The organism is Salibaculum sp., assembly GCF_035270045.1.
Lineage (GTDB): Bacteria > Pseudomonadota > Alphaproteobacteria > Rhodobacterales > Rhodobacteraceae > Salibaculum.
Map to the genome: position 1 here is coordinate 1 of NZ_DATFIP010000007.1, position 53165 is coordinate 53165.

The window sequence follows — 53165 nt, forward strand, 5'->3', positions numbered from 1 at the left end:
CCAGGCTGCGGCCATGGCGAGTGAGTTCGGACTCATATAAATACAGGTTTTTATTAATATCGTGTTAACATTCCGGGCGTTGCCGCAATTTCGTTATCTGCTTAAAATCCATAGTTAACAGTGACCCGGCAAGCTGGCTAAATGGACTCTCCACAAAGGAGAGTCACCATGAAAAATATCACGTTTCGCTTGTCGGACCTGCATCAGCACGGGGATGCCTTCTTCGGCTTTCTGAGGCTGAGAAAGCATTTCTTCGTCGATGAACTGGGCTGGGACATTCCCCATGACAACGACATGGAGATGGATCAGTACGACAACCCCACCGCGCATTACTCGCTGGTGGTGCACGAAGGCCGGGTGGTCGGCGGGGCCCGGACCATGCCCACCGACGCCCGGTGGGGCCAGCATACCTACATGCTGCGCGATGCCTTCGAGAGCAAGCTGGACGACATCCCCGCCGATGTCATGCCCAGCCTGGTCAAATCGCGAGACGTCTGGGAATGCACCCGGCTCGTGGTTTCGGACGAATTGCGCACCCAAGCCGATCGCAGCCACTGCCTCTGGCTGATCGTCAACGGGCTTGTGCACGAGGCCGAGGTGGCCGGCGCGCGCGAAATGATCTCGCTGTCGCCACTGTCGCTGGTACGGGCGCTGCGCCAGCTTGGCTTTGCGGCCCGCAAGATCGGCCAAGCCTATAAGAACGAGGGCGACGGACGGCGCTACGCGGTGCTGTCGATGCCCGCGCAGATGTCGCTGCCTGCGGGCCAGGTCGGCGTTCCGTCCGGTGTTCCGGCAGCCTCGCGTCAACATGCTCGGCCGTCGATCCTGCACGCGCCGGCCGCCTGACGCGCGTGATGGTTGCAACCGGAAGGGGCCTGCGCCTGGGGGGCGCGGGCCCCGCGGTCATGTCGTGCCGAAGACCCGGGCAAAGATCGTGTCGACGTGCTTCGTGTGGTAGCCAAGGTCGAATTTCTCTTCGATCTCCGCGGCGCTCAGCACGGCTGTGACATCCGCGTCTGCCAGAAGCTCGGTCTTGAAGTCCTTGTCCTCTTCCCAGACCTTCATCGCGTTGCGCTGGACGAGGGCATAGGCGTCCTCGCGGCTGACCCCGGCCTGGGTCAACGCGAGCAGCACGCGCTGCGACATGACCAGCCCGCGGAACTTGTGCAGGTTGGCCAGCATGGTGTCGGGATAGACCACCAGCTTGTCGATCACGCCGGCGAGTCGGTTCAGGGCGAAATCCAGCGTCACGGTGGCGTCGGGGGCGATTCCCCGCTCGACCGAGCTGTGGGAAATGTCGCGTTCATGCCACAGTGCCACATTTTCCATCGCCGGGGTCACGGTCATGCGCACCAACCGGGCCAGCCCGGTCAGGTTCTCGGTCAGCACCGGGTTGCGCTTGTGCGGCATGGCCGAACTGCCCTTCTGGCCCTTCGAGAAGAACTCCTCGGCCTCCAGCACCTCGGTGCGCTGCATGTGCCGGATCTCGGTAGCGATGTTCTCGATTGAGCTTGCGATGACGCCGAGCGTGGCGAAAAACATGGCGTGGCGGTCGCGCGGGATCACCTGGGTGCTGATCGGTTCGGGGTGCAGGCCCATCTTGGCGCAGACATGCTCCTCGACCGCCGGGTCGATATTGGCGAAGGTGCCGACGGCCCCCGAGATGGCCCCGGTCGCGATCTCGGCGCGGGCCGCTTCGAGCCGTTTGCGGCCACGGTCCATCTCGGCGTAGAAGCGCGCGAACGTCAGGCCCATGGTGGTCGGCTCGGCATGGATGCCGTGGCTGCGCCCGATGCGGACCGTGTCCTTGTGCTCATGAGCGCGCTTCTTCAAGGCGGCCAGGAGCTTGTCCATGTCGTCCAGCAGGATGTCGGCGGCGCGCACCAACTGCACGTTCAGCGTGGTGTCCAGCACGTCGGACGAGGTCATGCCCTGGTGGACGAAGCGGGCCTCCTCGTTGCCGATGATCTCGGCCAGGTGGGTGAGGAAGGCGATGACATCGTGCTTCGTCACGGCCTCGATCTCGTCGATGCGGGCGACGTTGAACTCCACGTCCCTGGCCTTCCAGATCGCTTCGGCACTTTCGCGGGGGATAACGCCGAGGTCGGCCTGGGCGTCGCAGGCATGGGCCTCGATCTCGTACCAGATGCGGAACTTGGTGGCGGGCTCCCATATCCGGGTCATCTCGGGGCGGGCATAGCGGGGGATCATGGGCGGAACCCTTTCATCACTGGAGCATTGGTTGCACGCCTCTTAAAAGGGGGGCGCAGAAGGGGCAAGGGAGAGCCTGGCGAGATGGCGGAGTGGTTGAGCGCGGAGGATTTCCAGCAAGCCTTCCGGTTCGTGCGCGAGATCGAGGATGCGCGCGCGGGCCAGGTGCTGCAGGCCGAGGGCGTTGTGCGGTTCACCCCCGACGCGGCGGGTCTGGTCTACCAGGAGAGCGGCCACCTGCGCGTGCCGGGGCACGCACCGATGCAGACCGAGCGGCGATACCTCTGGCGCTTTGACACCACCGGCGTCGCGGTCTTTTTCGAAGATGGCCGTCCCTTTCACCGCTTCGTGCCCGCGGGGTGGGGAAACGGCACGGATCACCCCTGCGGCGCCGATCATTACCGGGTGGACTATGATTTCAGTGGCTGGCCGCGCTGGCGGGCCACCTGGCAGGTCAGGGGACCGCGCAAGGACTACGTCAGCCGGACGGAACATATGCCGCTGCCATGATTTGCAAAACCCACATTTTGATTTGCAGAAGCTTTGCATATTTGCCGGTTCACCGGCCAAATTTCTTGCGTCGCCGGGGGGACTGAGGCATTCAGGCCGGTAAAGCAAACCTGAAAGGAGCCGGGACATGGCTGCAACCGAAAACAACATTGTTCTGTTCGACACCTTCGGCGCCACGCACGGCACTGCCCTGCGTGCCAAGCAGGCGGCGATGGTGGTGCTGGGCATCGCCGCGCTGGCGGCCTCTGCCAAGGTTCAGGTCTTCCTGCCGGGAAACCCGGTGCCGATCACCATGACGACCTTCGGCGTGCTGACCATCGGGGCGGCCTACGGCGCGCGGCTGGGACTGATCACCGTCCTGGGCTACCTCGCCCTGGGGGCGCTGGGCGCCTCGGTCTTTGCAGGGCAAGAGGCCGGCCTGACCTACATGATGGGGGGCACCGGCGGTTATCTCGTGGGCTATGCGCTGGCCGCCGCGGCGCTGGGCCACTTCGCCCGTCGCGGCTGGGATCGGAGCATCGCCTGGATGGCGCTTGCCATGCTGATCGGCAACGCGCTGATTTACGTGCCCGGGCTGCTCTGGCTGCACCAGTTCGCGAACGGCTGGGCGCAGACGCTGGAATGGGGCATCACGCCTTTCCTGGTGGGGGACGGGCTCAAGCTGGTGCTGGCGGCGCTGCTGGTGCCGGGGCTGTGGAACCTGCTGGGCCGCGCCCGCGGCTGATCCGCGTCACCGAATGTTGAAACGAGAAGGGCGGACCTGTCGGTCCGCCCTTTGCCGTTCTGGCGGCGAAATGCTGGGCGGTGGCCATCGAGCGCGCCTGGGAAATTTGCCGGCACAGGTGGAAGGACGGGTCACTCCGCCAGGTCGGTGACGATCTCGTTTGCGCGTTCGAGCGTCTGGTGGACCGGGCACTTGTCAGCGATCTGGAGCAGGCGCTGGCGCTGCTCGGTGTCGAGATCGCCCGTCAAACTGATGGCGCGGTGGAAACGGTCGATCTTGGCCTTGCCCTCGGTCCCGGCATCCTGCCCGTGGACCTTGTCATGGGTGACGTCCACCTTGACATGATCCAGCGGCCAGCCCTTGCGCCGGGCATACATGCGGATCGTCATCGAGGTGCAGGCCCCCAACGCCGAGGCCAGCAGCCCGTAGGGAGAGAGGCCACGGTTGGTGCCGCCGTAGCTTTCGGGTTCATCGGCCTGCAGGTGGTGCGGGCCGGACTGGATGTCCTGCAAAAGCCCCTTCGGGGAGGCCTCGGAAACGCGCACCACGCCCTCGGGTGCGCCGGGAGGCGGCGCGGGGCGCTTGAGGTCGAGGTAGCGCCCGGCCCAGGCGGCGATGACGTCGGCGGCATAGTGCGCGTCGGCCTCGCGGGTGAGCAGGTGGTCGGCATCATCAAGGGTGACGAAGCTCTTGGGGTGTTTTGCGGACGTGAATATCTCGGCTGCGTTGTCGATGCTCACGACCTCGTCACGCGGGGCGTGCAGCACCAGAAGCGCGGCCCCGAGACTGGCGATGTCATCGGCAAGCCGCGTCTCGGCCACATCCTCGAGGAAGTCGCGACCGATGCGGAAGGGCCGCCCGGCCAGGCTGACCTCGGCCGTGCCCGCTTCGCGGATGGTCTCGACAGCGGCGCCGAAGTTCTGGGTGACATGCGCGGGGTCACGGGGGGCGCCGATCGTGGCGACGGCCCTTATCTGGTCCATTTGCGCGGCCGCCTTGAGCACGGCCGACCCGCCCAGCGAATGACCGATCAGCAGCGAGGGCGACATGCCGCGGTCTCCGAGCGCGTCGCAGGCGGCCTTCAGGTCCTGAACGTTGCTGGTGAAATCGGTGTTGGCGAATTCGCCTTCGGAATGGCCAAGCCCGGTAAAATCGAAACGCAGCACCGCGATGCCGAGCCCGGTCAGCCGTGCGGCGATGCGGCGGGCGGCGGCGATGTCCTTGCCGCAAGTGAAGCAATGCGCAAAGAGTGCAGTTGCCAAGTGCGGCCCGTCGGGCAGGTCCAGGCGGGCGGCGAGGTCGTGGCCGGAATGGCCCTCGAAGGTGAATTTCTCGGTTGGCATGTCGGGCCTGTGTTTGAGCGGTTATGACCCAGAGGTGATCGCCCCGGCGTGCTTTCGCAAGGCCCGTGTCGCCGGGGTGACGGGAAGGTGACCGGCCCGCACCAGTGCGCGCTGTCCCCCGCCGGCGGGCTTAACCCGGTGGGAAAGCGGCGCATCCCAGGTGGCCCGATCACCATCTCATCGTCGGCGGGGAGCCGCACGGCGCGATCCCTCGCCGGCTCATCACGGCCCGCGCCCCGTGGAATGGGTGCGGGGCGGCGATCACGGATCGCTGCCGTGGTCCTTGCCGGTCATGCGGGTGATGGCGCCGCCTCAGACCAGGTAGGACAGAATGGGCGTGCCCACTCCCGCGTGCATCAAGCCCATGGCCGCCCCGGCCAGGCCCAGGGCCCGCGCGGGTATCCTGGCATCCTCTCGGCCAAGAACGCAGTATGTCAGCGCGGCCATGCCCAGGGGGGCCGACAGCATGATCGCACTGCCGTTCATCGTGTAGATGGCCAGGCGCCGCGTCAGGCGCTGCGCCATCTTGCGTTCCAGTTCCGCTTCCTCGTCCTCGGCGGCATGGAGCGCCTCGCGCAGGGCGGCGGCTTCTGCGCGTTGCGTCGCGTCTGCCCGGGCCACGGCCTCGGCCCCGGCACGATCGGCGGCCTGCGCCGCGTGGGTCGGGCGCGGCGGGCGCGGCGGTTGCGGACGGCTGTGGGTCTTGCCAGAGGCCACGGGCCGTTCGGGCAGGATCGGCGAGACGCGCTCGGCCTCGTCCGCGTCCTCGGGCCCCATTTTCTGCGCGGCGTCCTGCCGGGCAAGGCGGCGGACCATGTCGACAAGCTCGTCATAGATGTCGCCCGTGATCATTTCCTCGCGGTCGAAGACCATCAGGTGATCGGCCGGTGCGGCGCGGTCGATTTCCCGTGCCAGGCCGCGGCAGAGGTCCTCGCGGTTGGAATAGAACGGGCCGCTGGCGGGCGTGGCTGGGCCGGTGCCCACGGAAACGATGAGCCCCTCCGCCGGCAGACCGGGCGCACCCAGCGCATCGGACAGGTCCTCGGTGAAATCCGCATAGCCGAGACAGACCCGGCCCCCCTCGAGATCGTAGATGACGAAATCGTCATACTCGGCGGTGATGCGGTGGGTCGCCCCGTGAGAGGCCGTGAAGGCGACGCCCAGTTCCCGCTTGAGGGACTGGAAGTCGATCTTGGTCGGTTTCGCAAAACAAAGCGCGGCAATCGTACTTCTTGCATCATGGGTCATTGCTCGATCTCCTGCAACAAGTGCACCGTCAACAAAGCTGTCAAAAATGTCCGCGATAGGAAGCAATTGTGTTAAATTGGGAGCAAATGGCACATCCGGAACGGGTGAGTTTCGCCAATATGGCCTGAATTCCAGTATTGTGTCCGATCTGGAAACGCTATTGTGCCATGCCGGGCGACAATACTGACCCAAGGCAAAGGGGCGCGCCAACCTGGCGCGCCCCCTTCATGATCCTCGCAGGATCCGGTCGAGGCCGGATCAGCAGCTGTAGTAGAGCTTGAACTCGACCGGGTGAGGCGTGTGCTCGTAGGCATAGACCTCTTCCCACTTCAGCTCCATGTAGCCCTCGATCTGCTCTTTCGAGAAGACATCGCCGGCCAGCAGGAACTCGTGATCGGCTTCCAGGCTTTCCAGCGCCTCGCGCAGGCTGGAACACACCGTGGGAATGTCGGCCAGTTCCTCGGGCGGCAGGTCGTAGAGGTCCTTGTCCGAGGAGGGGCCGGGGTCGATCTTGTTCTTGATGCCGTCGAGGCCGGCCATCAGCAGGGCCGAGAAGCAAAGGTAGGGATTTGCAGCGGGGTCGGGGAAGCGGGCCTCGACACGCTTGGCCTTGGGGCTCTCGGTCCACGGAATGCGGATGCAGCCCGAGCGGTTGCGGGCCGAGTAGGCGCGCAGGACCGGGGCTTCGAAGCCGGGGATCAGGCGCTTGTAGGAGTTGGTCGAGGGATTGGTGAAAGCGTTCAGCGTCTTGGCGTGCTTGAGAAGACCGCCGATGAACCACAGGGCTTCCTGGCTGAGGTCGGCATACTTGTCGCCCGCGAAGAGCGGCTTGTTGTCCTTCCAGATCGACATGTTGACGTGCATGCCGGTGCCGTTGTCACCCGCGACAGGCTTGGGCATGAAGGTGGCCGACTTGCCATAGGCCTGCGCCACGTTATGGATCACGTACTTGTATTTCTGAAGCTCGTCGGCCTGCTTGGTCAGCGAGCTGAAGATCAGCCCCAGTTCGTGCTGGCAGGAGGCCACTTCGTGGTGGTGCTTGTCCACCTTCATGCCCAGCCGCTTCATGGTCGAGAGCATCTCGGAGCGGATATCCTGGCCGTCGTCGATCGGGTTGACCGGGAAATAGCCGCCCTTGACGCCCGGGCGGTGACCGGTGTTGCCCATCTCGTATTCGGTGTCGGTATTCCAAGAGGCGTCGAGCGCGTCGATCTCGTAGGAAACCTTGTTGATGGCGACCGAATAGCGCACGTCGTCGAAAAGGAAGAATTCCGCTTCGGGGCCGAAGAAGGCCGTATCGCCGATGCCGCTGGACTTCAGGAAGGCCTCGGCGCGTTCGGCGGTGCCGCGGGGGTCGCGATCATAGCCCTCGCCGGTGTCCGGCTCGACGATGGAACAGTGCATGCACAGGGTCTTCTCGGCATAGAACGGGTCCATGTAGGCGCTGTCGGTGTCGGGCATGAGCTTCATGTCGGACTGGTCGATGGACTTCCACCCCTGGATGGACGAGCCGTCGAACATGAAGCCTTCCTCCAGGAAGTCCTCGTCGACCTCGTCCGCGATCAGCGTCACGTGCTGCAGCTTGCCGCGCGGGTCGGTGAAACGGATATCGACATACTCGATTTCCTCGTCCTTGATCGTCTTGAGAACGTCAGCTTTGCTCATGTCTCTAGTCTTCCCCTGCTATCAGATTGGGTGGTGTGGATCGGATCAGAGGGCCTCTTCGCCCGTCTCCCCGGTACGAATGCGGATCGCCTGTTCGACAGGCGAAACGAAGATCTTGCCGTCGCCGATCTTGTCGGTCTTGGCCGCATCCACGATGGCCTCGACAGCCGCCTCTGCCTGGTCGTCGGCGAGCACGAGCTCGATCTTGACCTTGGGCAGGAAGTCCACGACGTACTCGGCGCCGCGATAAAGCTCGGTGTGACCCTTCTGCCGGCCGAAGCCCTTGACCTCGACCACCGACAGACCCTGAATGCCGGCCTCTTGCAGGGCTTCTTTCACCTCGTCCAGCTTGAACGGTTTGATGATTGCCTCGATCTTCTTCATCGGCGCGACTCCCCTTGCCAAGGTCTGCTTCGGGGTTGTCAGACCACTTCCCGCAAGCTGCCTCAATCCGATAGGCTGCACGGGGCTGTTGGACCGGAGCGAATCCGGAAACGCTGCTTAAATTTTAGGCAGATCGCCGCGTGTGCGTGCGTAATTGAATCGTCGGGGTGCTGAGAACGTGACCGAACTGCTGACCGCCGCACAAATGCGCGCCACAGAGGGGGCGGCCATGGAATCCGGGGCCGTGACCGGGCTGGACCTGATGGAGCGTGCAGGCCAAGGGCTGGTTGCGGCCGTGTTCGCGCAATGGCCGGAGCTGGCGCGCGGGCCGCATCGAGCGATGGTACTGAGCGGGCCCGGCAACAACGGCGGTGATGGCTTTGTCGTGGCGCGTCTGCTTGCGGAGCGGGGCTGGGCGGTCGAGGTCCTGTTTTTCGGCGGCCCGGACCGGCTGCCGCCGGACGCCCGGACCAACCATGACCGCTGGGGCGGCGTGGTGCGCGACCTGGCGGCGCCTGGCGCGATGGCGGGGCAGCCCGCGCCGGACTTGCTGGTGGATGCGCTTTTCGGCACCGGGCTGGCGCGCCCCCTGGGCGGGCCTCTCGTGCCGGTGATGGCCGAGACCGCGCGGATGCGTGCGCAAGGCGCGCGGGTGGTCGCGGTCGATCTGCCCTCGGGGTTGTGTTCGGACAGCGGGCGGCCCCTGGGCGGCTGTTTCACGGTTGATCTGAGCGTCGCATTCCATCGGGCCAAGCCCGGGCACCATCTGGCGCAAGGCCCGGCGCACTGTGGGCGGATCGTGGTAGCGCCCATCGGGTTGGAGGACCGGAAACGGGGGGCGGGCGATCCTGCGGGGGCTGTCACCTTGGTTGATCCGGCGCGGGAGGCAGGGGCCAAGGCGGGTTTGAACCACAAGTACGCCCATGGCCACGCGCTGGTCCTGTCGGGCGGGCCCGGCCGGACCGGCGCGGCGCGGCTGGCCGCCCGCGGGGCGCTGCGGATCGGGGCGGGGCTGGTGACGCTGGGGGTGCCGCCCGCGGCCCTGCAGGAGGCCGCGGCGCAGCTGACGGCGATCATGCTTGAAAGGGTGGCGGACGGGCCAGCCCTGGAAAAGACCCTCGCGGACGACCGCATCAACGCGCTTTGCCTCGGCCCGGCGCTGGGGGTGAGCGCGGACAGGGCAACCCTGGTGGCGGCCGCCTTGCGGTGCAACCGTCCCACGGTGCTTGATGCGGATGCGCTGACGCTGATCTCGGGCGATGCCGCGCTTCTGGACCTTTTGCACGACACCTGCGTCCTGACGCCCCACGGCGGTGAATTCGCGCGCCTGTTCCCCGAAATCGCCAGGAAACTGGACGCCCCGGCGACCAGTGGCCCGGCCTATGGCAAGGTCGACGCCACCCGCGAGGCGGCGCGTCGTGCGGGCTGCACGGTTCTGTTCAAGGGGCCGGACACGGTGATTGCCAGCCCCGGCGGCGCCTGTGCCATCAATTCCAGCGCATATGACCGGGCGGTGCCATGGCTGGCCACGGCCGGGTCCGGCGATGTTCTGGCGGGGCTCGTCACGGGGCTGCTGGCGCGCGGACTCGCCCCGCACCGGGCTGCCGAGACTGCGGCCTGGCTGCACAGCAAATGCGCGCTGTCCTTCGGGCCGGGCCTGATCGCCGAGGATATTCCGGAGCGCCTGCCCGGGGTTCTGCGGACCTTGTAGTCCGGGGAACAACGCCCCGCCGGGTCAATCCGCGGCCGAGGCGACCTCGAGGCCGTCGGCATAGAGGATATGGCAGTCATCGAAGACCGGTTCCCACAGCGTCAGGCGGCGCGGCGCCAGCTGACGAACGAATTCACCGTCCAGCAGGCGATGGGCCTTGACCGTCGCCACCTCGGTTCCGAAGAGCGCCTTGGCGCGCCAGTCGCGCACATGCAGCCGCGTTTCAGCGCCAAGCAGCATGGTCTTGCCGGGGCGGGTGTGCCCCAGCGACCCGGCCTTGATTTCGACCGGGGCAAGGGTGGCGTCCTGACGCCGGAGTTCCTTGAGCACGGCGACACCGGTGTCACGGGTGATTACCTTGCAGCCCGGGACGAGGTCCTCGACCAGGGCTTCACCCTGCAGCGTCAGTACAATGGTACCAGCGGTCAATCCCGCAAAGGTCGTGGTCTGCGCGATCGGATCGGCGGTCTTGTCTCTCAGGTCCTGCTGCATGGCGTTTCTCGCTCCTGCTGTCGTTGCCTCGATTTTTTTCGGCAGATTGTGTCAAAACCACGGTGCTGTCATGTCCTTTCGATGTGTCCGGGCGGCCACAGCCCCTTACCGCCCCGGTTTTTCCTAGCAGTGTTGCGGTGAAGACTCTGCTAAGGTGGCGTCGAATAAAGATGCGTCGGTTGAAGCGGCGCCTGCGAGGCAATGGCAAAGTACGATTTCTGGGCGTTGGGCGAGACCTCCGTCACCGTTTCCGGTGGCGGACAACTCGATGGCGTCACCCAAGGGGACGGGTCGCATCTTGTCGGGCTGACCATCACCCTCAATTCCGCGAGTTACGAGGAACTGACGGTCAAGGACAACGACTGGACCGTCGATGATAACGACGGCCAGCAGAGGTTGCACAAGGATCAGGACTTCGACGGCCAGAGTTACGACAAGAACTCCACGGTCGAATTCGAATACCAGCTCACCCTCGAGGACCCTGATACCGGCATCGAGTACGAGGCCATCGCGCTGAACTTCGACAATTCCTCGCCCGCCTACGCCACGGTCGAGGGGCTGGTCTTCGTCGATGTCCTGCCGCCTGTCGGCGTGGCGCTGAACGTGACCGATGCGCGCGAGGGTCCGGGGTCCTTGGGTCAGCCCGCGGTCCAGGTGGACGACCTGGCGGTGCCCTGCTTCACGACAGGCACCCTCATCGAGACACCGGACGGCCCGCGCCCGGTCGAGAGCCTGACCGCGGGCGACATGGTTCTGACGGTGGACAGCGGGCCGCAGCAGTTGATCTGGGTGGGGCGGACGCATGTCTCCAGCCTGAGGCTCGCGTTGCACCCGCAGTTGCGCCCCGTCCTGATCCGGGCCCATGCCCTTGGCCACGGCCGTCCGGCGCGCGACTTGCAGGTTTCGCCCCAGCACCGGATCCTCGTTGATGGCTGGCGCGCCGAGATGCTGTTCGGTGAATCCGAGGTGTTGGCGGCCGCGGCCCACCTGGTCAACGACCACACGGTGCTGCGCAGCGCGCAGGTGTGCGAACTCACCTACATTCACCTGCAATGCGCCGCCCACGAGGTGCTGATCTCCGAGGGGCTGCCCAGCGAGAGCTTCAATCCCGGCCCGGTGGTGCTGCGCCACATGGACCGTGCCGCGCGTGAGGAGTTGCAGGCCCTGTTCCCCGGCCAGGATCTGCTGGACCGCGCTCCCTTTGATGCCGCGCGCCGGATGCTGCGCCGCACCGAGGCGGCGCTGGTGATGGCCTGAACGATTTTACGCTCGCGTCCCGGGTCCGGCTTTGCTATGCGAGCGACGCCCTGTCCGGTGGGCGATGTGCGGGTGTGGCGGAATTGGTAGACGCACTTGGTTTAGGTCCAAGCGCCGCGAGGCGTGGGGGTTCGAGTCCCTCCACCCGCACCATCGGGACCCGGGCGTGCCGTCACCGCGGCCCTGAATCGGCTTGCGCCATCCCGCGCCGACCCCTAGAAGGCCCCTGATTTTGACCGCCGCGGACGCCTCCGCGGCCCCCATGCTATGGATAAGGACGACATGCAGGTCACCGAAACGCTCAACGAAGGTCTCAAGCGCGGCTACGAAATCACCGTTACCGCCGACGAATTGGACCAGAAAGTCACCGACAAGCTGGTCGAGGCCCAGCCGGACGTCGAGATGAAGGGGTTCCGCAAGGGCAAGGTGCCGCTGCCGCTGCTGAAAAAGCAGTTCGGCCAGCGCCTGCTGGGCGAGGCCATGCAAGAGGCCGTGGACGGTGCGATGTCGCAGCACTTCGAGGACACCGGCGACAAGCCCGCCGCGCAACCCGCCGTCGAGATGGTGGATGGCGAGAGCTGGAAAGAAGGTCAGGACGTCAAGGTCAAGATGACCTACGAGCGCCTGCCCGAGGTGCCCGAGGTCGACTTCGGCCAGATCAAGCTCGAGCGCATGGTGGTCAAGCCCGCCGAGAGCGACGTGACCGAGGCCCTGGAGAACCTGGCCGAGAGCGCCCAGAATTTCGAGGACCGCAAGAAGGGGTCCAAGGCCAAGGACGGCGACCAGGTGGTCTTTGACTTCGTGGGCAAGGTCGACGGCGAGGCCTTCGAGGGCGGCTCGGCCGAGGATTTCGCGCTGGTGCTGGGCTCGGGCCAGTTCATCCCCGGTTTCGAGGAGCAGGTGGTCGGCGTGAAGGCCGGCGAGGAAAAGACCGTCGAGGTCACTTTCCCCGAGGATTACGGCGCCGAGCACCTGGCCGGCAAGGCGGCGACGTTCGACTGCACCATCAAGGCGGTCAAGGCTCCGGCCAAGGCCGAGATCAACGACGAGTTGGCCACACAGTACGGCGCCGAGGACCTGGACGCGCTCAAGGGCCAGATCCGCGAACGGCTTGAAAACGAATTCGGCACCGCCGCGCGGGCCGTGGCCAAGCGCGCCCTGCTGGATGAGCTGGACAAGGCGGTCGATTTCGAGCTTCCCGAAGGCCTGGTCGAGACCGAGGCCAAGCAGATCGCCCATCAACTCTGGCACGAGGAACATCCGGAGGTCGAAGGCCACGACCACCCCGAGATCGAGCCCACAGAAGAGCACAAGGCCTTGGCCGGCCGCCGGGTCAAGCTGGGTCTCTACCTGGCCGAGGTCGGCCAGGTGGAGGAGGTCCAGGTCTCCGACAGCGAATTCACCCAGGCGGTGATGGAACAGGCCCGCCAGTATCCGGGCCAGGAACGCCAGTTCTTCGAGTTCGTGCAGCAGAACCAGCAGATGCAGCAGCAGATCCGCGCGCCCCTGTTCGAGGACAAGGTCGTCGATCTGATTCTCGACAAGGCCGACGTGACCGAGAAGGAGGTCACCAAGGACGACCTGCAAAAGTCCGTCGAGGCGTTGGAAGACGAATAGGCAACGGCGCGAGGCTGTTGTTCGGAAGGGCCGCCGTCGTCGGGCGGCCCTTTTTGCATTCGGCGTGTCTTGCCCGCGTTTCCGGCCCCATGACGAAAGAAACCGCCCGCGGCCGGGGCCGCGGGCGGTTCAAGTGTCGCTCTGCTGTCGGTGGACCGTCAGCCCTTGTCGGTGTCGTCCTCTTCCCCCTCGGGGGTTTCGACCAGGCCGGAAGTGCCTTCTTCGAGCTCGTCGAGCTGCGAGGCACCGATGTCCTCGAAAAGCTCCTGGATTTCGAATTCGGCGGCGGCTTCTTCCTCGGCGGCGAGGTCCTGGATGGACTTGCCTGAGGCCTGGACCTCGGCCTCTTCGGGCGACCGGGCCACGTTCAGGGTGATCGTCGCCTCGACCTCGGGGTGCAGGTGCACGGTCACGTCGCGCAGACCCAGCTCCTTGATCGGGTCGCCGATGACGACCTGCTTGCGGCTGATGTCGTAGCCCTGGGCCGCGGCCTCGCGTTCGATGTCGCGGGGCGAGACGGAGCCGTAGAGCGAGCCGCCGTCCGAAGCCGCGCGAATCACGACGAACTTGGCGCCGTCGAGCTTCTGCGCGAGGGCGTTGGCCTCTTTCTTGGTTTCGAGGTTGCGGGCCTCGAGCTGGGCCTTCTGATCCTCGAAGGCCTTCATGTTCACCTCGTTGGCGCGCAGCGCCTTGCGCTGGGGCAGGAGGTAGTTGCGCGCGTAGCCTTTCTTGACGGAGACGACTTCGCCCATCTGGCCCAGCTTGGCGACGCGTTCGAGCAGGATGATATCCATTGTGCGGGTCTCCTTACTTGACCGAGTAGGGCAGCAGGGCCAGGAACCGGGCGCGCTTGATGGCCTGGGCCAGCTTGCGCTGGTTCTTGGCGCCCACGGCCGTGATGCGGCTGGGAACGATCTTGCCGCGCTCGGAAATGTAGCGCTGCAACAGCTTGGTGTCCTTGTAGTCGATCTTGGGGGCGTTCTCGCCCTCGAAGGGATCGGTCTTGCGACGGCGGAAAAACGGTTTGGCTGCCATGATTTATGGTCCTTTCCTGATCCGGTTTGTTAACGGCGTTCGCGACGGTCGTCGCGTTTCTGCATCTGCACGGAGGGGCCTTCCTCGTGCGCGTCGACCTTGATGGTCATCACGCGCATCACGTCGTCATGCAGGCGCATCAGGCGTTCCATCTCCTGCACGGCCGGTGCCGGGGCATCGGTCCGCATCATGGCGTAGTGGCCCTTGCGGTTCTTGTTGATCTTGTAGGCCATCGTCTTGACGCCCCAGTATTCGGAATCGATGAGCTTGCCATCGTTGTCCGAAAGGACGGTGCCAAAATGTTCGATAAGGCCTTCGGCCTGCGCGTTGGACAGGTCCTGACGCGCAATCAAAACATGCTCGTAAAGCGGCATGTGCACTCCATTCATTTTCGGCGCATTTCAAAGGGCGGGCAACTCGCCTTCCGCACCCGTCCCACGAGAGACTGCGCTGTTCATCTTATCAACGCGGAAGGATGTGGCCTTATACAGGTTGCAGGCCGCGGTTCAAGCCCGGAGCGAAAGGGGCGCGGGAGGGCGCAATGTTTCCTCCGCTGCGCCGCGCGCAGGCCATATTGCGCGGGCAGGACGGTGCAGGTCACTCACGGGGGTCAGCACGATGGTATCTTTCACCGAACCGCAACAGGCTTTTGTTGGATCCCGCGCCGTTCATGGCGCGGTGCGGCCGGATCAGCCGCAGGTCGAGCAGCAGTTCTGGGGCTACGAGATTGGCCCGGCCGAGTCCGAACGTGGCGCGCTGGCGCTGGCCCGCGGGGTCTTCATCCTGCTTGCCCTGGCCTGCGGCCTGGCGGCGGCGGGTATCTGGCTGATCCCGGGGGCGGCGGACGGGCTGGCCCCGCTGCCGCGCCTGGTGCTTTCGGCGATGCTGGGCGGCGCGGCCGCGGCGCTGCATGCCCGCGCGGAGGGGCACCGTGCGGTCCGGCTGCAGGTCGATACCGCGCGCGGCGAGCTGCGCGAGGTCACGGGCCCCGGCATCGGCCGGGCGCCGGTTCTGGGGGTTTACGGCTTCGATGCCGTCAGCGGGGTGGTGCTGCACTGCGCCGGGGCGCGCGGCCAGCTCCAGGTGCGGCTGGCTTGCGGTGATGTGCTGCCCGCGGGCACCGGCGATCCGGCGGACCTGGAACCGCTGCGGGCGCGTCTGGCGGCCGACCTGCGCCTGCCGGGCGGGGCCTGAGACGCGCCTCCTTTCTTGTGCCGCCCGCCGGCTTCCGCTAGGTCGGGTGCGACGTATAAACAGACGGGACGGCACATCGATGCGGGCATTCGTATTTCCGGGCCAGGGCGCCCAGGCCATCGGTATGGGGCAGGCGCTGGCCCACACCTATCCGGCGGCGCAGGCCGTCTTCGATGAGGTCGACGCGGCCCTGGGCGAACCTCTCTCCAGGCTGGTCTGGCAGGGCGAGATCGCCGAGCTGACCCTGACACGCAACGCGCAGCCCGCGCTCATGGCGACCTCGCTGGCGGCGATGCGCGCGCTGGAGGCTGAGGGCGTCACGATGGAGGCGGCCGATTTCGTCGCCGGGCACAGCCTTGGGGAGTATTCCGCGCTGGCCGCAGCCGGAGCCCTGAGCATCGCCGACACCGCGCGCCTTCTGCGCATTCGTGGCGAGGCCATGCAGGAGGCCGTGCCGGTGGGCGAGGGCGCCATGGCCGCCCTGCTCGGCCTGGATTTCGCGACTGCAACGGCGGTGGCCGAAGAGGCCGCGCAGGGCGATGTCTGCCAGGCGGCCAATGACAACGATCCCGGCCAGGTGGTGGTCTCGGGCCACAAGGCCGCGGTCGAACGCGCCGTCGAGATCGCCAAGGGCAAAGGCGCGAAACGTGCCATGCTGCTGCCCGTGAGTGCCCCGTTCCATTGCCGCCTGATGCAGCCGGCGGCAGACCGTATGGCCGCGGCCCTGGCAGAGGTCGCCATTGGCGTGCCCGCGGTGCCGCTGGTGGCCAACGTGCGGGCCGAGGCTGTCAACGATCCCGACGAGATCCGCGCGTTGCTGGTGGCGCAGGTCACGGGATCGGTGCGCTGGCGCGAGAGCGTGGCCTGGATGGCCGCGCGAGGCGTGACGGAGGCCTGGGAAATCGGCGCGGGCAAGGCGCTGTCGGGGATGATCAAGCGCATCGACCGCGCGGTCGCCACCCGCGCGGTCGGCACCCCCGAAGACGTGACAGCGGCCGTCGGGGCGCTGAACGGCTGATCCGGGGCCCCGCCGTCGGGCGGGGCGACCCGAGGTCTGGGATTTTGTTGCCCCGAGCGAGGGGCGGACGGGAAGGAAGCACAATGTTCGATCTGACGGGAAAGACAGCGCTGATCACGGGCGCATCGGGCGGCATCGGCGGGGCCATAGCCCGCGCGCTGCACGGTGCGGGGGCCACGGTGGGCCTTTCGGGCACCCGCGAGGCGCCCTTGCAGGACCTGGCCGACGATCTGGGCGGCCGCGCCCACGTCCTGCCCTGCAACCTGTCCGACCGCGCGGCGGTCGATGGCCTGGTCAAACGGGCTGGCGAGGCGATGGGGGGGGTCGACATCCTGGTCAACAATGCCGGGATCACCCGCGACAACCTGTTCATGCGCATGGGTGACGAGGACTGGGACAGCGTTCTGGAGGTCAACCTGACCTCGACCATGCGGCTGTCGAAGTCGGCCATCCGGCCGATGATGAAGGCCCGCTGGGGGCGCATCGTCAACATCAGTTCGGTCGTGGGCACCACCGGAAACGCGGGCCAGGCCAACTATGCCGCTGCCAAGGCCGGCCTGGTCGGGCTGTCCAAGTCGCTCGCCCAGGAGGTCGCCACACGGGGCATCACGGTCAACTGCGTCGCCCCCGGCTTCATCGCGACGGCCATGACCGATAAGTTGAACGACGATCAGAAGGCGGCGATCAACGGGCAGATTCCGGCGGCGCGCATGGGCACCCCGGAAGAGATCGCGGCGGCGGTGCTCTACCTGGCCAGCGAGGAGGCGGGTTACGTCACGGGAACCACGCTGCACGTGAACGGCGGCATGGCCATGCTATGAGCCGCGATGGCGGGTCTGAAAGCGTTTGCGTCGCCGGGAATCTCTGATATAGGCCGCAAAGATTTCGCGGACGGGTGTCTTTCCCGCCCGTCCGGGTCCTAGAGCAGGGCCGCAAGAGCCGCCCGGCCGCATCAACCCCGGCGAGGGCAACCCAAACAGGGGGCGAAAAGCCCCGAAGCGAAGTGAGGAACTATCATGAGCGATGTCGCAGATCGCGTCCGCAAGATCGTTGTGGAACACCTGGGTGTCGAGGAGGACAAGGTTGTCGAGGGGGCGTCCTTCATTGATGATCTGGGCGCCGACTCGCTGGACACCGTCGAGCTGGTCATGGCTTTCGAAGAGGAGTTCGGCATCGAGATTCCCGATGATGCCGCCGAGACAATCCAGACGTTCGGCGATGCGGTGAAGTTCATCAACGAGGCGAGCTGACCGCGCAGCCCCGCCGGGGCGCTTCAGGTCGTAAAGAACGAGGGCGGGCCGCGCGGCACCGCCCTTTTTCGTGGGTTTCCGGGTCTGGCAGTGGCCGGGAAACGGGCCGGCACGGGGGTGCCGAGGGCGCCGGTGGGCCTTGCCCCGCGGCCCCGGACCGGGGTATCAGGTTTCGACGAAACAGGAAGTCTAGGGGCAGAGCATGCGTCGAGTAGTGGTAACCGGATTGGGTCTTGTCACGCCGTTGGCCGACGGGGTGGAAGAAAGCTGGACGCGCCTCCTTGAGGGGCAGAGCGGGGCCGGCCGGATCACCCGCTTCGACCCCGAGGGTTTTGCCACGTCCTATGCTTGCGAAGTCCCCTACGGCGATGGCGCGGGCGGCACGTTCAACCCCGATCGCTACATGGAGCCCAAGGAGGTCCGCAAGGTCGATACCTTCATCCTCTTTGCCATGGCGGCCGCCGAACAGGCCGTCAAGGACGCCTGCTGGACGCCCGATACGGAAGAGGCGCTATTGCGCACTGGCGTTCTGACGGGCTCGGGGATCGGCGGGCTCAACTCGATCGCGAATACGGCCGTGATGATGAAGGAAAAGGGGCCGCGCAGGGTCTCGCCTTTCTTCGTGCCGGGGGCGCTTATCAACCTGATTTCCGGTCAGATCGCCATCAAGTACGGGTTCAAGGGGCCCAACCACGCGGTTGTCACGGCCTGTTCCACCGGGGCGCATGCCATCGGCGATGCGGCGCAACTGATCAAGGCGGGCCGGGCCGACGTGATGATCGCAGGCGGCGCAGAGGCCGCGATCTGCGAAATCGGCATCGCAGGGTTCAACGCCTGCAAGGCGCTGTCCACCAAGCGCGGTGACGATCCAGAGTCGGCCAGTCGCCCCTATGACATCGACCGCGACGGGTTCGTCATGGGCGAGGGCGCGGGCATGGTCGTGCTGGAGGACTACGAGCATGCCAAGGCGCGTGGCGCGAAAATCTATGCCGAGGTGATCGGATACGGTCTGACCGGCGACGCCTACCACATCACCGCGCCGTCCGAGGATGGCGAGGGGGGCTACCGGTCGATGCAGGCCGCGCTGGAGGATGCCGGGCTGGCCCCGGACGCAGTCGACTACATCAACGCCCATGGGACCAGTACCATGGCGGACGTGATCGAACTGGGGGCGGTGGAACGCCTGCTGGGCGATCACGCGGCCAATGTCACCATGTCGTCCACCAAGTCGATGACCGGGCACTTGCTGGGCGCCGCGGGCGCGATCGAGGCGATCTTCTCGATCCTGGCAATGCGCGACCAGGTCGCGCCGCCGACGATCAACCTGGACAATCCGGCTGTCGAGACGCCGCTGGACCTGGCCGCGAACGCAAAGGTCGCGCGCAAGATCGACGTGGCGCTGTCCAATTCCTTCGGCTTCGGGGGCACAAACGCGAGCGTGCTGTTCGGAAAGGCCGGCTAGATGTGGCGACATATCGCCAGCAATGCGCTGACCTTCCTGATCGTGCTGCTTTTCCTGCTGGCCGGCGTGATTGGCTGGGGTAATCGCGAATACACCGCCCGGGGCCCGTTGGAGACCGCGATCTGTCTTCAGGTGGAGCGCGGCTCCAATATGCGCGGGGTCAGCGAGGAGCTGGCAGAGATCGGCGCGATTACCCAGCCGGCGATCTTTCGCATCGGCGCGGATTATTCCGACAAGGCGTCACAGCTCAAGGCCGGGTCCTTCCTGGTGCCCCGCGGGGCCTCGATGGAAGAGATCATCGAGATCGTGACGGCCAGCGGTCAGAGCACCTGCGGCACCGAGATCGTGCATCGCATCGGGGTCACGCGGGTGTTGTCCGAGGTGCGCGAACTGAACCCCGAAACGCGCGAATACGAGGACCTGGCGCAGTTCGATCCCACCGCGGATGAACGCCCGGCGATCTATGCCGAGAAACGTCAGGCCCCGGACACGCAGTATCGCGTCGTCGTTTCCGAGGGGGTCACAAGCTGGCAGGTCATGACCGCGCTCAACCGCCTCGAGGTTTTGTCGGGCGAGATCGGCGAAGTCCCCGATGAGGGCAGCCTGGCGCCGGGAAGCTACCAGGTTGTGCCCGGCGATGACGCGGCTGCGCTGGTCGGACGAATGCAGCAGGCGCAGTCGCGCATCCTTGCCGAGGCCTGGGCCGGACGTGACGAGGGCTTGCCGCTGGAGACCCCGCAGGAGGCGCTCATCCTGGCCTCGATCGTGGAGAAGGAGACCGGCGGCTATGACGAGGTGCGCACGGTGGCCAGCGTCTTCGAGAACCGGCTGGAACGGGGCATGCGGCTACAGACCGACCCGACGGTTATTTACGGCATCACCGAGGGACGCGGGGTGCTGGGCCGGGGCCTGCGCCAGAGCGAACTGCGCGCCCGAACGCCCTACAACACCTACGTGATCGACGGGTTGCCGCCCACGCCCATCGCCAACCCCGGCCGGCTGAGCATCGAGGCGGTGATGAATCCCGGCGAGACCGACTATATCTTCTTCGTGGCAAAGACGCTGGACCCGCGAGACGGACACAACTTTGCTACCACCCTGGCCGAGCACAATCGCAATGTTGCGGCCTACCGCGCGCTGGAGGCCGAACAGGCCGAGTGAATGCAACGCCCGGTCACGTCCCGGCAAGTTTTGACCGGGCGCGCGGTCGGACGTAGAGTCCCACCATGCTGGACAGGCTGTGAGGGCCCCCGGGGATCGACCCCGGGGGCCGTTTTCATCGCGCGCTCGCTGGGCGGAGCAACCAGTGGGGTGGACCCTTATGAGCAACCAATGCGGCGGCAGACCCGCCGATCAGGAAATCGCTGCTGAACGTATCAAGGAGGCTAGGCAGCTCAATCGAAGCATCAACGAGACCCTCAGCCGTATCCTTGCCGATCTGCAGGCGGGCCGGCTGGGCGAGGTCAGGGACCTGGCAACCAAGCAGAAACAGCTGGAGACGGCCATGGCCCAGGCCCAGAAACTGGAGGCGGAGTTCAATGAAAGGTTCGGAACCGGGCTTGAGAGCGGCGAGATCGACTTCGAGCGGGCCCGATTTGAGATCGGGTGCAGACTTGCTCGCATCCGCAGATGTTGCCGAGAGAAAGGCGTTTCTCAGGACCCTGGGGCCGGATGAACTGCGGGCGCTGCCCTACCTGTTCGAGTTCTGGGCGCTGGGCCACCAGTTGCCGCCCGGGGGGGACTGGCGCACCTGGGTGATCCTGGGCGGGCGCGGCGCGGGCAAGACCCGCGCCGGGGCCGAATGGGTCAGGTCGATGGCAGAGGGGTCGCGTCCGCGCGACCCCGGAATGGCGCGGCGCATCGCCCTGGTGGGCGAGACCATGGACCAGGCGCGCGAGGTCATGGTCTTTGGCGAAAGCGGTATCCTGGCCTGCACACCGGACGATCGACGGCCGAAATGGATCGCGGGGCGGCAGATGCTTGTCTGGCCCAACGGTGCTACGGCGCGGGTCTTCTCGGCCCATGATCCGGACTCCCTGCGCGGGCCGCAATTCGACGCCGCCTGGGCCGATGAACTGGCCAAGTGGCGCAAGGCGGACGCGGTCTGGCCGATGCTGCAATTCGGGCTGCGGCTTGGGCGCCAGCCACGCGCCTGCGTCACCACCACGCCGCGCCGGGTCAGGGCACTGACCGACCTGCTGGCGCGGCCCTCGACGGTGCAGACCAATGCCCCGACCGAGGCGAACCGCGCCTACCTGGCAGATACCTTCCTTGAGGAGGTCATGGCCGAATATGCCGGCACCCGGCTTGGGCGGCAGGAACTGGACGGGGTGCTTCTGTCGGATGTCGATGGCGCACTCTGGACCACCGACGGGCTGGAGGCCGCGCGGGTCGACGTGGCGCCGGAACTGGACCGTGTTGTCGCCGCCGTCGATCCGCCCGCCGGGCAGGGGCCACAGGCCGATACCTGCGGCATCGTGGTGGTCGGGGCCTGCACGCAGGGTGCCCCGAAGGATTGGCGCGTCTACGTGCTGGAGGATGCCAGTGTGCAGGGGCTGTCGCCCAATGGCTGGGCCGCGGCCGCCCTGCGCGCCATGGCGCGGCACGGGGCCGACCGGCTAGTGGCCGAGGTCAACCAGGGCGGGGCCATGGTGGAGAGCATCGTGCGATCGCTGGACGATACGGTGCCCTACAAGGCGGTCCACGCGGGCCGGTCCAAGGCGGCGCGGGCCGAGCCAGTCGCAGCCCTTTACGAACAGGGCCGCGTGGCGCATCTGCGGGGACTGGGCGATCTGGAGGACCAGATGTGCCAGATGACCGCCCAAGGCTATAGCGGGACGGGGTCGCCTGACCGGGTCGACGCGCTGGTCTGGGCGATCACCGACCTGGTGCTTCTTCCAGCGCGCGCGCATCGCAGCCCGCGCCTGCGTCACCTGTAGATACGCCCCGCCCCGTGCCATGCCGCGCCGCCCTTCGGGGCGGCGTTTTTCGTTTTGCGGCATGGGGTTGGTTCTGTTGCCCCCTCAGCGCACGGGACATTTCCGGCCCGTTCAGGGCTTTGCCCGAGTCTGTGCCTCGTTGGATCGCAAGATGACGGATCGGGCGGATCGAGGAGATTTGGATGTTCGACTTTCTCAAGCGTGGCGAAACCGGGGCAGGATCTGTGCCCGCGACCGGCGCGCCCGAGGTCAAGGCCTCGGCTGCGGGCCGGGTGGCGGCCTGGGGCAGTGCCGGGCGCGTGACCTGGAGCGCGCGCGACAGCGCCACCCTGACCAGGACAGGCTTTGCCGCGAACCCCATCGGATTCCGCACGGTCAGGATGATTGCCGAAGCCGTGGCCGCGCTCCCGCTGGTGTTGCAGGATCACGACCGCCGCTATGACATCCACCCGGTGATCGATCTGGTGCGTCGCCCCAACGGCGCGCAGGGCCGGGCAGACTTGATCGAGGCCTTGATCGGCCAGGTGCTGTTGACCGGAAACGGCTACCTGGAGGCGGTGCCCGGCCCCGAGGGCACGCCGGTGGAACTGCACGTGTTGCGCTCGGACCGGATGGCGCTGGTGCCCGGGGCCGATGGCTGGCCCGTGGCCTATGACTATACCGTGAACGGGCGCAAGCACCGCTTTCAGGTCGGCGATGGCCCCAGCCCGGTCTGTCATATCAAGAGCTTTCACCCGCAGGACGACCATTATGGCCTGTCGCCGATGCAGGCGGCCGCCAATGCGGTGGACGTGCACAATGCGGCAAGCCGCTGGTCCAAGGCCTTGCTGGACAATGCCGCGCGACCCTCGGGGGCGATCGTCTATGCCGGGGTCGACGGGCAGGGGCAGTTGAGTCCGGATCAGTACGATCGCCTGCTGCTGGAGATGGAAAGCCAGCACCAGGGCGCGCGCAACGCGGGCCGGCCAATGCTGCTGGAAGGCGGGCTGGACTGGAAGCCGATGGGGTTCTCGCCCAGCGACATGGAATTCCAGGAGACGAAAGAGGCCGCCGCCCGCGAGATCGCCATAGCCTTCGGTGTGCCCCCCATGCTGTTGGGCATCCCCGGCGATGCCACCTACGCCAACTACCAGGAGGCCAACCGCGCCTTCTACCGCCTGACGGTGCTGCCGCTGGCGGCCCGCGTCACCGGCGCGCTGTCCGACTGGCTGAATGATTTCACCGGCGACGACGTGAGGCTGCGCCCCGACCTGGACCAGGTTCCGGCACTGGCGGCTGAACGCGAGGCGCAATGGGCCCGCATCGGCGGGGCCGACTTCCTGACGGACACGGAGAAGCGCCGCCTGCTGGGCCTGCCGACAGAGGAGGTTGGCGATGGATGACCGGCCCTTCCCGCGCGAGGCCTTCGACTGTGCCCCGGCCATGCGGATCGAGGCGCAGGAGCGCCTGACGGCGTTGCAATTCAGCCAGTTGCACACACAGCTGAGCAAGATCGAGGACATGATGCAGCGGCTGGAACGCCGCCTGTGGCTGACGGTCTTCGGCGTGGTGGGGGTGATCCTGGCGCAGGCGGCACAATCGCTTCTGGCCACGGCCCCGTGAGAGGAGAAAGGCATGAACCTGGAACACAAGTACATGGGTTTCGGCACCGAACTGGTGGTCGATGGCGCCGAGGTGGCGGGCTATGCCTCGCTCTTCGGGGCGCCCGACAAGGGCGGTGACGTGGTCGAGCGCGGGGCCTACACCCGCTCGCTGCACCGGCTGGAAGGCCGCGGGGGGCGCGTCAAGATGCTCTGGCAGCATGACCCGGCACAGCCCATCGGTGTCTGGGACACGGTGCGCGAGGACGACCGGGGGCTCTGGGTCAAGGGCCGCATCCTGCGCGACGTGGCCCGCGGCCGCGAGGCCGCCGCGCTGATCGAGGCGGGGGCGATCGACGGGCTGTCGATCGGCTATCGCACGTTGCGGGCGGCCAAGAATGACAAGGGCGGACGCCTCTTGTCCGAGCTGGAGCTTTGGGAGGTGTCCCTCGTGACATTCCCGATGCTTCCCGATGCGCGGGTCGGGGCCAAGGGGGACGACCCTGACGCCCGGGTCATGCGTGAACTGGCGCAGGTCTTTAACGAGGCCCGTGGCCTGCTGGTCCCGAAATAGGCCCGGCGTTTCAAAAACTTATCTGAAGGAATCGCACAGATGAGCAACCCCGAGACGAAGGCTCGGGCCGGCGACGACACGTCTCCGGCCGGGGATCTGAAAACGGCGATGGCCGGGTTCATGTCCGATTTCCGGGCCTTTTCAACCGACATTCACCAGAAGCTTCAGGAACAGGACAAACGCATGAGCAAGCTTGACCGCAAATCCGCCATCGCCGGGGCCCGCCCGGCCCTGGCCACCGCCGCCTCGGAAGAGGCGCCCCACCAGAAGGCCTTTGCCGCCTACCTGCGGTCGGGCGACGATGACGGGCTGCGCGGCCTCGAAATGGAAGGCAAGGCCATGTCCGGTGCCGTGGCGGCCGATGGCGGTTACCTGGTCGATCCGCAGACCTCGAACATGATCCGGTCGACGCTGTCCTCGACCGCCTCGATCCGGGCCATCGCCAATGTCGTTCAGGTCGAGGCAACGTCCTACGACGTGCTGGTCGACCATGCCGAGATGGGCGCGGGCTGGGCCACCGAGACCGATCCGACCAGCGAGAGCGGCACGCCGCAGATCGACCGCATCAGCATTGCGCTGCACGAGCTTTCGGCCCTGCCCAAGGCGAGCCAGCGCCTGCTGGATGACAGCGCCTTCGACATCGAGGCCTGGCTGGCCACGCGCATCGCCGACAAGTTCGCCCGCTCCGAGGCGGCGGCCTTTGTCGATGGCGACGGGGTGGACAAGCCGCAGGGCTTCCTGACCGCGCCGACCGTGGCCAACGGCGGCTGGTCCTGGGGCAACCTCGGCTATGTCGTGACCGGGGCCGACGGCGGCTTCGACGCGGCCAACCCGGCGGATGCGATCATCGACCTGGTCTATGCGCTGGGCGCCGAGTATCGCGCCAGCGGCACCTTCGTGATGAACTCCAAGACTGCCGGGGCGGTGCGCAAGATCAAGGATGCCGACGGCCGTTTCCTGTGGTCGGACGGGCTGACGGCCGGGGAACCCGCGCGGCTGCTGGGCTATCCGGTCCTGGTGGCCGAGGACATGCCCGACATTGCCTCGGGGGCCATGGCCATTGCCTTTGGCGATTTCTCGGCCGGTTACACCGTGGCTGAACGCCCGGACCTTCGGGTGCTGCGCGATCCTTTCAGCGCCAAGCCGCACGTCCTGTTCTACGCCACCAAGCGCGTGGGCGGGGCGGTCAGCGATTTTGCCGCCATCAAGCTGCTGAAGTTCGGCCTGTCCTGAGGCCGTCACCGGACGGGGGGCGGAGATGGTGCCGCCCCCCGGCCCGGGCGCGGGCATGGCGCGGGGCACCCCCGTGTTGTCCAGCTGCTTCCTTCCGTCCGAGCGATGCGGGGGGCCTGCGCCCGGGCACCTTACCCAAGACACGACAAGCCGTTTTCGGAGAAAGCTGATGATGTTGATCGAAGAGACCACGGTGCCGCAAAGCGCCCTGCCGCTGGGTTTGTTCAAGGAGCACCTGCGCCTCGGATCGGGCTTTTCCGATGACGGCTTGCAGGACGGGCTGCTGGAGGGGTTCCTGCGTTCGGCCATGGCCGCGATCGAGGGGCGCACCTCCAAGGTGCTGATCGAGCGGGACTTTGCCCTGACACTGTCGGCCTGGGCTGATCCAGTGCGACAGCCCTTGCCCATCGCCCCGGTCAGCGCCGTGGCCGAGGTGGTGCTGCTGGATCGCATGGGCCAGGAAAACGCGGTGGACGCGGCAGCCTGGACCCTGCGGCCTGACATGCAGCGCCCGGCGCTTCTGGCCGCGGGCACGGCCCTGCCGATGATCCCGCGCGCCGGGTCGGTGCGGCTGCGGTTTCTCGCTGGCTTCGGACCGGACTGGTCGGACCTGCCCAGCGACCTGCAACAGGCGGTGATGCTGCTGGCGGCGCACTACTACGAATACCGGCTTGAAACCCAGTACGATGGCGGCTGCATGCCCTTCGGCGTCAGCGCCCTGATCGAACGCTACCGCAGCCTGCGCCTGGGCCGGGGGGTGGTGTGATGGCCCCTCGTCTGAACAGGCGCCTTGTGCTGGAGAGCCCGCAAAGCCTGGCCGACGGCGCGGGCGGCTTTACCGAAAGCTGGGCCGCGCTTGGCACGCTCTGGGCGCAGGTCGAGTCGCGCAGCGGGCGCGAGACCTCGGGCGCGGCGATGGCGGTGTCGCGGGTGCGCTATCGCGTCACCCTGCGGGCCGCACCGTCTGGCGCCCCGTCGCGCCCGGTCGCCGGTCAGCGGTTTCGTGAGGGCGACCGGGTTCTTCGCATCCTGGCCGTGACCGAGGACGACGCCGACGGCCGTTACCTTGTGGCCGACGCCGAGGAAGAGGTGATCGCATGAGCTATGCCGTCTCCGCCGCCCTGCAGGCGGCCGTCTACCAGGCGCTGGCAGGCAATTCGGAGGTCGCCGCGCTGTCTGGGGGCGACATCTTCGACGCGCCGCCCGCGGGGCCGGAACCGGCGCTTTACGTCACGCTGGGGCCGGAACGGGTGCGCGACGCCTCCGACCAGACCGGCCAGGGCGCGACGCATGATTTCACGGTTTCGGTGATCACCGAGGCCGCGGGCTTTGCCGAGGCCAAGGCGCTGGCCGCGGCGGTTTCGGATACGCTGGTGGACGCGCCGCTGGTGCTGAACCGCGGCCGGTTGGTGGCGCTTCGTTTTGCCAAGGCCCGCGCCCGGCGCCTGCGCCCCGGCGACCAGCGCCGCATCGACCTGACCTTCCGCGCCCGCGTGGACGACAGCTGATTTTCAACTCATCGGAGCAAGACACATGGCAGCCCAGAATGGCAAGGACCTTCTCATCAAGATCGACATGACCGGCGATGGCCAGTTTCATACCGCCGCCGGTCTGCGCGCCACGCGGATCGCCTTCAATTCCGAGAGCGTGGATGTGACTAGCATGGAGAGCACAGGCGGCTGGCGCGAGCTGCTGGGCGGGGCGGGCGTCAAGACCGCCGAGATCAGCGGCTCGGGTGTCTTCCGCGACGCGGCCACGGACGAGCGGGTGCGCCAGATCTTCTTTGACGGCGAGACGCCGGAATTCCAGGTCATCATTCCCGATTTCGGCACCGTGCAGGGCCGGTTCCAGGTGGGATCTATCGAATATGCCGGCAGTCACGACGGCGAGGCAACCTACGAGATGGCGCTGGCCTCGGCCGGCCCGGTCGATTTCACGGCGCTGCCGTGATGGTCAACCCGCAGGCAGGCGAGGTGGCGCTGGTGATCGACGGGCAGGCACACCTCTGCAAGCTGACCCTCGGGGCGTTGGCCGAACTGGAGCATTCCCTCGGCGGCGAGAGCCTGCCCGACCTGGTGCGCCGCTTCGACGAAGGCCGCTATTCCAGCCGGGACGTGCTGGCGTTGATCGTGGCCGGGCTGCGTGGTGGCGGTTGGCAAGGCGGCCCGCGCGACCTGGTCAGCGCCGAGATCGAGGGCGGACTGGTGCGGGCCGCGCAGGTCGCGGCCGAGCTTCTGGCACGTGCCTTTGCGGTGCCGGAGTAACCGCATGGACTGGGCCGCCCTTTTACGCGGGGGACTGGGGCACCTTGGACTGCGCCCGGCCGAGTTCTGGGCCCTTACCCCGGCCGAGCTGTGGTTGATGCTGGGCGTGGACACCGCCGCCGCGCCCATGGCGCGCCAACGCCTTGAGGAACTGAGCCGGGCCTTCCCGGATGAAGGAGCGAGAGATGGACGAGATTGACGGGTTCGAAGCGCTTGAAGACGAGGCGCGCGCGCTGGAACAGACACTGGGCACGGTGACGACGCTGACCGATGCCTTCGAGGGGCAGTTGCGGGCAACCCAATCGACCCTGACCGAAACGACCCGCGACCTGGGCAAGCTGGAGCGCGGCTTTTCCGGCGGGTTGCGCCGTGCCTTCGACGGGCTGGTCTTCGACGGCATGAAACTGTCGGATGCGCTGTCGACCGTGGCCGAGGCCATGTCGAAAACCGTCTACAACAACGCGATGCGGCCGGTGACCGATCATTTCGGCGGGATGTTGGCCGATGGTGTCAATTCGCTGGTCTCGGGGATGATGCCCTTTGCCAAGGGCGGGGCGCTGTCAAACGGGCGGGTGCTGCCCTTTGCCCGCGGTGGCGTGGTTGATCGGGCCACCACCTTTCCCATGCGCGGGGGCACCGGGCTGATGGGCGAGGCGGGGCCCGAGGCCATCATGCCGCTGGCCCGTGGCAGCGACGGGCGTTTGGGCGTGCGCGGCCAGGGGGGTGGCCCGGTGAACGTCACCATGAACATCACGACCCCGGACGTGGCCGGATTCCAGCGCAGCCAGGGCCAGATCGCCGCGCGGATGTCGCGGCTGGTGGCGCGCGGCCAACGCAACCGCTGAGGAGTCGAGAAATGAACTTTCACGAGATCAGGTTTCCCGCCTCGCTGAGCTTCGGCTCGATCGGCGGGCCGGAACGGCGCACCGAGGTGGTCACGCTGGCCAACGGCTTCGAGGAGCGCAACACGCCGTGGGCGCATTCGCGCCGCCGCTATGATGCGGGGATGGGGCTGCGCTCGCTCGATGACGTGGCCGCGTTGGTGGACTTCTTCGAGGCACGCCGGGGGCAGCTCTATGGATTCCGCTGGAAGGACTGGGGCGACTTCAAGTCGTCGCCGCCCTCGCAGGGGGTCGTCGACGGCGATCAACTTCTTGGCATGGGTGACGAGAGTCGCAAGGATTTTCAGCTCGTTAAAACATATCGTTCAGGTGAGCACAGCTATTTCCGCCCGATTGCCAAGCCGGTGGCGGGCCGCGTGCATGTCCAGGTCAGCGGCGACCCGGTGCAGCAGGGCGTGGACTACGAGATCGACGTGACCACGGGCGTCATCACCTTTGGCCATCCACCGGATCTTCAGGCCGAGGTCACGGCGGGGTTCGAGTTCGACGTCCCGGTGCGTTTCGACATCGACCAGATCCGCACCAGCGTCGCGAATTTCCAGGCCGGCGAGGTGCCGGAGGTGCCGGTTGTCGAGGTGCGGGTATGACCGGTCTGACGGATCACCTGGAAACGGGCCTGACGACGCTATGTCGCTGCTGGGCCATCACGCGGGTCGACGGCGTGACCCATGGCTTTACCGATCACGACCTGAGCATTGCGTTTGAGGGTATTGATTTCAAGGCGCAATCTGGATTGACCGCGCGGGCGGTCATGGCGGGTACGGGTCTGTCGGTGGACAATACCGAGGCCATGGGCGCCCTCAGCGATGCCGCCATCACAGAGACCGACATCGAGGCCGGTCGCTATGACGGGGCCGAGTTGCGGCTCTGGCAGGTGAACTGGGCGGACCCGACCCAGCGCGTCCTGCGGTTTCGCGGGCATCTTGGCGAGGTTCGCCGCCAGGCCGGGGCCTTTCATGCCGAGTTGCGCGGCCTGACCGAGGCCCTCAACCAGCCGCAGGGGCGTGTCTACCAGGCGCCGTGCAGCGCCGTGCTGGGGGACGCGCGCTGCCGGGTGGACCTGTCTGACCCGGCCTATTCCGCGCACGCCGAAGTTGCGGGCGTTGAAGGGGCCCGGGTGCTGTGGTTCAACGGGCTGGACGCCTATGAACCTGGCTGGTTCACCCGCGGCACGCTGGAGGTTCTGACCGGCCCCGCGGCGGGCCTGTGTCAGCACATAAAACACGACACCTTTGCCGAGGATGGCTCGCGCACGGTGGCCCTTTGGGCGCCACTGGGGGCGGCGCCGGGGCCTGGCGACCGGGTGCGCGTCGTGGCCGGCTGTGACAAACGCAGAAAGACATGCCGCCTCAAATTCAGCAATTTCATAAATTTCCAGGGCTTTCCTCATATTCCGGGTGAAGACTGGCTCATGCGGGTGCCCCGCCAAGGCGAGAGCAACGGCGGCGGAAGCCTGACTCCTGTACACTCGGGTCTGCCATCATGACTGCGCTGGTCGAGATCGCGCGGGGCTGGATCGGCACGCCCTATCACCACCAGGCCTGCCTGCGCGGCGTGGGTTGCGACTGTCTTGGCCTGGTCCGGGGGGTCTGGGCCGAGCACAGCGGCACTCCGCCGCTGCCGGTGCCGGCCTATACCTGGGATTGGTCCGAACCGCAGGGGCGGGAACTCCTCGCCGCCGGGCTGGAGGTCCATTTGATCCGCAAGCCCCCTGCGATGGTGCGGCCGGGTGATGTGCTTCTGTTCCGCATGCGGCGTGGCGCGGTTGCCAAGCACCTTGGTCTGATGGTCGCCGATGGCGCGCGGCCGCGCTTCGTGCATGCCTACCGGGGACACGGGGTGATCGACTCCGATCTTTCGGCCCCATGGCGCAGGCGGCTGGTGGCCGCCTTCGCCTTTCCCCCTCTCACTGAAAAGGAGTAGTCCATGGCCACGATTGTACTTTCTGCCGCCGGGATGGCGGCTGGCGGGGCCATCGGTGGCTCGGTCCTTGGGCTGAGCTCCGCGGTGATCGGGCGCGCTGTCGGCGCCACGGTGGGACGGATGATCGACCAGCGCCTGCTGGGGGCAGGCAGCGAGCCGGTCGAGGTGGGCCGCCTGGATCGCCTGCGCCTGACAGGGGCCAGCGAGGGCACGGCCGTGCCCCAGCTGCACGGACGGATGCGCATCCCCGGCCAGGTGATCTGGGCCACCGAGTTCCGGGAGCACCGCGAACGTTCAGGCGGTGGCAAGGGCGGGGCGCCGCAACCCGCGACGACAGAATACAGCTACTCCATCAGCCTGGCCGTCGCGCTCTGCGAGGGCGAGGTGGCGCGCGTGGGCCGGGTCTGGGCCGACGGGCGCGAGGTCGCCCCCGAGCACCTGAACATGCGGCTGCACCGCGGCACGCCGGACCAGCTGCCCGACCCGAAGATCGAGGCGGTCGAGGGTGCGGGGATGGCCCCGGCCTATCGCGGCACGGCCTACGTGGTGATGGAGGACCTTCCGCTGGGCCAGTTCGGCAACCGGGTGCCGCAATTCAACTTCGAGGTCATGCGCCCCGATCAGGCCGGCGGCCCCGGGACGGGCATCGACAAGACAATCCGCGCGGTCTCGATGATCCCCGGCACGGGGGAATATGCCCTGGCGACCACACCGGTCTATCTCGATCACGGCTTCGGGAACCGGGCGGCGGCCAACCTCAACGCAGCCTCGGGTCGGACGGATTTCGTCACTTCGCTGGATGCTTTGCAGGACGAACTGCCCGGCTGCGGCTCGGCCGCGCTCGTGGTGTCGTGGTTCGGGAGCGACCTGCGCTGTGGCACCTGTGACCTGCGCCCCAAGGTGGACCAGAAAGAGGCCGACAGCGCCGGGATGCCCTGGCGGGTCTCGGGTCTGACGCGCGCCCAGGCGCACCAGGTCGCCGCTCAGAACGGGGCCAAGCTTTACGGTGGCACGCCTGCCGATGCCTCGGTCATCGAGGCGATCGGCGCGCTGCGCGAGCGGGGCCTGTCGCCGGTTTTCTATCCGTTCATCCTGATGGACCAGGTCGCGGGCAACATACTGACCGACCCCTGGACCGGTGCCGAGGGCCAGCCGCACCTGCCCTGGCGCGGGCGCATCACGGCGAGCCTGGCCGCCGGGGTCGAGGGCAGCCCGGACGGCACGGCGCAGGCCGAGGCAGAAGTTGCGGCGTTTCTGGGCCAAGCGCAGCCGGGGGATTTCACGGCGCATGATGGGACAGTCGTGTATGCGGGCCCCGAGGAATGGTCCTATCGTCGCTTCATCCTGCATTACGCGTATCTTTGCGCGGCGGCGGGGGGCGTGGATGCCTTCCTCCTGGGTTCGGAGTTACGTGGGCTGACACAGATCCGCGGCGCCGGTGGCTTTCCCTTCGTGGCGGGCCTGGTGACGCTGCTGGAAGAGGTGCGCGCGATCCTCGGTCCCGACTGCAAGATCAGCTATGCAGCGGACTGGAGCGAGTATCACGGCTACCAGCCGCCGGGCACGGCGGACAAGCATTTCCATCTCGATGAGGTCTGGGCGCATCCCGAGTGCGATTTCGTGGGCATCGACAACTACTTGCCGCTGAGCGACTGGCGCGAGGGCGACGACCACGCCGATGCCCACTGGGGCAGCATCTACAACCCCGACTACCTGCGCGCCGGGATCGAGGGCGGCGAACACTACGACTGGTATTACCACTCGCCCGAGGCCGAGGCGGCACAGATTCGCACGCCCATCACCGACGGCGCGGGCGAACCCTGGCTCTGGCGGGCCAAGGACATCCGTGGCTGGTGGCAGAATGCCCATTACAACCGCATCGGCGGCACGCGCCAGGCCACGCCCACCGCCTGGCAGCCCGAGGGCAAGCCGATCTGGTTTACCGAAATCGGCTGCCCGGCCGTGGACAAGGGCACCAACCAGCCCAACAAGTTCGTCGATCCCAAGTCCTCGGAAAGCGGGCTGCCGCGGGCCTCGACCGGGGTGCGCGACGACTTCATTCAACGTCAGTATCTCACGGTTCTTCAGGATCACTACGGATCGCAGGCGGGCAACCCCGTCTCGTCCGTGACCGGCCAGCCCATGGTCGACACCGGCCACATCCATGTCTGGGCCTGGGATGCGCGGCCCTATCCGGCCTTTCCGGGGCGGGCCGACCTGTGGTCGGATTCCGTGAACTACACGCTGGGGCATTGGATCAACGGGCGGGTCACGGCGCGGTCTCTTGCCGCGGTGGTGGCCGAGATCTGCACCAGCGCGGGGATCGTGCATTTCGATGTCGGCCGGCTTTTTGGCGTGGTGCGCGGCTACAGCCTGCCGGATGTGGAGACCGGCCGTGCGGCGTTGCAACCGCTGATGCTGGCCTATGGCTTCGACGCGATCGAGCGGGACGGCCGGCTGGTCTTCCGGCACCGCACGGGCCGGGCCGATGCGGAAGTTGCGGGCGGTGAATTCGCCGTCTCGCCAGACGATCCCGGCGCGATCGAACTGACCCGTGCCCAGGCGCCCGAGGTCGTGGGCCGCTTGCAACTGTCCCATGTCGAGGCCGACGGTGACTACGAGGTGCGCGCCACCGAGGCGATATACCCGGGCGATACCACGCCGACCACCGCGCGTTCGGAACTGTCATTGGCGCTGACCCGCGGCGAGGGTCTGCGCATCGCCGAACGCTGGCTGGCCGAGGCGCGGCTGGCGCGCGACACGGCGCGCTTTGCCCTGCCGCCCTCGCGTGCAGGTCTCGGCCCCGGCGACGTGCTGCGCCTGCCTGCGGGGCAGGGCGGCGGGCTTTACCGCGTGGACCTGTCGGAACAGACCGACCGGCAGGTGCTCGAGGCGGTGCGCGTGGATCCCTCGGTCCATGACCGTCACCCGGTGCCGGGCAGCGCGCCGGTGCTGAAACCCCATGTCGCTCCGATCCCGGTGGAACTGATGCTCATGGACCTGCCGCTGATGCGCGGTGACGAGGATGAACTCGCGCCCCATGCCGCCGTCAGCGGCCTGCCCTGGCCCGGCAGCGTGGCGCTGCATGCCTCGGACCAGGACGCAGGGTATGCGCTGGAACGGGTCTTGCACCACCCGGCGGTCATCGGCGTGACGCAAACACCCATGGCGGCGGCGCAGCCCGGCACCTGGGACCGGGGCGCAGCGCTTCGGGTGCGGCTGATCCGCGGAGCGCTGGAAAGCCTCGCCGAGGCCCAGGTGCTGGGCGGCGGCAACCTGGCCGCCATTGGCGATGGCACCGCGGACACCTGGGAGCTTTTCCAGTTCGCCGAGGCCACGCTGGTGGGCGACAGGACATACGACCTGCGCCTGCGGCTGCGCGGCCAGGCGGGCAGCGACGGGCTGATGCCTGAAACCTGGCCTGTCGGTTCGGTCTTCGTGCTGATGGACGGCACACCCGGACAGATCGCGCTGGCGCCGGCCGCGCGCGGCACCCTGCGGCACTACCGCTACGGCCCGGCGATGCGGCCCATTTCCGACCCCAGCTACCAGTATCGCCGCGAGACGTTTCGCGGCAACGGGCGGCGGCCCTACCCGGTGGCGCATCTGCGCGCCGCGAAAGCCGGTGGCGACCTTGCGCTCACCTGGGTTCGTCGCACACGGATCGAGGGCGATAGCTGGGACCGGGACGAGGTGCCCCTGGGCGAGGCGAACGAGTGCTACCGCGTGCAGGTCCGCGCTGGCGAGACCCTGCTGCGCGAGGTCACGCGCGACACCCCGCACTGGACCTACAGTGCCGCGGCGCAGGCCAGCGACGGGGCAAGCGGCGCCGTCACCATATCCGTGGCGCAGGTCTCGGACCGATACGGCCCGGGCCCGGCGCGTCGCCTGACCGTCACTCCGTGATGCGGCAACCGGGCTGGCACGACCTGGACGCGGGGGTGCGGGTGCTTCTGGCCCGGCCCAGGGCCGACTGGCCGGGGGTGGCCGCAGCGCTGGTCGCGGCGGCGCATCTGTCCGACCGGGTTCGCAAGCGCCTGCGCCGCCCAGTGGCCGGGCGCGGCTGCGGCTCGCTCGCCTCCGAGGCCATGGCCTGGCGGCGCAGCGGCCATCGGCGGGCCTGCGATGCGGAGTACCGTGCCGCGCTCGCGGTGCTGTTGCAGGCCCTGGAGGACTGGCGGCAGGACTCGGCCCGGAGCGCGCGGCGTCAGCCGCGGGTGCAGGAAAGACAGCGCGGCAGGGTGGGGTCGGCGCGCAGGCGCGCGGGCGCCAGTGCCTCTCCGCAGTCCGTGCAATAACCGTATTCGCCGTCATCCATTCGTTCCAGGGCGGCCAGAACCCGGCGGCGGTCGCCCGCGCGGCGCGCGGCCTGGGCCTTGGCCATGGCCTGGTTCTGAAGCGCGTCCATGCGGCTCAGCCGGCCCACGGCCTGCTGGTCCAGGTCCACGGTCCTCTGACCTTGCGTGCCCCGCGCGTCTTCCTCGTCAAGCGCGGCGAGCCGGTCCACCAGCGCCTGTTTCAATTCGGCGATGTCGTGGTCATCCATTTTCGTGACCTTTTCAATCACGGGTTTGTTCTTGGCCAATGCACCCTATCTGGGTTAGCACCCGGACAAAAGGAGGCCCGTCATGGCACAGCCGCAACCGCATCTCGCCCAGTTCGACCCGGTCTGGGCCCGGATCACCGCCGAAGCCGAAAAGGCCATCGCGGAAGAACCGCTGATGGGCGGGCTTATTCATGCCTGCGTGCTGCACCACAAGACTCTCGAAAAGGCGCTGTCCTATCGCTTCTCGGCAAAGCTGAACTCGAACGAGATGAGCATGGTGCTGCTGCGCGAGATCGCCGAGGAGGCCTATGCCAACGACCCGAGGCTGGTCGAGGCTGCGCGTGCGGACCTGGCCGCGATCGACGAACGCGACCCGGCCTGCCACCGGCTGTTGCAGCCGATCCTGTATTACAAGGGGTTTCAGGCCATGCAGGCCTATCGGCTGGGGCATTACCTGTGGGCCCAGGGGCGCCGCGATCTTGCCTATTTCGTGCAGATGCGCAGTTCCGAGGTCTACGGCGTGGACATCCACCCCGGCGCGCGGATCGGGTGCGGCATCATGATCGACCATGCCCATTCCATCGTGATCGGTGAAACGGCCGTGGTGGGCGACAATGTGTCCATGCTGCATTCGGTGACGCTCGGCGGCACCGGCAAGGAAGAGGAGGACCGCCACCCCAAGATCGGCGACGGCGTGCTGATCGGGGCCGGCGCAAAGGTCCTGGGCAACATCCGTGTCGGCTGCTGCTCGCGCATTGCCGCCGGGTCGGTCGTTCTGTCGGACGTGCCCGAGAGCACCACCGTGGCAGGGGTGCCCGCCAAGGTGGTGGGCGAGGCCGGCTGTGCCCAGCCCGCGATCACCATGGACCAGATCCTGAAATCGGGGCCGTGATGGCCAACCATCTGCCCCACACGGTTTGACGGCCGGGTTCCTGTCGCTCTGGGCGGATGCGGCGCTGACCAGTGCCGGGTTCTTCTGGATGGCGTTCTGGGCCTTCGGGCTCGGCTATGTCATCAGTTCCGCCATCCAGCTGTTCGTGGGCCGCGCCCAGATGCGCCGCGCCATGGGCGACAAGCAGGCCCGCGCGGTGGCGCTGGCCACGTTTTTCGGGTTCATTTCCTCCTCCTGCAGCTTTTCGGCGCTGGCCACAACGCGGGCGCTCTTCGCCAAGGGGGCGGGGTTCGTTCCGGCGATGGCTTTCCTTCTGTCCTCGACCAACCTCGTGATCGAGCTGGGCATCGTGATCTCGGTCTTCCTGAGCTGGCACTTCGTGGTGGCCGAATATGTCGGTGGGCTCCTGCTGATCCTGGCCATGTGGGGCATCGTTGCCCTGACCCGGCCCCGGCGCCTGATCGGTGCGGTGCGCGAGCGCTTGCAGGCCGACACGGACGAGGCCGACGCCGACCCCGCGGACCTGCTGAAGAGCCGGGCGGTCTGGTCGGACCTCGCAGGGCGCTATTTCGGCGAATGGCACATGGTCTGGAAGGACGTGACAGTGGGCTTCACCCTGGCCGGGATCATTGCCGTGGTCGTCCCGGCCGAGTTCTTCACCTGGCTGTTTCCCGGCAGCGGCGCGGGGGCCGGGCCGCTGGCCGTCCTCGGCGATGCCCTGATCGGACCGGTCGCCGCGTTCTTCACCTTCATCGGATCGATGGGGAACATCCCGCTGGCCGGGCTCTTGTTCGCGAACGGGGTCAGCATGGCGGGCGTGCTGGCCTTCATCTTTTCCGACCTGGTGGTATTTCCGGTGATCCGGGTGCACGCGACCTATTACGGCTGGCGCATGGCGCTCTATATCGCGGCGGTGTTCCTTGCGGCGCTGGTCGCGGTGGCGCTGGTGCTGCATTACGGCTTTCACGCCCTGGACATGGTCCCCGAGGCGGGGGCCGCCAGCCGCCGTGCCCCGGAAGAGCGGTTCTCAGTGGATTACACCTTCTGGCTCAACCTCGTCTTCGGGGCGATCACCGCCGCGTTCGGCTGGCTGGCCTGGAGGCGCCGGGGCCATGGTCATCAGCATGACCACAGCCATGGCGGCGGGCTGGACCGGGTGCTGTTCTGGCTGGCCTGCCTGGCCTGGCTTTGGCTTCTGGCGGGGCTGGTGCTGGCCGCAGTGCTCTAGGCCAGTTGGTCGTAGGCCTCCATGGCCTTGGCGCCGTACATGTAGCCCGGTCCGCCGTTCATCAGCACGCAGACATTGACCGTCTCGGCCACTTCGTCGCGGCTGGCCCCGGCCTGGATCGCGGCCTTGATGTGAAAGCCGATGCAATCGGTGCATTGCTTGGAAATGGCGATGGCCAGCGCCACCAGCTCCTTTTCCTTGGTGGCCATGGCGCCGGGGGCGAGGGCGGCTTCGTGCAGGGCATGAAAACCCTGTGCCGTATCGGCCTGTTCGGCGCGCATGGGGCGCAGGATGCCGGTGGTGTGGCGCAGGTCGTCTTTCCAGTTCATGGGGGGAATCCTTTGTTGGTTTCGGGCTTGTTCTAGACAGGGCTGGCGTCGCAAACCTTGCGCCAGATCAGGCGCTTGCCAAATGGAGTGCCAGCGGCGCCTTGCATCGGCGCGGTTCCGGCGAAATGGTGGCCAAAAACGAAAGAGCCGCGCCCGGATCCGGGTACGGCTCTTTCACATGCGGGGTGCCAACCGTCAGGCCAGCATCACCATCGGGTTCTCGAGGTTCTCCTTGATCGCGGCCAGCAATTGGGCCCCAAGTGCGCCGTCGATCACCCGGTGGTCGACGGACAGCGTCGTGGACATGACCGTCGCGGTGGTCAGTTCGCCGTCGGCGCCCACGACGGGCTTCTTGACGCCCGCGCCCACGGCCAGGATTGCGCCGTGCGGCGGATTGATGACCGCGTCGAAGTTCTCGATCCCGAACATCCCGAGGTTCGAGATCGCGAAGCTGCCGCCGACGTATTCATGCGGGGCGAGCTTGCCGTCGCGCGCGCGACCGGCCAGGTCTTTCATCTCCGAGGACAGGGCCGAGAGGGATTTCTGCTCGGCATCCTTGAGCACGGGAACGAAAAGACCGTCATCCACCGCCACCGCGACGCCGACGTCCGACGGCTTGAGCCTGAGGATGCGATCGCCGGCCCAGACGGCATTGGCATTCGGAACGGATTGCAGCGCCAGCGCGCAGGCCTTGATGATGAAGTCGTTGACGGACAGCTTGATTTCGCGGGATTCCAGTTGCTTGTTCAACTGGCCGCGGAATTCCAGCAGCGCGTCCAGCTCGATGTCGCGGCGCAGGTAGAAATGCGGAACCGTCTGCTTGGCCTCGGTCAGGCGGGCGGCGACGGTCTTGCGCATGCCGTTGAGCGTGACCTCTTCGTAGTCGCGCCCCTCGAACATCTTGCGCAGGGCCGCGGCATCCGGCCCGGCGGGCATGGCAGCGCCAGCGGCGGTGGCCTTTTCCGCGGTCTCTGGCGCCTTTTCGGCTTTCGCCTGCGGCTGCGCGCCCTCCAGGTCGGCCCTTATGATGCGCCCATGCGGGCCCGAACCGGTGATCAGGGTCAGGTCCAGCCCCTTGTCGGCGGCGATGCGGCGTGCCAGAGGCGAGGCGAAGATGCGCGTCCCGTCCTTGACCGGGGCGGCGGGGGCGGCTGTCGCGGTCTCGGAGGGGGCAGGGGTGTCGGGCGCGTCGGAGCCGCCCGGGGCGGCCGCCTCCTTGCCCGCGTCGGCCTTGGCCTCCGGGGCCGACGGGGATGCGGTCCCGGCATCGGCCATGTCCTCGCCCTCTTCGCCGATCACGGCGATGGGGGTGTTGACCTTGACGCCCTCGGTGCCCTCGCCCACGAGGATCTTGCCGATGACGCCCTCGTCCACCGCCTCGAATTCCATCGTGGCCTTGTCGGTCTCGATCTCGGCCAGCAGGTCGCCGGCATTCACGGTATCACCCTCCTTGACCAGCCACTTGGCGAGCGTGCCTTCCTCCATGGTGGGCGAGAGGGCGGGCATGAGAATTTCGGTTGCCATCGGGACGCTCCTTACCGGTAGGTGACTTGGTTCACGGCCTCGATGACCTCGTCCGTGGTCACCAGGGCGTGGCGTTCGAGATTGGCCGCATAGGGCATCGGCACGTCCTTGCCGCAGAGGTTCAGGACCGGCGCGTCGAGGTAGTCGAAGGCGTGGGTCATCACATGGGCCGAAAGGTGGTTGCCGATGGCCCCAACGGGCCAACCCTCTTCCACGGTGACCATGCGGTTCGTCTTGCGGACGCTGTCGAGGACCGTGTCGTAATCCAGCGGGCGCAGGGTGCGCAGGTTGACGACCTCGGCCTGCACGCCCTCTTCGGCGAGCTTCTCGGCGGCCTCCATGGCATAGGTCATGCCGATGCCGAACGAGACGATGGTGACATCCGACCCGGCGCGTTCGATACGGGCCTTGCCGAAGGGCAGGGTGAAATCGTCCAGCACCGGAACTTCGAAGGAGCGGCCGTAGAGGATCTCGTTTTCAAGGAAAATCACCGGGTTGGGGTCGCGAATGGCGGATTTCAGCAGGCCCTTGGCGTCGGCCGCGGAATAGGGGATCGCGACCTTCAGGCCGGGGATATGCGCGTACCAGGCGGAATAGTCCTGGCTGTGCTGGGCGCCGACGCGGGCGGCGGCGCCGTTCGGCCCGCGAAAGACCATTGGGGCCCCCATCTGACCGCCGGACATGTAGAGCGTCTTGGCCGCAGAGTTCACGATCTGATCAATTGCCTGCATGGCGAAATTGAAGGTCATGAATTCGACGATGGGCTTGAGCCCGCCAAAGGCCGCACCCACCGCGATCCCGGCAAAACCATGCTCGGTGATCGGCGTGTCCACGACGCGCTTGGGGCCGAACTTGTCCAGCAATCCCTGGGTGATCTTGTAGGCGCCCTCGTATTCGGCAACCTCCTCGCCCATGAGAAAGACGCCGCTGTCGCGCTCCATTTCTTCGATCATGGCGGTGTTGAGCGCCTCTCGCACGGTCATGGTGGTCATTTCCGTGCCCTCGGGCCAGTCGGGGCTCTGGTCGGCCTGGGGTGCTGCGGGCGCGGCCTTGGCCGGGGCCGGGGCCGGGGCGGCGGCCTGGTCCGGTTCCGGCGCCGCCGGCGTTTCAGCCCCGCTCGGGGCTGCTGCGTCCATGTCCTCGCCCTCTTCGCCGATCATGGCGATGGGAGCGTTGACCTTGACACCCTCGGTGCCTTCCGCGACGAGAATCTTGCCGATGACTCCCTCGTCCACGGCCTCGAATTCCATCGTGGCCTTGTCGGTCTCGATCTCGGCCAGAATATCACCGGCGTTGACGGTGTCGCCTTCCTTGACCAGCCACTTGGCGAGCGTGCCTTCCTCCATGGTGGGCGAGAGGGCGGGCATGAGAATTTCGGTAGCCATGTCTGTGATCCTCCCTCAGGCTTCCTGCGGAATTTCGGCCGCGTAGATATCGGTCCAGAGCGCGTCCAGATCGGGTTCGGGGCTTTCCTTGGCGAACTCGGCGCTTTGGTTGATGATCTCCTTGGTCTCCTTGTCGATGGCCTTGAGATCCTCTTCGGTGGCGTGCTCGCCCTCCAGCAGCATGGTGCGGATATGTTCGATGGGGTCGCGTTCCTCGCGCATCTTCTGGACCTCCTCGCGGGTGCGGTATTTCGCCGGGTCGGACATGGAGTGGCCGCGGTAGCGATAGGTCTTGATTTCCAGGATGTAGGGTCCCTTGCCCGCGCGGCAGTGCGCGACGGCCTTGTCGCCCGCCTCCTTGACCGCCAGCACGTCCATGCCGTCGACCATCTCGCCGGGGATGCCGAAGGCGGCGCCGCGCTTGTAAAGGTCGGCGCTGGACGTCGAGCGCTGCTGCGCTGTGCCCATGGCATACTGGTTGTTCTCGATGACGAAGATGACCGGCAACTCCCAAAGGGCGGCCATGTTGAAGGTCTCGTAGACCTGGCCCTGGTTGGCCGCACCGTCCCCGAAATAGGTGAAGGTCACGCGATCAGTCTCGTTGTACTTGTCGGCAAACGCCAGCCCCGCGCCCAGCGGGACGTTGGCCCCGACGATGCCGTGGCCGCCGTAGAAGTCCTTTTCCTTGGAAAACATGTGCATCGAGCCGCCCTTGCCGCCCGAATAGCCATCCGCGCGGCCGGTCAGTTCTGCCATGACGCCATTGGGGTCCATTCCGCAGGCCAGCATGTGGCCGTGGTCGCGGTAGGTGGTGATGCGCTTGTCACCCTCCTCGGCGGCGGCCTCCAGGCCGACGACGACGGCTTCCTGGCCGATGTAGAGGTGGCAGAACCCGCCGATCAGGCCCATCCCGTAAAGCTGGCCGGCCTTTTCCTCGAATCGCCGGATCAGCAGCATGTCCTTGTAATAGGCCTTAAGGGCCTCGGCCGAGACGTTGGGTTTCTTCGTGGTCTTCTTCGCAGGCATGGATCCTCCCCCTGACGCAGAGCGGATAGTTTAGTATTAAACTATTCCTACAAGAGGGTCTGGCGAAAATCCACCGGGAATGTGGGGGCGCGGGGCCGGGGCGCGAAACCCCGCCTTGCGCGGGGCGCATGGCTTGACCCCGGGGCTCAGCGAATGACGATCTCGTCGGCGCGGATCAGGCCCAGCACCTCTCGGGCCTGTTCGTCCAGCAGGTCCAGGTCCAGGTAGCTGTCCGAGAGCCGGCGGGTCAGGTTTTCCATCCGGGCGACCTCTGCCTCCAGCACCGCCAGGCGCTCGGTCAGGTCGGCACCCTCGGCCTCGATCTCGGCACGCTTGAACACGCCGTAATCCCCCTGCACGGCGGCAAAGGTGAAATAGAGCCCCAGCAGCAACAGCCCGGTGAAATAGAGGATAGCGCCCAGGGGCGCGCGCCTGCGTGTGGTCATGTCTGCCTCGTCGATGCGGGGTCAGCCTGCCCCGCTTGGAAAACAGATTCGCACAGTCGATTCGCTTTGTGAATCCCCTTTTTCCCGCCCGGGCGGGCGTGCCGCGACGGCAACCGCTTCGTTCAGGTGCTGGAGGCCCGGAAAATGCTGTCGATCGAGGCGGCGATGGTGGCGTCGAATTCCGCGTCGGATTGCTGCGCTGACAGTCCCTCGGCCAGCGCCCGGCTGAAGCTGGCGATCATGCCGTGGTTCTGTTCCAGCAGCGCGTTGGCCTCGTCGCGGCCGTAACCGCCCGACAGCGCCACAACCCGCATCACCTTGGGGTGGTCGATCAGCGGCTTGTAGTGGTTCGCCACTGTCGGCAGAGACAGTTTCAGCATGACCTCCTGGCCTTCGGGCAGGGCATCGAGACCCGACAGCAACTCGTCCATAAGGATATTCTCGGCCTCGGCCTTGTCGGAAATCGAGATCGTCACCTCGGGTTCCAGGATCGGCATGAGGCCATGGCGCATGATCTGTTCGCCATACTGGAACTGTTGGGCCACGTTGGCGCGAATGCCCGCTGCATTGGCCGCGTCGATGACCGAACGCATCTTGGTGCCGAAGACCCCGTGACCCACCGCGCGTTCACACATGGTATCCAGCGTCGGGATGGGCTTCATCAGGCGCACGCCATTGCTTGCCTCCTCCAGCCCCTTGTCAACCTTCAGGAAAGGCACGACACCGCGCTGCTCCCACAGGAACCGCGCGCTCGGGATGCCGTCGATCTCGCGGTCCATGGTCATCTCGAACAGGATCGCGCCGATCACCTTCTCGCCGCTGAAGGCGGGCGACTTGACGATGCGCGACCGCATGGCGTGGACCATGTCGAACATCTCGGCCTCGCCGGAATACTCGTTTTCTGCGACGCCGTATTGCGCAAGGGCCTTGGGGGTGGAGCCACCCGACTGGTCCAGCGCCGCGATGAAGCCGGTGGCACTTCGCATCTGGTCGGCTTGGGCTTTGTCGGTCATGGTCGGCTCCGTCTTGTCTGTACTCATCAAGATTCTATGCCGGGCGCAAAGCCCCGGCAATCATGGTGGCGCTAACGGCGTCAGTCGCCTTCAAGCGCCGCGACGCCGGGCAGCGTCTTGCCCTCCATCCACTCCAGGAAGGCCCCCCCGGCGGTGGAGATATAGCTGAAATCTCCGGCCGCACCGGCCTTGTTCAGGGCCGCGACCGTATCGCCGCCCCCGGCGACCGAGACCAGCTTGCCCGCCCTGGACAGCTCGGCGGCGCGGGCGGCGGCGGCGTTCGTGGCGGTGTCGAAGGGGGAGATCTCGAAGGCGCCCAGGGGGCCGTTCCAGACCAGTGTCTTCGCCTGCTCCAGCGCGGCGATGACGGCCCTGACCGCCTCGGGCCCGGCATCCAGGATCATGGCATCCGCCGGGCAGGCCTCGGCGGCCACAACCTCGTGCGCAGCGCCGGCCTTGAATTCGCGTGCCACGACCACGTCGGAGGGCAGCAGGATCGTGCAGCCTCCGGCCTCGGCCCGTGTCATGATCTCGCGGGCTGTCTCGGCCAGGTCGTGCTCGCACAGCGATTTGCCCACGTCGATGCCCCGGGCGGCAAGAAAGGTGTTGGCCATGCCGCCGCCGATCACCAGCGTGTCCACGCGCCCGATCAGGTTGCCCAGCAGGTCCAGCTTGGTCGAGACCTTGGCGCCGCCCACCACGGCCACCACGGGCCGGTCGGGATGGCCAAGCGCCTTTTCCAGCGCACCCAGTTCCTGCGCCATCAGGCGACCCGCGCAATTGGGCAGCAGGTGCGCGACGCCCTCGGTGCTGGCGTGGGCGCGGTGGGCGGCGGAAAAGGCATCGTTGCAGTAGACATCGCCCAGGCCGGCCAGGAATTGCGCCATTTCCGGGTCGTTGTCTGTTTCCTGCGGGCTGAAACGGGTGTTTTCCAGCAGGATCACGCCCGCGGTGGCGTCGATCGTGCCGCGGTCGGCCCGCTCGATGAAGGTGACGTCCCGCCCCAGAACATCCTGCAGCGCGGGCTGGACGTGGCGCAGCGACATCTCCGGGTCGGGCTGGCCCTTGGGCCGGCCGAAGTGCGCCATCAGAACCGGCTTGCCCCCCTTGGCAAGAATGTCGTCTACCGTCGGCTTGATCCGCTCTATCCGGGTCGCGTCGGTGACGCGGCCACCCTCGACCGGCACGTTGATATCAACGCGGGTCAGCACTGTCTTGCCGTCCAGGTCCATGTCGTCGAGCGTCTTCCAGCGCATCCCGGTCCCCTTTTGCCGCCTGTCTTGGTCGGCCCCGTGTCTGTGCTTTTACACCCCGCGCGTCAAGCGCGCGCTTGGCAAGGGCCGGGGGGCGGCATAGGTTGCGGCTGACAGACAGCCAAGGAGAACGGCATGGCCGAGATCAAAGACCCCGAGAACACGATCCTCATCGAACTGGAAGGCGGCACCGTCACGGTCGAGCTTCTGCCCGATGTCGCGCCCAAGCACTGCGAACGGATGAAGGAACTGGCCCGCGCGGGTGCCTATGACGGCGTAATCTTTCACCGGGTGATCGACGGTTTCATGGCCCAGACCGGCGATGTGCAGTTCGGCAACACCAACACCGGGTTCAACCCGTCGCGCGCGGGCACCGGCGGATCAGACAAGCCCGACCTTCCGGCGGAGTTTTCCAAGCTGCCGCATGACCGGGGCACCATCGGCGCGGCGCGCGCGGCCAACCCCAACTCGGCCAATTCTCAGTTTTTCATCAGTTTCAAGGACAATCACTTCCTCAACGGTCAATACACGGTCTATGGCCGCGTGATCGAGGGCATGGACCTGGTCGATGGCATCACGCGGGGCGAGCCGCCCCGCGATCCCGACCAGATGGTCAGCGTGAAGGTGGCCGCCGATGCGTAGTCTCGCCCTTGTCCTGGCCCTGACGGGCACGCAGGCCGCCGCCACGGGGCTGGAAATCGACGTCGCGGGCGAGGCCAACGGCACCATCGCCATCGACTTGTTCGAGGAGACCGCACCGGCCCACGCCGACCGGATTGCCACTCTGGCCGCCGATGGCGCCTATGACGGCGTGGTCTTCCACCGGGTGATCGACGGTTTCATGGCCCAGACCGGCGACGTGCAATACGGCGACCGTGCGGCCGACGGCTTCGACATGCGCCGCGCCGGCACCGGTGGCTCGGACATGGGCAATCTCGGGGCCGAGTTCTCGGACGAGGTGTCCTTTGATCGCGGCACGGTCGGCATGGCCCGGGCGGCCGATCCCGACAGCGCCAACAGCCAGTTCTTCATCATGTTCGCCCCCGCACCCCACTTGGACGGGCAGTATACCGTCGTCGGAGAGGTGACCGCGGGCATGGACGTGGTGGATGCCATCAAGCGCGGCGCAGGCCGCAACGGCGCGGTGATCGGGGAACCCGACTGGATGGCGCAGGTGCGTGTCACCGACTGACATCCGATCACGTTCGGGTCAGGGGGGCTGGGCCGCGTGGCCCGGCCCGGGCAGAGTAGGGGCAGGAGGACGGCCCCATGCGTAATATCATCCTTGCCTTGACCCTGACCGTTTTCGCCAGCGCCGCCGCGGCCAACCCGGAGGCCTGGGCGCGCGAATGGCCCGATACGGACTTCCAGACCACCGTCATCGACGACTGGTCCGAAATAATGTCGGGCGGTCCGCCCAAGGACGGCATTCCGGCGCTCACGGATCCTGAATTCATTCCCGCCGCCGAGGAGGATCGCATCGACGGGCGCGAACCGGTCATCACCGTCGAGATCGCGGGCGAAACCCCGCGCGCCTACCCGATCCGCTACCTGACATGGCACGAGATCGTCAACGACACGGTCGGCGGTGAGCCGATCGCCGTGACCTTCTGTCCGCTGTGCAATTCCGGCATCACCTTCGATCGCCGCGTGGAGGGCCGGGTGCTGGAATTCGGCGTCTCGGGCAAGCTGCGTCATTCGGACATGATCATGTACGACCGTCAGACCGAAAGCTGGTGGCAACAGGCCATCGGCGAGGCCGTGGTGGGCGATCTGACAGGAACGGAGCTGGACCGGCTGCCGACCTGGATGGAAAGCTGGGAGGAGTTCACGGCCCGCAATCCCGAGGGTCTGGTGATGGCCGAACCCGGCCATCCGCGCGATTACGGGCGCAACCCCTACGTCAAATACGACAGCTCCCAGAGGCCCTTTCTCTACCGTGGGGAAAATCCACCACATGGTATCCCGCCGCTGGTGCGCGTCGTGGCCATCGCGGGGCAGGCGTGGCCCCTGACGCGGCTGTCCGAGGAAGGCCGGATCGAAGAGGCGGGCTACGTGCTGTCATGGTCGGCGGGACAGGCCTCGGCGCTGGACACTGCCCGGATCGCCGATGCCCGCGACGTCGGCACCGTGCGGGTGCGCGACGGAAAGGGCGCTGACGTGGCCCATGACGTGATGTTCGCCTTCGCTTTCCATGCCTTCTGGCCCGAGGGCGACTGGATGCTGGCCGAGTGACGGGGTCACACGCGTGCGGATGATGTCCGGTCAGCGCCAAGGGGCCGCCGCGGCCTGCTCTGCTCAGGTCCCGCAGAAGGTCCGCGTGACACGCTCCTGCTCGGCGGGCGGCGCGGTATGGCGCGTATCGGCCTTGGCATATGGGGCGGTCACGACCGAAAGCATCTCGTCGAAGGGGGCGAAATCGCCAGCTACCGCCGCCGCGATCACCGCTTCGATGCGGTGCAGGCGCGGGATGACCTGCGGGTTGGTGCGCGCGACAAGGTCCATGTCAGGCAAGCGAGCCTGCCAGCGCCGCGCCCAGTCCTCCATACCTTCGGGCACCGTCGGCAGGGCGGCGAAGGTATTGGTGAAGTCCAGCCCCTCGTGCGCCATGTGCGTCAGGAAGGCCTCGATCAGCGGGCGGTCGTCGGGGGTGGCGTCGGCCAGGCCGAACTTGGCCCCGAAGTGGCGCAGCCAGGCGGCCTCGTAAAGTGGCGGGAAGGCCTTGATCGCCTCGGTCAGCTCCGCAACGGCCTCGTCCTCGTCGCCCATGATCGGTACCAGGGCGCTGGCGAACTGCGCGATGTTCCAATGGGCGATTGGCGGCTGGTTGGAATAGGCATAGCGCCCCTGCCGGTCGATGGACGACAGCACCGTGTCGGGGTGATAGCGATCCATGAAGGCGCAGGGGCCATAGTCGATCGTCTCGCCCGAGAGGGCCGCGTTGTCGGTGTTCATGACCCCGTGGATGAAACCGATGGCCATCCAGCGCGCCACCAGGTCGGCCTGGACCTCCATCATTGCCTGCAGCAGCCCCATCGGCCCGTCCGCATTCGGGAAATGCCGCGCGATGGTGTAATCTGTCAGCCGTTGCAGCGCGTCGCGGTCGTCCCGGGCGGCGAAGGCCTGGAAGGTGCCCACGCGGATATGGCTTGCGGCCACGCGGGTCAGGATGGCGCCGGGCATCGGCCCGTCTTCGCGTAGCACCGGCTCGCCCGTGGTCACGGCCGCCAGCGCCCGCGTGGTGGGCACGCCCATGGCGGCCATGGCTTCTGACATCAGGTATTCGCGTATTACCGGCCCGACCCAGGCGCGCCCGTCGCCCATGCGCGAATAGGGCGTGGGGCCGGACCCCTTGAGCTGAATGTCGAAGCGGCCCTGCGCTGTCTCGACTTCGCCCAGCAGCAGCGCACGACCATCGCCAAGCTGCGGGGAAAACCCGCCGAACTGATGGCCGGCGTAGAGCTGGGCCAATGGTTCGGCCCCCGGCGGCGCGGTGTTCCCCGCGAAGACCCGGGCCAGCTCGACCCGATCCCCGGTGCCGTCCATGCCCAGCGCCTGCGCCAGCGGCGCGTTGAAGGCAAAAAGCTGCGGATCGCGCACTGGCGTGGCGCCCTGCCGCGTGTAGAACCGCTCGGGCAGGGTGACATAGGTGTTGTCGAAGGGAATCTGCAGGCCCATGCTGCTTAGATAGGTCGGGAAAGGCACGCGGAAAAGCCCCCTTGATGTCGCTTTGCTTGCCTTCGATCCCACCCGTTTTAGGTCTTTCTGCGACAATAGGTAACAGGAGTAGCGCAATGACCGCATCGACACGCAGCCGGATGGCGCTGCGCGATCGTCCCGAGTTCGCCAGCAAGCCGCGGCCGCTGGCCTTTCAGGCGGAGACCATGACTGCCGAGGCCGTTGCCGCCATGTCCGACAAGAGCTACGGCTCGGTCGTTGTCGTGGATGGCGACAACAAGGTGATCGGCATCGTCACCGAACGCGATATCATGAAGAAGATCGTCAATGCCGGGCGCGACGCGGCCAAGACCCCCCTGTCCGAGATCATGACGGCCGAGCCGCGCGTGGCGCACGAGACCGACGAAGTGGTCGACTGGCTGCGCATCATGTCGAACGAACGGTTCCGCCGCCTGCCCGTGGTGGACGACGAGGGCCGCGTCAAGGCCGTCTTCACCCAGGGCGATTTCGTCAGCTACACGTGGCCTGACCTGATCTACCAGGCCGGGCAGATGGCCAAGGCGAGCGTCTTCAAGAATTGGCACATCGCGCTGATCGGGGGCGGTATCGCGCTTTATTCCATCATCATGGTGATCGTGGTCGCAATGGCCACCTGACCGGGCGGGGTCACAGCCTGCGCGACATGAGCGCGTTGCGGCCCCGCAGGACAAAGCCCGCACGGCCGTAGAAGCGCTGGACGATTTCGTTTTCGCGGTCAACCTCGAGGTGCAGGGCGGTCACGCCGGCTCCGCGCAGCGCAGTTGCCAGGTCGTTCAGTGCCTCGGTCGCCAATCCGCGCCCGCGCACGGCCGGCCGCACGAAGAGTTCGTCCAGAAAACCGTTGATGCCGCCCGTCCTGACGGCCCAGCCGAAACTGACCGCGACATAGCCCACGGGCGCCCGGCGCGGGCCAAGTAGCCAGACCGCCCCCAGCGGCGTGCCCTCCAGCAGGGGCCGCAGCGCCCGGTCGCGCTGTGCATCGTCGGTCTCAAGCCCTTGCTCCGCGTGAAATGCGGCGACCAACGGCATCAGCTTCTCCGCGTCCTCGGGGCCGCACAGGTGAAGCTGGGTCATTTGCCCGGCCCGTCTCGGTTCAGGGCGCGCGCGCGGCTCACAGCGTCGCGATCCGGTCGGTCAGCAGCGCAAAGAACCGGTCCGCGTCAAGGTCGCCGATGAACAGCGCATTCGGCGCCCGGTCGGTCACGCGCCACCAGTCTGCGACGGTCATGCCGCGGGTCAGGGGGCTCGCGGTTTCGATTTCCACGTTGATGTGACGGCCCGAGAAAAGCTCCGGTGCCAACAGCCAGGCGATGGTGCAGGGGTCGTGCAGCGGCGCGCCCTCCTGCCCGTATTTTTCCTTGTCGAAACGCTCGAAGAAATCCGTCCAGGCGGCGACCGCATCGCCGACCGGCGTGCTCATCTCGCGGAAGCCCCGGATATGATCGGGCGTGGTCAAGGCCTTGTGGGTCACGTCCAGCGGCATCACCACCAGCGCAACGCCGGAGCAAAACACGATCTCGGCGGCCTCGGGGTCCACGTAGATGTTGAATTCCGCCGCCGGGGTGATGTTGCCCACCTCGAAATAGGCGCCGCCCATCAGCACGATTTCCTGCACCCGGTCAACGATATCTGGCGCGCGCCGGAATGCGGTCGCGATGTTGGTCAGCGGCCCGATGGGGCAGAGCGTGACCGTGCCGGGCGGTTCCGCGCGCAGGGTCTCGATCAGGAAATCCACGGCGTGGACCTCCTGCAGCGGGGTGGCGGGGTCGGGAAGGTCCGGCCCGTCCAGGCCGGTCTTGCCGTGCACATGCTCTGCGGTGACCAGGCTGTGCGCCAGGGGCCGGTCGCAGCCGGCGAAAACCGGCACATCCTGTCGCCCCGCCAGGTCGCAGACCTTGCGGGCGTTGGTCTGGGTCAACTCCAGCGGCACATTGCCGGCCACCGCCGTAAGGCCGAGAACCTCCAGTTCTGGCGCGGCAAGGGCCAGCAGGATGGCGACGGCGTCGTCCTGCCCGGGGTCGGTGTCGATGATGATCTTGCGGGGTGTGTCGGTCATTGCATCCTTGTCGCCCCGGCAGCCCCGGGGCGCAAGGGGCGATCAGGCCCGGCCCAGCCCGTGCAGCCGGTCATACAGGGCATCGGCGGCCGAGTGGCCCGCGTCCAGCGCGAAGACCCAGGCATGGGTCAGGTAGAAGCAGGCCGCGTCCAGGTCGTTGGCGCAATTCGCGGCCTCTTCATAGAGCGCGACAAGCGCTTTGCGATCGTCGCGGGCGTGCGCGTCGAGCAGGCGGCGGGCAAGATCAGCCATGGCCCTGCATCCTCATCGCCACCCAGTCGTGGAAGCAGTGGGTCGGGCTGTCCATGGCCGGGCTGAAGCGGCCGCCGTCGAAGCCCGGCGCGCTGCGGCCCCGCTGCATGCCCTCGCAGACGCCGATATCTTCCTCGAACACCGTTTTCCACAGCGTGGCGTTCTTGGCGCGCATCCCCTCGTCGGTCCGAGGGGTCGCGTAGAACAGGTGGATATGCTCGCGGGTGTGGTCCTGGGCGACGGGGTCCAGCACGATGGCAAAGGCGTGGTCGCGCTGCACGCCCAGCAGCACGTTGGGATAGAGCGCCACGTATTCGCCGCCCTCGACCCATTTCTCCGACAGGCCCTCGAAATCGGGGAAGACTTCCTCGTTGACCCCGCGCAATTGGCGGTAAACCAGCGTGCCCTGGCCCGAGTAATGCCCCGGGGCCTCGATGTTGTAATGGTCTTCCAGCCGCGAATAGCTGTTCAGGCCCGGATGGACCCATGGCAGGTGGTAGCTTTCGCAGTAGTTCTCGACCGCGAGCTTCCAGTTGGTCCTGACGTCCAGCACGAAGGTGCTGTCGGCACCCCCGTGATAGAGCGGCTTGTCATGCTCGGCCCAGCGGGCGATCAGGTCGGCGTGCACCTCCTCGAAGGGCGGGGCGGTGCCGTCGACGTTGATGAAGACCACCTCGCGCCAGATGTGGCTGGGCACCTCGATCAGCCCGAGGGTGTCCTTGTCGATGGCGTCGTGGGTGTTGTGGCCCGGCCCACCCACGTGGGGGGTCGAGACCAGCCGTCCGGCGGTTGAGTAGCACCAGGAATGATAGGGGCAGCGGATCGCGCCCTCGATCTTGCGCGGCTCGGGCACCAGCATCATGCCGCGGTGGCGGCAGATGTTCTGAAACACGCGGACCTCGCCCTGTTTGTCCCGGATCAGCAGAAGCGGCATCCCGAGGAAATCCATGGGCACCGCGTCGCCCGGCTCGGGGACATCGGCGGTGACGGCCAGCCCCGCCCAGGTCGACATGAGCAGGGCCTGCGCCTCGGTGCGGAACATGTCCGGGTCCGTGTAATGGGCGTTGGGCAGTCCGTTGGCACTGGCGACGGGGCGGCGTACCGCATCCAGCGCGTCAAGCTCGATATCCTTGGCCATCGGGCACACTCCTGTCGTCGGATCGTGCGTCACGATAGCTCGGCGGGGCGGCGTGCGCCGCTATCCCAGCGACATGCGCTTTTCTCACCGCGACATGCGGGGGGAATTCGGGCCTGACAGGAGGTGGACGTGTTACGCTGCGCCGCGTGACAGGGCAGCAACGCCGGTGCGCGCCATTTCCACCAGGCCGATGGGGCGCATCAGGTCGGCGAAGGCGTCGATCTTTTCCGGCGTGCCGGTGATCTCGAAGACGAAGCTTTCGAGCGTGCTGTCCACGACGCTGGCGCGAAAGACATCCGCCAGGCGCAGCGCCTCGACCCGGTCTTCGCCCTTGCCCGTCACCTTGAAAAGCGCAAGTTCGCGCTCGACGCTGCGGCCCTCGACCGTCAGGTCATGGACTTCGTGGACCGGAACGATCCGGCCCAGCTGGGCGGTGATCTGGTTGATGACCTGCGGCGTGCCGGTGGTGACGATGGTGATGCGGCTCAGGTGCCCGGTATGGTCCACCTCGGCCACGGTCAGACTCTCGATGTTGTAGCCCCGCCCCGAGAACAGCCCGATGACACGGGCCAGAACGCCCGGCTCGTTCTCGACCAGAACGGCGAGGGTGTGGCGTTCCTCGGTGTCCGAGAAGGTGGGCCGCAGGTTGTAGGCGGAATGGCTCGTGGAGCCTTTCTTGATATTGAGCGCAGACATTATGGGTTCCTATACTGTTCATTACCACTAGCCTCTGGTGACGTATTTACTTGAAAAGCTGTGGTGCGAGCGGTGATCTGATCGGTGAATTCGCGCCAATCAGTAGCAATTTTGGTCGCATTCCAATCATCAAGATTGGCTCGAATAACGGTTTCAACTAGTGGATCGAGAACGCTACTTCTAAGGCCTTTAGCATATTCTGCTTTCGCTCTCTTGGTTGTTTCATTCGGGAAGATTAGCCGCCCGTAATCAATCTGCGTCGACAATTCGATAGCCGCCGTCCGTTTTGTTAAGTCGTCTCCACTACGCAGGTCGCAATAGATTTCCGCCAATTTTTGAACCCAGAGATGCAAGTCGGCTTCCCTGGATATTTGAAACGACCGACGTCTGTCGAGGATTGTAACAAGACCAAATGCAGCCGAGATAATCACAGCCGCAGTCGAGGTGACTAACGGAACCCATTGTTGCCATTCCATTGTGCCGTCTCCTAAACCAACACCGATCCCTTGCTGTCGATCACACCTTGCGTTTCGGCCTCGCCCAGCAGCATCTCGTTGTGGGCCTTGCCCGACGGGATCATGGGGAAGCAGTTCTCGTGCTTCTCGACCAGGCAGTCGAAGATCACCGGGCCGTCGTGGTTCAGCATCTCCATGATGGCGTCGTCCAGGTCGGCGGGGTCGTCGCACAGGATTCCCTTGGCGCCGAAGGCCTCGGCCAGTTTCACGAAATCGGGCAGGGCCTCGGACCAGCTCGACGAATAGCGCTCGCCGTGCAGGAGTTCCTGCCACTGGCGCACCATCCCGAGGCGTTCATTGTTCAGGATGAACTGCTTGACCGGCAGACGGTACTGCACCGCCGTGCCCATTTCCTGCATGTTCATCAGCCACGATGCCTCGCCCGCCACGTTTATGACCAGCGCATCCGGGTGCCCCATCTGGACCCCGATCGACGCAGGAAAGCCATAGCCCATGGTTCCCAGCCCGCCCGAGGTCATCCAGTGGTTGGGATCGTCGAAGCCCATGTACTGGGCCGCCCACATCTGGTGCTGGCCCACCTCGGTGCAGATGAACCGGTCCTTGCGATCCTTGGTCAGCGCCTCCAACCGTTCCAGGGCGTATTGCGGACGGA

61 protein-coding genes and 1 tRNA gene (1 of these 62 running past the window's edge) are annotated in these 53165 nt (G+C 66.7%); 37 read left to right on the forward strand and 25 right to left on the reverse strand.

Features of this window, described 5'->3' with window-relative positions:
* Positions 1-168 precede the first annotated feature (168 nt).
* The gene (locus tag VJ897_RS01355; RefSeq protein ID WP_324052530.1) at positions 169-846 is read left to right on the forward strand and encodes an acyl-homoserine-lactone synthase; all 678 of its coding nucleotides are present in this window, start codon (positions 169-171) and stop codon (positions 844-846) included.
* Between the two features lie 57 nt (positions 847-903).
* Here VJ897_RS01355 and purB read toward each other — a convergent pair whose 3' ends face one another.
* Positions 904-2211 (reverse strand): adenylosuccinate lyase, encoded by a 1308-nt coding sequence (gene purB, locus VJ897_RS01360; RefSeq protein WP_324052532.1) that lies wholly within the window; start codon positions 2209-2211, stop codon positions 904-906.
* An 84-nt stretch (positions 2212-2295) separates the two neighbouring features.
* Here purB and VJ897_RS01365 point away from each other — a divergent pair, with 84 nt between their 5' ends.
* Positions 2296-2721 carry a DUF6314 family protein gene (locus tag VJ897_RS01365; protein WP_324052534.1) on the forward strand — a complete coding sequence of 142 codons (426 nt, stop codon included), beginning with the start codon at positions 2296-2298 and terminating at the stop codon, positions 2719-2721.
* A 127-nt stretch (positions 2722-2848) separates the two neighbouring features.
* Positions 2849-3445: a biotin transporter BioY gene (locus VJ897_RS01370; RefSeq protein WP_324052536.1), complete on the forward strand. Its 597-nt coding sequence runs from the start codon at positions 2849-2851 to the stop codon at positions 3443-3445.
* Between the two features lie 131 nt (positions 3446-3576).
* Here the strand turns inward: VJ897_RS01370 and VJ897_RS01375 are convergent, their stop codons facing one another.
* The 4 genes from VJ897_RS01375 to VJ897_RS01390 form a co-directional block, all read right to left on the reverse strand.
* Positions 3577-4788, reverse strand: coding sequence for a bifunctional alpha/beta hydrolase/OsmC family protein (locus VJ897_RS01375; RefSeq protein ID WP_324052538.1), 1212 nt, complete (start codon positions 4786-4788; stop codon positions 3577-3579).
* Between the two features lie 312 nt (positions 4789-5100).
* Complete coding sequence (locus VJ897_RS01380; RefSeq protein WP_324052541.1) at positions 5101-6036, reverse strand: hypothetical protein; 936 nt, start codon at positions 6034-6036, stop codon at positions 5101-5103.
* Between the two features lie 258 nt (positions 6037-6294).
* Positions 6295-7701, reverse strand: coding sequence for a type I glutamate--ammonia ligase (glnA, locus tag VJ897_RS01385; RefSeq protein WP_324052543.1), 1407 nt, complete (start codon positions 7699-7701; stop codon positions 6295-6297).
* 45 nt (positions 7702-7746) lie between these two features.
* The gene (locus VJ897_RS01390; RefSeq protein WP_324052545.1) at positions 7747-8085 is read right to left on the reverse strand and encodes a P-II family nitrogen regulator; all 339 of its coding nucleotides are present in this window, start codon (positions 8083-8085) and stop codon (positions 7747-7749) included.
* A 178-nt stretch (positions 8086-8263) separates the two neighbouring features.
* Between VJ897_RS01390 and VJ897_RS01395 the strand changes: the two genes are divergently transcribed.
* Positions 8264-9796, forward strand: a complete 1533-nt coding sequence (locus tag VJ897_RS01395) for an NAD(P)H-hydrate dehydratase (RefSeq protein ID WP_324052547.1) — start codon at positions 8264-8266, stop codon at positions 9794-9796.
* 24 nt (positions 9797-9820) lie between these two features.
* Here the strand turns inward: VJ897_RS01395 and VJ897_RS01400 are convergent, their stop codons facing one another.
* The gene (locus tag VJ897_RS01400; protein ID WP_324052549.1) at positions 9821-10288 is read right to left on the reverse strand and encodes a Hint domain-containing protein; all 468 of its coding nucleotides are present in this window, start codon (positions 10286-10288) and stop codon (positions 9821-9823) included.
* A gap of 201 nt (positions 10289-10489) precedes the next feature.
* On the opposite strand from VJ897_RS01400, the gene VJ897_RS01405 reads away from it, so the two are divergent.
* The 3 genes from VJ897_RS01405 (at position 10490) to tig (ending at position 13162) form a co-directional block, all read left to right on the forward strand.
* Entirely contained in the window at positions 10490-11545 is a 1056-nt protein-coding gene (locus VJ897_RS01405) for a Hint domain-containing protein (RefSeq protein WP_324052551.1), read from the forward strand.
* A gap of 68 nt (positions 11546-11613) precedes the next feature.
* Positions 11614-11698 (forward strand) — tRNA-Leu (locus VJ897_RS01410).
* A gap of 129 nt (positions 11699-11827) precedes the next feature.
* Positions 11828-13162 (forward strand): trigger factor, encoded by a 1335-nt coding sequence (gene tig, locus VJ897_RS01415; protein ID WP_324052670.1) that lies wholly within the window; start codon positions 11828-11830, stop codon positions 13160-13162.
* 158 nt (positions 13163-13320) lie between these two features.
* Here the strand turns inward: tig and rplI are convergent, their stop codons facing one another.
* The 3 genes from rplI to rpsF are packed head-to-tail and all read right to left on the reverse strand — an operon-like array spanning position 13321 to position 14571.
* Positions 13321-13956, reverse strand: a complete 636-nt coding sequence (gene rplI / locus VJ897_RS01420; RefSeq protein WP_324052553.1) for a 50S ribosomal protein L9 — start codon at positions 13954-13956, stop codon at positions 13321-13323.
* A gap of 13 nt (positions 13957-13969) precedes the next feature.
* Entirely contained in the window at positions 13970-14197 is a 228-nt protein-coding gene (gene rpsR / locus VJ897_RS01425) for a 30S ribosomal protein S18 (RefSeq protein WP_084863575.1), read from the reverse strand.
* 29 nt (positions 14198-14226) lie between these two features.
* A complete protein-coding gene (gene rpsF, locus VJ897_RS01430; protein WP_324052672.1) occupies positions 14227-14571 on the reverse strand; it encodes a 30S ribosomal protein S6 in 345 nt (114 codons plus the stop codon).
* A gap of 244 nt (positions 14572-14815) precedes the next feature.
* Between rpsF and VJ897_RS01435 the strand changes: the two genes are divergently transcribed.
* From VJ897_RS01435 to VJ897_RS01550, 24 genes are all read left to right on the forward strand, one after another.
* Positions 14816-15391 carry a hypothetical protein gene (locus VJ897_RS01435; RefSeq protein ID WP_324052555.1) on the forward strand — a complete coding sequence of 192 codons (576 nt, stop codon included), beginning with the start codon at positions 14816-14818 and terminating at the stop codon, positions 15389-15391.
* 79 nt (positions 15392-15470) lie between these two features.
* Positions 15471-16409: an ACP S-malonyltransferase gene (gene fabD / locus VJ897_RS01440; protein ID WP_324052557.1), complete on the forward strand. Its 939-nt coding sequence runs from the start codon at positions 15471-15473 to the stop codon at positions 16407-16409.
* An 83-nt stretch (positions 16410-16492) separates the two neighbouring features.
* A complete protein-coding gene (fabG, locus tag VJ897_RS01445; protein WP_324052559.1) occupies positions 16493-17230 on the forward strand; it encodes a 3-oxoacyl-[acyl-carrier-protein] reductase in 738 nt (245 codons plus the stop codon).
* 195 nt (positions 17231-17425) lie between these two features.
* Positions 17426-17659: an acyl carrier protein gene (locus VJ897_RS01450; protein WP_324052561.1), complete on the forward strand. Its 234-nt coding sequence runs from the start codon at positions 17426-17428 to the stop codon at positions 17657-17659.
* A gap of 202 nt (positions 17660-17861) precedes the next feature.
* Entirely contained in the window at positions 17862-19121 is a 1260-nt protein-coding gene (fabF, locus tag VJ897_RS01455; protein ID WP_324052563.1) for a beta-ketoacyl-ACP synthase II, read from the forward strand.
* Entirely contained in the window at positions 19122-20282 is a 1161-nt protein-coding gene (mltG, locus tag VJ897_RS01460) for an endolytic transglycosylase MltG (RefSeq protein WP_324052565.1), read from the forward strand. It abuts the gene before it with no gap.
* Between the two features lie 160 nt (positions 20283-20442).
* Entirely contained in the window at positions 20443-20796 is a 354-nt protein-coding gene (locus VJ897_RS01465) for a hypothetical protein (RefSeq protein WP_324052567.1), read from the forward strand.
* Positions 20717-22060, forward strand: a complete 1344-nt coding sequence (locus tag VJ897_RS01470) for a DNA-packaging protein (protein WP_324052569.1) — start codon at positions 20717-20719, stop codon at positions 22058-22060. The genes VJ897_RS01465 and VJ897_RS01470 overlap by 80 nt, the downstream gene beginning before the upstream one ends.
* 182 nt (positions 22061-22242) lie before the next feature.
* On the forward strand, positions 22243-23442 hold the full coding sequence (locus tag VJ897_RS01475) for a phage portal protein (RefSeq protein WP_324052571.1): 1200 nt from the start codon (positions 22243-22245) through the stop codon (positions 23440-23442).
* A complete protein-coding gene (locus VJ897_RS01480; protein ID WP_324052572.1) occupies positions 23435-23662 on the forward strand; it encodes a GTA head formation protein, RCAP_rcc01685 family in 228 nt (75 codons plus the stop codon). Before VJ897_RS01475 ends, VJ897_RS01480 begins: the two co-directional genes overlap by 8 nt.
* 12 nt (positions 23663-23674) lie before the next feature.
* The gene (locus VJ897_RS01485; protein ID WP_324052574.1) at positions 23675-24214 is read left to right on the forward strand and encodes an HK97 family phage prohead protease; all 540 of its coding nucleotides are present in this window, start codon (positions 23675-23677) and stop codon (positions 24212-24214) included.
* A 39-nt stretch (positions 24215-24253) separates the two neighbouring features.
* The gene (locus tag VJ897_RS01490; RefSeq protein ID WP_324052576.1) at positions 24254-25447 is read left to right on the forward strand and encodes a phage major capsid protein; all 1194 of its coding nucleotides are present in this window, start codon (positions 24254-24256) and stop codon (positions 25445-25447) included.
* Between the two features lie 169 nt (positions 25448-25616).
* Positions 25617-26213, forward strand: a complete 597-nt coding sequence (locus VJ897_RS01495; protein WP_324052578.1) for a head-tail connector protein — start codon at positions 25617-25619, stop codon at positions 26211-26213.
* Positions 26213-26548, forward strand: a complete 336-nt coding sequence (locus tag VJ897_RS01500; RefSeq protein ID WP_324052580.1) for a head-tail adaptor protein — start codon at positions 26213-26215, stop codon at positions 26546-26548. Before VJ897_RS01495 ends, VJ897_RS01500 begins: the two co-directional genes overlap by 1 nt.
* A complete protein-coding gene (gene gp17 / locus VJ897_RS01505; RefSeq protein ID WP_324052582.1) occupies positions 26545-26955 on the forward strand; it encodes a DUF3168 domain-containing protein in 411 nt (136 codons plus the stop codon). The genes VJ897_RS01500 and gp17 overlap by 4 nt, the downstream gene beginning before the upstream one ends.
* A 25-nt stretch (positions 26956-26980) precedes the next feature.
* Entirely contained in the window at positions 26981-27397 is a 417-nt protein-coding gene (locus VJ897_RS01510) for a phage major tail protein, TP901-1 family (RefSeq protein WP_324052584.1), read from the forward strand.
* Positions 27397-27711 carry a gene transfer agent family protein gene (locus tag VJ897_RS01515; RefSeq protein ID WP_324052586.1) on the forward strand — a complete coding sequence of 105 codons (315 nt, stop codon included), beginning with the start codon at positions 27397-27399 and terminating at the stop codon, positions 27709-27711. The genes VJ897_RS01510 and VJ897_RS01515 overlap by 1 nt, the downstream gene beginning before the upstream one ends.
* A gap of 4 nt (positions 27712-27715) precedes the next feature.
* Complete coding sequence (locus VJ897_RS01520; RefSeq protein ID WP_324052588.1) at positions 27716-27910, forward strand: rcc01693 family protein; 195 nt, start codon at positions 27716-27718, stop codon at positions 27908-27910.
* On the forward strand, positions 27897-28556 hold the full coding sequence (locus tag VJ897_RS01525) for an RcGTA-type gene transfer agent tail tape measure protein (RefSeq protein ID WP_324052590.1): 660 nt from the start codon (positions 27897-27899) through the stop codon (positions 28554-28556). The genes VJ897_RS01520 and VJ897_RS01525 overlap by 14 nt, the downstream gene beginning before the upstream one ends.
* An 11-nt stretch (positions 28557-28567) precedes the next feature.
* Positions 28568-29200 (forward strand): phage distal tail protein, Rcc01695 family, encoded by a 633-nt coding sequence (locus VJ897_RS01530; protein ID WP_324052592.1) that lies wholly within the window; start codon positions 28568-28570, stop codon positions 29198-29200.
* On the forward strand, positions 29197-30099 hold the full coding sequence (locus VJ897_RS01535) for a phage/gene transfer agent baseplate hub protein (protein WP_324052594.1): 903 nt from the start codon (positions 29197-29199) through the stop codon (positions 30097-30099). The genes VJ897_RS01530 and VJ897_RS01535 overlap by 4 nt, the downstream gene beginning before the upstream one ends.
* Complete coding sequence (locus VJ897_RS01540) at positions 30096-30536, forward strand: NlpC/P60 family protein (RefSeq protein WP_324052596.1); 441 nt, start codon at positions 30096-30098, stop codon at positions 30534-30536. The genes VJ897_RS01535 and VJ897_RS01540 overlap by 4 nt, the downstream gene beginning before the upstream one ends.
* A gap of 3 nt (positions 30537-30539) precedes the next feature.
* Entirely contained in the window at positions 30540-34442 is a 3903-nt protein-coding gene (locus VJ897_RS01545; protein WP_324052597.1) for a baseplate multidomain protein megatron, read from the forward strand.
* Complete coding sequence (locus VJ897_RS01550) at positions 34442-34834, forward strand: DUF7742 family protein (RefSeq protein WP_527251205.1); 393 nt, start codon at positions 34442-34444, stop codon at positions 34832-34834. Before VJ897_RS01545 ends, VJ897_RS01550 begins: the two co-directional genes overlap by 1 nt.
* On the opposite strand, the gene VJ897_RS01555 is transcribed toward VJ897_RS01550, so the two are convergent.
* Entirely contained in the window at positions 34744-35082 is a 339-nt protein-coding gene (locus VJ897_RS01555; RefSeq protein WP_324052601.1) for a TraR/DksA family transcriptional regulator, read from the reverse strand. The genes VJ897_RS01550 and VJ897_RS01555 overlap by 91 nt on opposite strands.
* Before the next feature lie 82 nt (positions 35083-35164).
* Here VJ897_RS01555 and cysE point away from each other — a divergent pair, with 82 nt between their 5' ends.
* Positions 35165-35974 carry a serine O-acetyltransferase gene (gene cysE, locus VJ897_RS01560; RefSeq protein WP_324052602.1) on the forward strand — a complete coding sequence of 270 codons (810 nt, stop codon included), beginning with the start codon at positions 35165-35167 and terminating at the stop codon, positions 35972-35974.
* A 25-nt stretch (positions 35975-35999) separates the two neighbouring features.
* Complete coding sequence (locus VJ897_RS01565) at positions 36000-37202, forward strand: permease (protein ID WP_324052604.1); 1203 nt, start codon at positions 36000-36002, stop codon at positions 37200-37202.
* Here the strand turns inward: VJ897_RS01565 and VJ897_RS01570 are convergent.
* From VJ897_RS01570 to VJ897_RS01600, 7 genes are all read right to left on the reverse strand, one after another.
* A complete protein-coding gene (locus VJ897_RS01570; RefSeq protein WP_324052605.1) occupies positions 37199-37531 on the reverse strand; it encodes a carboxymuconolactone decarboxylase family protein in 333 nt (110 codons plus the stop codon). The genes VJ897_RS01565 and VJ897_RS01570 overlap by 4 nt on opposite strands.
* Before the next feature lie 195 nt (positions 37532-37726).
* Positions 37727-39055: a pyruvate dehydrogenase complex dihydrolipoamide acetyltransferase gene (locus tag VJ897_RS01575; RefSeq protein ID WP_324052607.1), complete on the reverse strand. Its 1329-nt coding sequence runs from the start codon at positions 39053-39055 to the stop codon at positions 37727-37729.
* Positions 39056-39066: 11 nt separating this feature from the next.
* Positions 39067-40440 carry a pyruvate dehydrogenase complex E1 component subunit beta gene (locus tag VJ897_RS01580; protein ID WP_324052609.1) on the reverse strand — a complete coding sequence of 458 codons (1374 nt, stop codon included), beginning with the start codon at positions 40438-40440 and terminating at the stop codon, positions 39067-39069.
* 15 nt (positions 40441-40455) lie between these two features.
* A complete protein-coding gene (gene pdhA, locus VJ897_RS01585; RefSeq protein WP_324052611.1) occupies positions 40456-41466 on the reverse strand; it encodes a pyruvate dehydrogenase (acetyl-transferring) E1 component subunit alpha in 1011 nt (336 codons plus the stop codon).
* Between the two features lie 146 nt (positions 41467-41612).
* A complete protein-coding gene (locus tag VJ897_RS01590; protein ID WP_324052613.1) occupies positions 41613-41912 on the reverse strand; it encodes an FtsB family cell division protein in 300 nt (99 codons plus the stop codon).
* A gap of 122 nt (positions 41913-42034) precedes the next feature.
* A complete protein-coding gene (locus tag VJ897_RS01595; protein WP_324052615.1) occupies positions 42035-42925 on the reverse strand; it encodes a fructose bisphosphate aldolase in 891 nt (296 codons plus the stop codon).
* 80 nt (positions 42926-43005) lie between these two features.
* Positions 43006-44181, reverse strand: a complete 1176-nt coding sequence (locus tag VJ897_RS01600; RefSeq protein ID WP_324052617.1) for a phosphoglycerate kinase — start codon at positions 44179-44181, stop codon at positions 43006-43008.
* A 132-nt stretch (positions 44182-44313) separates the two neighbouring features.
* Between VJ897_RS01600 and VJ897_RS01605 the strand changes: the two genes are divergently transcribed.
* From VJ897_RS01605 to VJ897_RS01615, 3 genes are all read left to right on the forward strand, one after another.
* Positions 44314-44820 (forward strand): peptidylprolyl isomerase, encoded by a 507-nt coding sequence (locus tag VJ897_RS01605; protein WP_324052619.1) that lies wholly within the window; start codon positions 44314-44316, stop codon positions 44818-44820.
* Positions 44813-45370 (forward strand): peptidylprolyl isomerase, encoded by a 558-nt coding sequence (locus VJ897_RS01610; protein ID WP_324052621.1) that lies wholly within the window; start codon positions 44813-44815, stop codon positions 45368-45370. The genes VJ897_RS01605 and VJ897_RS01610 overlap by 8 nt, the downstream gene beginning before the upstream one ends.
* A 77-nt stretch (positions 45371-45447) precedes the next feature.
* On the forward strand, positions 45448-46413 hold the full coding sequence (locus VJ897_RS01615) for a DUF3179 domain-containing protein (RefSeq protein ID WP_324052623.1): 966 nt from the start codon (positions 45448-45450) through the stop codon (positions 46411-46413).
* 63 nt (positions 46414-46476) lie between these two features.
* Here the strand turns inward: VJ897_RS01615 and VJ897_RS01620 are convergent, their stop codons facing one another.
* Entirely contained in the window at positions 46477-47856 is a 1380-nt protein-coding gene (locus tag VJ897_RS01620) for a protein adenylyltransferase SelO (protein ID WP_324052625.1), read from the reverse strand.
* Between the two features lie 116 nt (positions 47857-47972).
* Between VJ897_RS01620 and VJ897_RS01625 the strand changes: the two genes are divergently transcribed.
* Positions 47973-48512: a CBS domain-containing protein gene (locus VJ897_RS01625; RefSeq protein ID WP_324052627.1), complete on the forward strand. Its 540-nt coding sequence runs from the start codon at positions 47973-47975 to the stop codon at positions 48510-48512.
* 10 nt (positions 48513-48522) lie between these two features.
* Here VJ897_RS01625 and VJ897_RS01630 read toward each other — a convergent pair whose 3' ends face one another.
* The 7 genes from VJ897_RS01630 to VJ897_RS01660 all read right to left on the reverse strand — a co-directional run.
* A complete protein-coding gene (locus VJ897_RS01630; protein WP_324052629.1) occupies positions 48523-48969 on the reverse strand; it encodes a GNAT family N-acetyltransferase in 447 nt (148 codons plus the stop codon).
* Between the two features lie 37 nt (positions 48970-49006).
* Positions 49007-49951: a nucleoside hydrolase gene (locus VJ897_RS01635; protein WP_324052631.1), complete on the reverse strand. Its 945-nt coding sequence runs from the start codon at positions 49949-49951 to the stop codon at positions 49007-49009.
* A 42-nt stretch (positions 49952-49993) separates the two neighbouring features.
* Complete coding sequence (locus VJ897_RS01640; protein ID WP_324052633.1) at positions 49994-50203, reverse strand: hypothetical protein; 210 nt, start codon at positions 50201-50203, stop codon at positions 49994-49996.
* Positions 50196-51341 (reverse strand): aromatic ring-hydroxylating oxygenase subunit alpha, encoded by a 1146-nt coding sequence (locus tag VJ897_RS01645; RefSeq protein WP_324052635.1) that lies wholly within the window; start codon positions 51339-51341, stop codon positions 50196-50198. The genes VJ897_RS01640 and VJ897_RS01645 overlap by 8 nt, the downstream gene beginning before the upstream one ends.
* 132 nt (positions 51342-51473) lie before the next feature.
* The gene (ilvN, locus tag VJ897_RS01650; protein ID WP_324052637.1) at positions 51474-52037 is read right to left on the reverse strand and encodes an acetolactate synthase small subunit; all 564 of its coding nucleotides are present in this window, start codon (positions 52035-52037) and stop codon (positions 51474-51476) included.
* Complete coding sequence (locus VJ897_RS01655) at positions 52037-52513, reverse strand: hypothetical protein (RefSeq protein ID WP_324052639.1); 477 nt, start codon at positions 52511-52513, stop codon at positions 52037-52039. The genes ilvN and VJ897_RS01655 overlap by 1 nt, the downstream gene beginning before the upstream one ends.
* Before the next feature lie 11 nt (positions 52514-52524).
* Positions 52525-53165 carry the end of an acetolactate synthase 3 large subunit gene (locus tag VJ897_RS01660; protein ID WP_324052640.1) on the reverse strand. 1114 nt of this gene lie beyond the right edge of the window, so 641 of the gene's 1755 nt are visible here — the last part of the coding sequence; the start codon falls outside the window, past its right edge — the gene reads right to left on this strand; the stop codon is at positions 52525-52527.

Excerpts from the sequence above, each read along its gene's own strand:
- VJ897_RS01605 (WP_324052619.1), top strand. The coding sequence starts at position 44,314 with ATGGCCGAGATCAAAGACCCCGAGAACACGATCCTCATCGAACTGGAA.
- glnA (WP_324052543.1), bottom strand. The coding sequence starts at position 7,701 with ATGAGCAAAGCTGACGTTCTCAAGACGATCAAGGACGAGGAAATCGAG.
- VJ897_RS01630 (WP_324052629.1), bottom strand. The coding sequence starts at position 48,969 with ATGACCCAGCTTCACCTGTGCGGCCCCGAGGACGCGGAGAAGCTGATG.
- VJ897_RS01405 (WP_324052551.1), top strand. The coding sequence starts at position 10,490 with ATGGCAAAGTACGATTTCTGGGCGTTGGGCGAGACCTCCGTCACCGTT.
- VJ897_RS01600 (WP_324052617.1), bottom strand. The coding sequence starts at position 44,181 with ATGCGCTGGAAGACGCTCGACGACATGGACCTGGACGGCAAGACAGTG.
- VJ897_RS01615 (WP_324052623.1), top strand. The coding sequence starts at position 45,448 with ATGCGTAATATCATCCTTGCCTTGACCCTGACCGTTTTCGCCAGCGCC.
- VJ897_RS01610 (WP_324052621.1), top strand. The coding sequence starts at position 44,813 with ATGCGTAGTCTCGCCCTTGTCCTGGCCCTGACGGGCACGCAGGCCGCC.
- VJ897_RS01370 (WP_324052536.1), top strand. The coding sequence starts at position 2,849 with ATGGCTGCAACCGAAAACAACATTGTTCTGTTCGACACCTTCGGCGCC.
- VJ897_RS01525 (WP_324052590.1), top strand. The coding sequence starts at position 27,897 with ATGGACGAGATTGACGGGTTCGAAGCGCTTGAAGACGAGGCGCGCGCG.
- VJ897_RS01590 (WP_324052613.1), bottom strand. The coding sequence starts at position 41,912 with ATGACCACACGCAGGCGCGCGCCCCTGGGCGCTATCCTCTATTTCACC.
- cysE (WP_324052602.1), top strand. The coding sequence starts at position 35,165 with ATGGCACAGCCGCAACCGCATCTCGCCCAGTTCGACCCGGTCTGGGCC.
- VJ897_RS01365 (WP_324052534.1), top strand. The coding sequence starts at position 2,296 with ATGGCGGAGTGGTTGAGCGCGGAGGATTTCCAGCAAGCCTTCCGGTTC.
- fabD (WP_324052557.1), top strand. The coding sequence starts at position 15,471 with ATGCGGGCATTCGTATTTCCGGGCCAGGGCGCCCAGGCCATCGGTATG.
- VJ897_RS01575 (WP_324052607.1), bottom strand. The coding sequence starts at position 39,055 with ATGGCAACCGAAATTCTCATGCCCGCCCTCTCGCCCACCATGGAGGAA.
- fabF (WP_324052563.1), top strand. The coding sequence starts at position 17,862 with ATGCGTCGAGTAGTGGTAACCGGATTGGGTCTTGTCACGCCGTTGGCC.
- VJ897_RS01450 (WP_324052561.1), top strand. The coding sequence starts at position 17,426 with ATGAGCGATGTCGCAGATCGCGTCCGCAAGATCGTTGTGGAACACCTG.
- mltG (WP_324052565.1), top strand. The coding sequence starts at position 19,122 with ATGTGGCGACATATCGCCAGCAATGCGCTGACCTTCCTGATCGTGCTG.
- VJ897_RS01490 (WP_324052576.1), top strand. The coding sequence starts at position 24,254 with ATGAGCAACCCCGAGACGAAGGCTCGGGCCGGCGACGACACGTCTCCG.
- VJ897_RS01620 (WP_324052625.1), bottom strand. The coding sequence starts at position 47,856 with ATGGGCCTGCAGATTCCCTTCGACAACACCTATGTCACCCTGCCCGAG.
- VJ897_RS01535 (WP_324052594.1), top strand. The coding sequence starts at position 29,197 with ATGACCGGTCTGACGGATCACCTGGAAACGGGCCTGACGACGCTATGT.
- VJ897_RS01545 (WP_324052597.1), top strand. The coding sequence starts at position 30,540 with ATGGCCACGATTGTACTTTCTGCCGCCGGGATGGCGGCTGGCGGGGCC.
- ilvN (WP_324052637.1), bottom strand. The coding sequence starts at position 52,037 with ATGTCTGCGCTCAATATCAAGAAAGGCTCCACGAGCCATTCCGCCTAC.
- VJ897_RS01380 (WP_324052541.1), bottom strand. The coding sequence starts at position 6,036 with ATGACCCATGATGCAAGAAGTACGATTGCCGCGCTTTGTTTTGCGAAA.
- VJ897_RS01655 (WP_324052639.1), bottom strand. The coding sequence starts at position 52,513 with ATGGAATGGCAACAATGGGTTCCGTTAGTCACCTCGACTGCGGCTGTG.
- VJ897_RS01400 (WP_324052549.1), bottom strand. The coding sequence starts at position 10,288 with ATGCAGCAGGACCTGAGAGACAAGACCGCCGATCCGATCGCGCAGACC.
- VJ897_RS01475 (WP_324052571.1), top strand. The coding sequence starts at position 22,243 with ATGTTCGACTTTCTCAAGCGTGGCGAAACCGGGGCAGGATCTGTGCCC.
- VJ897_RS01500 (WP_324052580.1), top strand. The coding sequence starts at position 26,213 with ATGGCCCCTCGTCTGAACAGGCGCCTTGTGCTGGAGAGCCCGCAAAGC.
- VJ897_RS01595 (WP_324052615.1), bottom strand. The coding sequence starts at position 42,925 with ATGACCGACAAAGCCCAAGCCGACCAGATGCGAAGTGCCACCGGCTTC.
- VJ897_RS01570 (WP_324052605.1), bottom strand. The coding sequence starts at position 37,531 with ATGAACTGGAAAGACGACCTGCGCCACACCACCGGCATCCTGCGCCCC.
- VJ897_RS01520 (WP_324052588.1), top strand. The coding sequence starts at position 27,716 with ATGGACTGGGCCGCCCTTTTACGCGGGGGACTGGGGCACCTTGGACTG.
- VJ897_RS01555 (WP_324052601.1), bottom strand. The coding sequence starts at position 35,082 with ATGGATGACCACGACATCGCCGAATTGAAACAGGCGCTGGTGGACCGG.
- fabG (WP_324052559.1), top strand. The coding sequence starts at position 16,493 with ATGTTCGATCTGACGGGAAAGACAGCGCTGATCACGGGCGCATCGGGC.
- rplI (WP_324052553.1), bottom strand. The coding sequence starts at position 13,956 with ATGGATATCATCCTGCTCGAACGCGTCGCCAAGCTGGGCCAGATGGGC.
- VJ897_RS01480 (WP_324052572.1), top strand. The coding sequence starts at position 23,435 with ATGGATGACCGGCCCTTCCCGCGCGAGGCCTTCGACTGTGCCCCGGCC.
- VJ897_RS01640 (WP_324052633.1), bottom strand. The coding sequence starts at position 50,203 with ATGGCTGATCTTGCCCGCCGCCTGCTCGACGCGCACGCCCGCGACGAT.
- pdhA (WP_324052611.1), bottom strand. The coding sequence starts at position 41,466 with ATGCCTGCGAAGAAGACCACGAAGAAACCCAACGTCTCGGCCGAGGCC.
- purB (WP_324052532.1), bottom strand. The coding sequence starts at position 2,211 with ATGATCCCCCGCTATGCCCGCCCCGAGATGACCCGGATATGGGAGCCC.
- VJ897_RS01550 (WP_527251205.1), top strand. The coding sequence starts at position 34,442 with ATGCGGCAACCGGGCTGGCACGACCTGGACGCGGGGGTGCGGGTGCTT.
- VJ897_RS01435 (WP_324052555.1), top strand. The coding sequence starts at position 14,816 with ATGGTATCTTTCACCGAACCGCAACAGGCTTTTGTTGGATCCCGCGCC.
- VJ897_RS01540 (WP_324052596.1), top strand. The coding sequence starts at position 30,096 with ATGACTGCGCTGGTCGAGATCGCGCGGGGCTGGATCGGCACGCCCTAT.
- VJ897_RS01645 (WP_324052635.1), bottom strand. The coding sequence starts at position 51,341 with ATGGCCAAGGATATCGAGCTTGACGCGCTGGATGCGGTACGCCGCCCC.
- VJ897_RS01530 (WP_324052592.1), top strand. The coding sequence starts at position 28,568 with ATGAACTTTCACGAGATCAGGTTTCCCGCCTCGCTGAGCTTCGGCTCG.
- VJ897_RS01515 (WP_324052586.1), top strand. The coding sequence starts at position 27,397 with ATGGTCAACCCGCAGGCAGGCGAGGTGGCGCTGGTGATCGACGGGCAG.
- VJ897_RS01495 (WP_324052578.1), top strand. The coding sequence starts at position 25,617 with ATGATGTTGATCGAAGAGACCACGGTGCCGCAAAGCGCCCTGCCGCTG.
- gp17 (WP_324052582.1), top strand. The coding sequence starts at position 26,545 with ATGAGCTATGCCGTCTCCGCCGCCCTGCAGGCGGCCGTCTACCAGGCG.
- VJ897_RS01510 (WP_324052584.1), top strand. The coding sequence starts at position 26,981 with ATGGCAGCCCAGAATGGCAAGGACCTTCTCATCAAGATCGACATGACC.
- VJ897_RS01375 (WP_324052538.1), bottom strand. The coding sequence starts at position 4,788 with ATGCCAACCGAGAAATTCACCTTCGAGGGCCATTCCGGCCACGACCTC.
- rpsF (WP_324052672.1), bottom strand. The coding sequence starts at position 14,571 with ATGCCGCTTTACGAGCATGTTTTGATTGCGCGTCAGGACCTGTCCAAC.
- VJ897_RS01580 (WP_324052609.1), bottom strand. The coding sequence starts at position 40,440 with ATGGCTACCGAAATTCTCATGCCCGCCCTCTCGCCCACCATGGAGGAA.
- VJ897_RS01355 (WP_324052530.1), top strand. The coding sequence starts at position 169 with ATGAAAAATATCACGTTTCGCTTGTCGGACCTGCATCAGCACGGGGAT.
- VJ897_RS01485 (WP_324052574.1), top strand. The coding sequence starts at position 23,675 with ATGAACCTGGAACACAAGTACATGGGTTTCGGCACCGAACTGGTGGTC.
- rpsR (WP_084863575.1), bottom strand. The coding sequence starts at position 14,197 with ATGGCAGCCAAACCGTTTTTCCGCCGTCGCAAGACCGATCCCTTCGAG.
- VJ897_RS01465 (WP_324052567.1), top strand. The coding sequence starts at position 20,443 with ATGAGCAACCAATGCGGCGGCAGACCCGCCGATCAGGAAATCGCTGCT.
- tig (WP_324052670.1), top strand. The coding sequence starts at position 11,828 with ATGCAGGTCACCGAAACGCTCAACGAAGGTCTCAAGCGCGGCTACGAA.
- VJ897_RS01625 (WP_324052627.1), top strand. The coding sequence starts at position 47,973 with ATGACCGCATCGACACGCAGCCGGATGGCGCTGCGCGATCGTCCCGAG.
- VJ897_RS01390 (WP_324052545.1), bottom strand. The coding sequence starts at position 8,085 with ATGAAGAAGATCGAGGCAATCATCAAACCGTTCAAGCTGGACGAGGTG.
- VJ897_RS01635 (WP_324052631.1), bottom strand. The coding sequence starts at position 49,951 with ATGACCGACACACCCCGCAAGATCATCATCGACACCGACCCCGGGCAG.